50 protein-coding genes (2 of these 50 running past the window's edge) are annotated in these 56,890 nt (G+C 63.2%); 18 read left to right on the forward strand and 32 right to left on the reverse strand.

Annotation, left to right across the window (positions count from 1 at the left end; genetic code table 11):
• Window positions 1-1,387, forward strand: partial view of an aminobutyraldehyde dehydrogenase gene (locus AC4PTT_RS04735; protein ID WP_206547891.1) — the 3' portion only. Its footprint begins 44 nt before the window's first position; 1,387 of the gene's 1,431 nt are visible here — the last part of the coding sequence; the start codon falls outside the window, past its left edge; the stop codon is at window positions 1,385-1,387.
• Window positions 1,388-1,453: 66 nt separating this feature from the next.
• Here the strand turns inward: AC4PTT_RS04735 and AC4PTT_RS04740 are convergent, their stop codons facing one another.
• Window positions 1,454-2,374: a LysR family transcriptional regulator gene (locus tag AC4PTT_RS04740; RefSeq protein WP_113153060.1), complete on the reverse strand. Its 921-nt coding sequence runs from the start codon at window positions 2,372-2,374 to the stop codon at window positions 1,454-1,456.
• A gap of 126 nt (window positions 2,375-2,500) precedes the next feature.
• Between AC4PTT_RS04740 and AC4PTT_RS04745 the strand changes: the two genes are divergently transcribed.
• From AC4PTT_RS04745 to ftsZ, 4 genes are all read left to right on the forward strand, one after another.
• Window positions 2,501-4,282, forward strand: a complete 1,782-nt coding sequence (locus AC4PTT_RS04745; protein ID WP_492162200.1) for a sugar phosphorylase — start codon at window positions 2,501-2,503, stop codon at window positions 4,280-4,282.
• A complete protein-coding gene (locus AC4PTT_RS04750) occupies window positions 4,279-5,076 on the forward strand; it encodes an HAD-IIB family hydrolase (RefSeq protein ID WP_492162201.1) in 798 nt (265 codons plus the stop codon). The genes AC4PTT_RS04745 and AC4PTT_RS04750 overlap by 4 nt, the downstream gene beginning before the upstream one ends.
• A gap of 11 nt (window positions 5,077-5,087) precedes the next feature.
• Window positions 5,088-6,299 carry a glycosyltransferase family protein gene (locus AC4PTT_RS04755; RefSeq protein WP_297564527.1) on the forward strand — a complete coding sequence of 404 codons (1,212 nt, stop codon included), beginning with the start codon at window positions 5,088-5,090 and terminating at the stop codon, window positions 6,297-6,299.
• Window positions 6,300-6,473: 174 nt separating this feature from the next.
• A complete protein-coding gene (gene ftsZ, locus AC4PTT_RS04760; protein WP_206544271.1) occupies window positions 6,474-7,499 on the forward strand; it encodes a cell division protein FtsZ in 1,026 nt (341 codons plus the stop codon).
• Window positions 7,500-7,612: 113 nt separating this feature from the next.
• On the opposite strand, the gene AC4PTT_RS04765 is transcribed toward ftsZ, so the two are convergent.
• Window positions 7,613-8,389: a class I SAM-dependent methyltransferase gene (locus AC4PTT_RS04765; protein ID WP_206544340.1), complete on the reverse strand. Its 777-nt coding sequence runs from the start codon at window positions 8,387-8,389 to the stop codon at window positions 7,613-7,615.
• Between the two features lie 156 nt (window positions 8,390-8,545).
• On the opposite strand from AC4PTT_RS04765, the gene AC4PTT_RS04770 reads away from it, so the two are divergent.
• Both AC4PTT_RS04770 and AC4PTT_RS04775 read left to right on the forward strand, forming a co-directional pair.
• A complete protein-coding gene (locus tag AC4PTT_RS04770; RefSeq protein WP_475082127.1) occupies window positions 8,546-9,796 on the forward strand; it encodes a glycoside hydrolase family 5 protein in 1,251 nt (416 codons plus the stop codon).
• A 62-nt stretch (window positions 9,797-9,858) separates the two neighbouring features.
• On the forward strand, window positions 9,859-11,025 hold the full coding sequence (locus tag AC4PTT_RS04775; protein WP_492162202.1) for a Gfo/Idh/MocA family protein: 1,167 nt from the start codon (window positions 9,859-9,861) through the stop codon (window positions 11,023-11,025).
• 7 nt (window positions 11,026-11,032) lie between these two features.
• On the opposite strand, the gene AC4PTT_RS04780 is transcribed toward AC4PTT_RS04775, so the two are convergent.
• Together AC4PTT_RS04780 and AC4PTT_RS04785 are read right to left on the reverse strand one after the other, a co-directional pair.
• Window positions 11,033-12,100, reverse strand: a complete 1,068-nt coding sequence (locus tag AC4PTT_RS04780) for a Gfo/Idh/MocA family protein (RefSeq protein WP_492162203.1) — start codon at window positions 12,098-12,100, stop codon at window positions 11,033-11,035.
• A 106-nt stretch (window positions 12,101-12,206) separates the two neighbouring features.
• Window positions 12,207-12,644, reverse strand: coding sequence for an Lrp/AsnC family transcriptional regulator (locus tag AC4PTT_RS04785; RefSeq protein ID WP_113153052.1), 438 nt, complete (start codon window positions 12,642-12,644; stop codon window positions 12,207-12,209).
• A gap of 130 nt (window positions 12,645-12,774) precedes the next feature.
• On the opposite strand from AC4PTT_RS04785, the gene rocF reads away from it, so the two are divergent.
• Window positions 12,775-13,695 (forward strand): arginase, encoded by a 921-nt coding sequence (gene rocF, locus AC4PTT_RS04790; protein WP_492162204.1) that lies wholly within the window; start codon window positions 12,775-12,777, stop codon window positions 13,693-13,695.
• A 2-nt stretch (window positions 13,696-13,697) separates the two neighbouring features.
• Window positions 13,698-14,783 carry an ornithine cyclodeaminase gene (ocd, locus tag AC4PTT_RS04795; RefSeq protein ID WP_492162205.1) on the forward strand — a complete coding sequence of 362 codons (1,086 nt, stop codon included), beginning with the start codon at window positions 13,698-13,700 and terminating at the stop codon, window positions 14,781-14,783.
• Here ocd and nadE read toward each other — a convergent pair whose 3' ends face one another.
• From nadE to AC4PTT_RS04820, 5 genes are all read right to left on the reverse strand, one after another.
• Entirely contained in the window at window positions 14,784-15,776 is a 993-nt protein-coding gene (nadE, locus tag AC4PTT_RS04800) for an NAD(+) synthase (RefSeq protein WP_492162206.1), read from the reverse strand. It lies immediately after the preceding gene.
• A complete protein-coding gene (locus AC4PTT_RS04805; protein WP_492162207.1) occupies window positions 15,773-17,332 on the reverse strand; it encodes a class I adenylate-forming enzyme family protein in 1,560 nt (519 codons plus the stop codon). Before AC4PTT_RS04805 ends, nadE begins: the two co-directional genes overlap by 4 nt.
• Window positions 17,333-17,342: 10 nt before the next feature.
• A complete protein-coding gene (locus tag AC4PTT_RS04810) occupies window positions 17,343-17,621 on the reverse strand; it encodes an acyl carrier protein (protein ID WP_113153047.1) in 279 nt (92 codons plus the stop codon).
• A gap of 17 nt (window positions 17,622-17,638) precedes the next feature.
• Window positions 17,639-19,585 carry an asparagine synthase (glutamine-hydrolyzing) gene (asnB, locus tag AC4PTT_RS04815; RefSeq protein ID WP_492162208.1) on the reverse strand — a complete coding sequence of 649 codons (1,947 nt, stop codon included), beginning with the start codon at window positions 19,583-19,585 and terminating at the stop codon, window positions 17,639-17,641.
• Window positions 19,586-19,720: 135 nt separating this feature from the next.
• Window positions 19,721-20,830 carry a hypothetical protein gene (locus AC4PTT_RS04820; protein WP_492162209.1) on the reverse strand — a complete coding sequence of 370 codons (1,110 nt, stop codon included), beginning with the start codon at window positions 20,828-20,830 and terminating at the stop codon, window positions 19,721-19,723.
• A gap of 182 nt (window positions 20,831-21,012) precedes the next feature.
• Between AC4PTT_RS04820 and AC4PTT_RS04825 the strand changes: the two genes are divergently transcribed.
• On the forward strand, window positions 21,013-21,906 hold the full coding sequence (locus tag AC4PTT_RS04825; protein ID WP_206544264.1) for a LysR family transcriptional regulator: 894 nt from the start codon (window positions 21,013-21,015) through the stop codon (window positions 21,904-21,906).
• 15 nt (window positions 21,907-21,921) lie between these two features.
• On the opposite strand, the gene AC4PTT_RS04830 is transcribed toward AC4PTT_RS04825, so the two are convergent.
• The 12 genes from AC4PTT_RS04830 to AC4PTT_RS04885 form a co-directional block, all read right to left on the reverse strand.
• Entirely contained in the window at window positions 21,922-23,370 is a 1,449-nt protein-coding gene (locus AC4PTT_RS04830; RefSeq protein WP_492162210.1) for an N-acyl-D-amino-acid deacylase family protein, read from the reverse strand.
• 27 nt (window positions 23,371-23,397) lie between these two features.
• Entirely contained in the window at window positions 23,398-24,798 is a 1,401-nt protein-coding gene (locus tag AC4PTT_RS04835; protein WP_206547878.1) for an amidase, read from the reverse strand.
• A gap of 68 nt (window positions 24,799-24,866) precedes the next feature.
• Window positions 24,867-26,084, reverse strand: a complete 1,218-nt coding sequence (locus tag AC4PTT_RS04840; RefSeq protein WP_222473982.1) for an amino acid ABC transporter substrate-binding protein — start codon at window positions 26,082-26,084, stop codon at window positions 24,867-24,869.
• 47 nt (window positions 26,085-26,131) lie between these two features.
• Complete coding sequence (locus AC4PTT_RS04845; protein WP_492162211.1) at window positions 26,132-26,875, reverse strand: branched-chain amino acid ABC transporter ATP-binding protein; 744 nt, start codon at window positions 26,873-26,875, stop codon at window positions 26,132-26,134.
• A gap of 2 nt (window positions 26,876-26,877) precedes the next feature.
• A complete protein-coding gene (locus AC4PTT_RS04850; protein WP_420505722.1) occupies window positions 26,878-27,585 on the reverse strand; it encodes an ABC transporter ATP-binding protein in 708 nt (235 codons plus the stop codon).
• Window positions 27,586-27,589: 4 nt separating this feature from the next.
• A complete protein-coding gene (locus AC4PTT_RS04855) occupies window positions 27,590-28,471 on the reverse strand; it encodes a branched-chain amino acid ABC transporter permease (RefSeq protein WP_113153040.1) in 882 nt (293 codons plus the stop codon).
• A 22-nt stretch (window positions 28,472-28,493) separates the two neighbouring features.
• Window positions 28,494-29,408, reverse strand: a complete 915-nt coding sequence (locus AC4PTT_RS04860; protein WP_222473983.1) for a branched-chain amino acid ABC transporter permease — start codon at window positions 29,406-29,408, stop codon at window positions 28,494-28,496.
• Window positions 29,409-29,682: 274 nt separating this feature from the next.
• Entirely contained in the window at window positions 29,683-30,471 is a 789-nt protein-coding gene (locus tag AC4PTT_RS04865) for an ABC transporter permease (RefSeq protein WP_113153038.1), read from the reverse strand.
• A gap of 1 nt (window position 30,472) precedes the next feature.
• On the reverse strand, window positions 30,473-31,648 hold the full coding sequence (locus AC4PTT_RS04870) for an ABC transporter permease (protein WP_206544260.1): 1,176 nt from the start codon (window positions 31,646-31,648) through the stop codon (window positions 30,473-30,475).
• Window positions 31,645-32,712, reverse strand: coding sequence for an ABC transporter ATP-binding protein (locus AC4PTT_RS04875; RefSeq protein ID WP_206547876.1), 1,068 nt, complete (start codon window positions 32,710-32,712; stop codon window positions 31,645-31,647). The genes AC4PTT_RS04870 and AC4PTT_RS04875 overlap by 4 nt, the downstream gene beginning before the upstream one ends.
• Before the next feature lie 116 nt (window positions 32,713-32,828).
• Complete coding sequence (locus AC4PTT_RS04880; protein WP_432516212.1) at window positions 32,829-33,872, reverse strand: ABC transporter substrate-binding protein; 1,044 nt, start codon at window positions 33,870-33,872, stop codon at window positions 32,829-32,831.
• A 56-nt stretch (window positions 33,873-33,928) separates the two neighbouring features.
• Window positions 33,929-35,314, reverse strand: a complete 1,386-nt coding sequence (locus AC4PTT_RS04885) for an aspartate aminotransferase family protein (protein ID WP_113153034.1) — start codon at window positions 35,312-35,314, stop codon at window positions 33,929-33,931.
• A 293-nt stretch (window positions 35,315-35,607) separates the two neighbouring features.
• Here AC4PTT_RS04885 and AC4PTT_RS04890 point away from each other — a divergent pair, with 293 nt between their 5' ends.
• The 7 genes from AC4PTT_RS04890 to AC4PTT_RS04920 all read left to right on the forward strand — a co-directional run bounded on the left by AC4PTT_RS04890 (window position 35,608) and on the right by AC4PTT_RS04920 (window position 44,142).
• Window positions 35,608-36,189, forward strand: coding sequence for a cupin domain-containing protein (locus AC4PTT_RS04890; protein WP_113156016.1), 582 nt, complete (start codon window positions 35,608-35,610; stop codon window positions 36,187-36,189).
• A 143-nt stretch (window positions 36,190-36,332) separates the two neighbouring features.
• Complete coding sequence (locus AC4PTT_RS04895) at window positions 36,333-37,946, forward strand: ABC transporter substrate-binding protein (protein ID WP_492162212.1); 1,614 nt, start codon at window positions 36,333-36,335, stop codon at window positions 37,944-37,946.
• Window positions 37,947-37,969: 23 nt separating this feature from the next.
• A complete protein-coding gene (locus AC4PTT_RS04900; protein WP_492162213.1) occupies window positions 37,970-38,959 on the forward strand; it encodes an ABC transporter permease in 990 nt (329 codons plus the stop codon).
• Window positions 38,956-39,789, forward strand: coding sequence for an ABC transporter permease (locus tag AC4PTT_RS04905; protein WP_432516169.1), 834 nt, complete (start codon window positions 38,956-38,958; stop codon window positions 39,787-39,789). Before AC4PTT_RS04900 ends, AC4PTT_RS04905 begins: the two co-directional genes overlap by 4 nt.
• Window positions 39,786-40,583, forward strand: a complete 798-nt coding sequence (locus tag AC4PTT_RS04910; protein ID WP_492162214.1) for an ATP-binding cassette domain-containing protein — start codon at window positions 39,786-39,788, stop codon at window positions 40,581-40,583. Before AC4PTT_RS04905 ends, AC4PTT_RS04910 begins: the two co-directional genes overlap by 4 nt.
• Entirely contained in the window at window positions 40,576-41,349 is a 774-nt protein-coding gene (locus AC4PTT_RS04915) for an ABC transporter ATP-binding protein (RefSeq protein WP_206553777.1), read from the forward strand. The genes AC4PTT_RS04910 and AC4PTT_RS04915 overlap by 8 nt, the downstream gene beginning before the upstream one ends.
• Window positions 41,350-41,466: 117 nt before the next feature.
• Entirely contained in the window at window positions 41,467-44,142 is a 2,676-nt protein-coding gene (locus AC4PTT_RS04920; protein ID WP_299937729.1) for a bifunctional acetate--CoA ligase family protein/GNAT family N-acetyltransferase, read from the forward strand.
• A 501-nt stretch (window positions 44,143-44,643) separates the two neighbouring features.
• Here AC4PTT_RS04920 and AC4PTT_RS04925 read toward each other — a convergent pair.
• The 7 genes from AC4PTT_RS04925 to AC4PTT_RS04955 all read right to left on the reverse strand — a co-directional run bounded on the left by AC4PTT_RS04925 (window position 44,644) and on the right by AC4PTT_RS04955 (window position 52,562).
• Window positions 44,644-45,789: an iron-containing alcohol dehydrogenase gene (locus tag AC4PTT_RS04925; protein WP_206547866.1), complete on the reverse strand. Its 1,146-nt coding sequence runs from the start codon at window positions 45,787-45,789 to the stop codon at window positions 44,644-44,646.
• Window positions 45,786-47,174 carry an aldehyde dehydrogenase family protein gene (locus tag AC4PTT_RS04930; protein WP_492162215.1) on the reverse strand — a complete coding sequence of 463 codons (1,389 nt, stop codon included), beginning with the start codon at window positions 47,172-47,174 and terminating at the stop codon, window positions 45,786-45,788. The genes AC4PTT_RS04925 and AC4PTT_RS04930 overlap by 4 nt, the downstream gene beginning before the upstream one ends.
• Before the next feature lies 1 nt (window position 47,175).
• Window positions 47,176-48,543, reverse strand: a complete 1,368-nt coding sequence (locus tag AC4PTT_RS04935; protein WP_206994745.1) for a glutamine synthetase family protein — start codon at window positions 48,541-48,543, stop codon at window positions 47,176-47,178.
• Between the two features lie 174 nt (window positions 48,544-48,717).
• On the reverse strand, window positions 48,718-49,770 hold the full coding sequence (locus tag AC4PTT_RS04940) for a TRAP transporter substrate-binding protein (protein ID WP_113153024.1): 1,053 nt from the start codon (window positions 49,768-49,770) through the stop codon (window positions 48,718-48,720).
• Window positions 49,771-49,862: 92 nt separating this feature from the next.
• The gene (locus tag AC4PTT_RS04945) at window positions 49,863-51,185 is read right to left on the reverse strand and encodes a TRAP transporter large permease (RefSeq protein ID WP_206544248.1); all 1,323 of its coding nucleotides are present in this window, start codon (window positions 51,183-51,185) and stop codon (window positions 49,863-49,865) included.
• A complete protein-coding gene (locus AC4PTT_RS04950; RefSeq protein WP_113153022.1) occupies window positions 51,182-51,691 on the reverse strand; it encodes a TRAP transporter small permease subunit in 510 nt (169 codons plus the stop codon). The genes AC4PTT_RS04945 and AC4PTT_RS04950 overlap by 4 nt, the downstream gene beginning before the upstream one ends.
• A 70-nt stretch (window positions 51,692-51,761) precedes the next feature.
• On the reverse strand, window positions 51,762-52,562 hold the full coding sequence (locus AC4PTT_RS04955; protein WP_420505732.1) for an N-formylglutamate amidohydrolase: 801 nt from the start codon (window positions 52,560-52,562) through the stop codon (window positions 51,762-51,764).
• 158 nt (window positions 52,563-52,720) lie between these two features.
• Here AC4PTT_RS04955 and AC4PTT_RS04960 point away from each other — a divergent pair, with 158 nt between their 5' ends.
• Window positions 52,721-53,566, forward strand: coding sequence for a MurR/RpiR family transcriptional regulator (locus tag AC4PTT_RS04960; RefSeq protein ID WP_113153021.1), 846 nt, complete (start codon window positions 52,721-52,723; stop codon window positions 53,564-53,566).
• A gap of 43 nt (window positions 53,567-53,609) precedes the next feature.
• Here AC4PTT_RS04960 and AC4PTT_RS04965 read toward each other — a convergent pair whose 3' ends face one another.
• The 4 genes from AC4PTT_RS04965 to AC4PTT_RS04980 all read right to left on the reverse strand — a co-directional run.
• Window positions 53,610-54,290 carry a GntR family transcriptional regulator gene (locus tag AC4PTT_RS04965; protein ID WP_297561634.1) on the reverse strand — a complete coding sequence of 227 codons (681 nt, stop codon included), beginning with the start codon at window positions 54,288-54,290 and terminating at the stop codon, window positions 53,610-53,612.
• 179 nt (window positions 54,291-54,469) lie between these two features.
• A complete protein-coding gene (locus tag AC4PTT_RS04970; protein ID WP_113153019.1) occupies window positions 54,470-55,480 on the reverse strand; it encodes an ABC transporter ATP-binding protein in 1,011 nt (336 codons plus the stop codon).
• A gap of 9 nt (window positions 55,481-55,489) precedes the next feature.
• Window positions 55,490-56,554 (reverse strand): Gfo/Idh/MocA family protein, encoded by a 1,065-nt coding sequence (locus AC4PTT_RS04975; RefSeq protein ID WP_206544244.1) that lies wholly within the window; start codon window positions 56,552-56,554, stop codon window positions 55,490-55,492.
• Window positions 56,551-56,890, reverse strand: partial view of a carbohydrate ABC transporter permease gene (locus AC4PTT_RS04980; RefSeq protein WP_113153017.1) — the final stretch only. Its footprint extends 500 nt past the window's final position; 340 of the gene's 840 nt are visible here — the last part of the coding sequence; the start codon falls outside the window, past its right edge; its stop codon occupies window positions 56,551-56,553. The genes AC4PTT_RS04975 and AC4PTT_RS04980 overlap by 4 nt, the downstream gene beginning before the upstream one ends.

The raw sequence follows: 56,890 nt of genomic DNA on the forward strand, positions 1-56,890 counted from the left end.
CGCCGGTGAGGGCGCGGAGGAAACCGCATTCGATCCCGCACGCGGGACCGAGCTCGCCCGTGTCGCCTCGGCCAGCGCAGGCCAGATCGACACCGCCGTGCAGTCCGCCTACCGCGCGTTCCAGCGCTGGCGCCGCACGACGCCGAAGGAACGCAGCCGCATGCTGTGGGCCGTCGCCGACAAGATCGAGGAAAACGCAGCCCGTCTCGCCGAGGTTGAATCGCTGAACGCCGGCAAGCCGCGCCGCTTCGTCGAGGCCGGCGAACTCGCCAATGTGGCCGACGTGTTCCGCTTCTATGCGACCGCTGTGCGCAACATGCCGGGCGTCGCCGCAGACGGCTATCGCGCCCACACCATGACAAGCATGCTGCGCCGTGATCCGCTTGGCGTCATCGCGTCCATCGCGCCGTGGAACTATCCGCTGCTCATGGCCGCATGGAAGCTTGCCCCGGCCATCGGCGCGGGCAACACCGTGGTCATCAAGCCATCGGAGAACACGCCGCTCAGCCTTCTGCGTCTGGCCGCGATCCTCAACGAGGTTCTGCCCGCCGGCGTCGTCAATGTCATCTGCGGCAACGGCCCGGATGTCGGCCAGCCGCTCATCACCCATCCGCTCGTGCGCATGATCTCGCTGACCGGCGATGTGCGCACCGGTCGCGCCATCCTCAAGGCGGCTGCCGGCGAGCAGATCAAGCGCACCCATCTCGAGCTTGGCGGCAAGGCTCCGGTCATCGTGATGAAGGACGCCGATCTCGACAGCGTTGTCGACACGATGCGCGAGGCCAGCTTCTACAATGCCGGTCAGGACTGCACCGCAGCCTGCCGCGTCTTCGCTGACAAGGCGATTGCCGATGAACTGACGGACAAGCTGTCCGCCATGATCGGCAGCCTCGTTTACGGCGCGCCGGAGCGTGAGGATGTGGAGTTCGGCCCGTTGATCAGCGCTGCCCAACAGGAGCGCGTTGCCGGCTTCGTCGAGCGCGCCCGCGCATCGGGTGCGGACATCGTCGCTGGCGGCAACAAGCCGGACGGCGCAGGCTTCTTCCACGAGCCGACGCTTGTGCGTGCGCCCATCGGCGCCGAGATCGTGCAGAAAGAGGTGTTCGGCCCCGTCGTCACGCTCACCGAGTTTGATGAACCGGACACGGCGCTGAGCTGGGCGAACGCTTCGGAATACGGCCTTGCCTCGTCGGTCTGGTCGCGTGACACCGGCGCCGCGCTGCGTCTTGCCAACGATCTCGAATACGGCGTCACCTGGGTCAACACCCATGGCGTCTTCGCCACCGAGATGCCGCATGGCGGCATGAAGAACTCCGGCTATGGCTCGGATCTCTCCATGCAGTCACTGCTGGAATATACGCAGGCCCGCCACATCATGGTGGCCTGAGCCGCAACGGCACGGATATGAAAAAGCCCGGCAGCGATGCCGGGCTTTTTGTGTTTCCTGCCGGGATCAGTCGATCCAGGCCATGTCCGGTTCCACACTGGCGCAGAACCGCGCGGCGCTGATGCGCGCCTGGCTGATGACCTTGCGGATGAAGTCCTGATGGGTCGAGGCCTGATAGCTGGCCACGATGTGCATGGGCGGAAAGCGCTTCGACACCTGCACCTGATGCAGGAGCCCCATGCTCAACTCGCGCCTGATGGTCACGGCGGGGATAGCGCCCACGCCGAACCCGTCAATGATCAGGTTGATGATTGCATAGAGCGAATTGCAGGTGGTCAGCTTCGAGGCCAGTGCCTGCTCGTCGTGAAAATAGGGCGCGATCATCTGGTAGGGCGGCGAATTCTTCGGAAAGCTGATGATCGGCAGGCTCGCCAGCTCCGCCACGCTATAGGTCCTGTTCGGGTCGATCAGCTTGGGCGAACCCGCCCACACCATCTGCAGCACGCAGGAAGTGAAGCTTCGGAAACCGTCATCCAGCACCGGGTGCAGCGAGAAGATCACGTCAAACTCGCCCTTGGTCATGCCCTGAACGAGATGTTTCGTGCCGTCGACCGTCAGTTCGATCTTCAGGTTCGGAAAGCTCCGGTGCAGCGAGTCGATCAGGTGCGGCATCCAGGTGGATGACACGGAATCGATTGCTCCGATCCGCAGCGGCTCCAGCGCCGGCACGGCGTCGCCCTGAAGCGTGCCCCGCAACTGGTCGATATCGCCAAGGATCGCCTCAAAACTCTGGAGCACGCGCTCGCCATCGGCGGTCAGCGCAAAGCTGCCATCCCCGCGGTTGATCAGCCGGCTTTCCAGTTCGGCCTCAATGGCCGCAAGCCGGCTCGAAATCGCCGGCTGTGTCGTGTTCAGCTCTTCCGCCGTGCGGCCGAAATGCCGGTTGCGGGCGAGCGCCACGAATGTCTTGATATCGAGAATGCGCATGAGGCCATTCTATAAACGGCTTCAGCCGGTGGCGCATCCGCAATTGCAGTCGCTTCCCGTGCGGCCTCTTGTCATCGTCGCCGTCCCGCGTCATCATGCTGCAATGCAACATGGCCGGTTCAGCCCATGACTGTGAGAGAAGCAGCGCGCCAGCCCCGGGCGGCCGCGCCCGCCAGACTGCGAAACGGTCTGCGCCAGCTTCTCGCCTCCATCTATCCGGATCACGATCCCGCCGAACTGGCAACCAGCGCCGAAAGGGCTTTCTTCGGCGCGGCCAGTGCGCCGCGCAGGCGCGGCCGTCTTCCCGCAAACGCACTTTGGAGCGAGAAGGACAACTACGTCATCACCTATGGCAACACGCTTGTCGATGGCGAGCACAAGCCGCTCGATCTGCTCCACGATTTCTCCGACCGTTATCTGGCGGGCGTCTTCACCGGCATTCACATCCTGCCCTTTTTCCCTTTCACCTCCGACGATGGATTTGCCGTCACGGATTATCGTCAGGTGAACAGCCAGCTGGGCGACTGGGCGGACATCGCCCGCATCGCCGGGCATTTCCGCCTCATGTCCGATCTGGTGATGAACCACTGTTCGAGCCAGGCCCGCATGTTTTCCGATTTTCTTCAGGGCCACGAGCCGTGGAACGGCTTTTTCAAGGAAGCAAGCCCCGACGACGACCTGAGCGCCGTGGTGCGGCCGCGCACGCATCCGCTGCTGCGTGAATTCAGGACCGAAAGCGGCAGCCGTTATGTCTGGTGCACGTTCAGCCACGATCAGGTGGATTTCGACTTTGCCAATCCGCGTGTCCTGCTGGAGTTTCTCGACATCATACGCGGGCATGTCGAGCATGGCGTGCGCACCATCCGCCTCGATGCGGTGGCCTTTCTCTGGAAGGAGGTCGGCACGCCCTGCATCCATCTGCGCCAGACGCACGAGATCATCCGGCTGATCCGTCTCCTGTGCGATTATCGCGAAGAGCCGATTGTTCTCATCACCGAGACCAACGTTCCGAATGTCGAGAACCTCAGCTATTTCGGCAATCGCAACGAAGCGCACATGATCTATAATTTCGCGCTGCCGCCGCTTCTCCTGCATGCGCTTCTGGGCGGCACGTCGAAATATCTGAACGCCTGGCAGATGGCCATGCCACCGGCCCAGTTGGGCTGTACCTATTTCAATTTCTCCGCCTCGCATGACGGCATCGGCCTGCGCCCGGCAGAGGGGCTGATCCCGCAAGACGAGATCGCACGGGTCATCGAAACGGTGCAGGGCTTTGGCGGTCGCGTATCCTATTACGCAAGGCCGGATGGCGAGCGCCCCTACGAATTGAACGTGGCGCTGTTCGACGCGTTTGCCGGCACACATCAGGGCGTCGACGATCACCAGCTCGAGCGCTTCTTATGCAGCCAGGCGATTGTTATGGGGCTTGAGGGCGTTCCAGCCTTCTACATTCATGCGCTGCTCGCCACCCGCAACGATTATGACGGGGTCGAGAAGCTTGGTTACAACCGTGCGATCAACCGCAGACGACTCGACTATGCCGCGTTACGGGAGCAGTTGGACGATCCGCAGACCTTACCGGCGCGTGTCCTTTCGCGCCTCAGGGCCATGGTGCGTGCGCGCTCCGCGCAGCCGGCCTTCCATCCCAACGCCACCCAGTTCACCCTCCAGCTCGGCGACGCCTTCTTCGGCTTCTGGCGGCAGAGCCTCGACCGCTCGCAGAGCATTTTTGCCATTTCCAATCTCACCAATGAGGAGCGCAACGTGCCGTCCATGGCGTTGAACCTGATCGAGGGCGATGACTGGCACGATCTCCTGACCGGCGATCCGGTCGCGCAGCTTGCCGGCGATATCGCCTTTGCCCCCTACCAGACGCGCTGGATCTCCAACCGGCGGCAGGTCTCATGAGCGCCCGGCGGTCCTTCATCGTCTTCAGCGATCTGGACGGAACGCTGCTCGACCACGAGACCTATGATTTCGATGCAGCCCGCCCGGCGCTTGCGCGGTTGCGGGCCGAAGGGCATTACCTCATCCTTGCATCCAGCAAGACCGCAGCCGAGGTCGCGCCGATCCGGCAAACGGCCGGCTTTCCCGACTGTCCTGCAATCGTGGAAAACGGCGCTGGCATTCTGCCGCCGGAGCACGAGGCTGGTGACGAGCCCGTGGCGTCCGGACATCAGCGCCTTATGCGCACGCTGGATGCGCTTCCATCAGAATTGCGCCGGCATTTCACCGGCTTTTCCGACTGGAGCGCAGAAGAGGTTGCGGCCCGCACCGGCCTGAGTATGGAGGCTGCCGCGCGCGCGAAACAGCGCGCTTTTTCGGAACCCGGTCTCTGGAACGGCACGGAAGAGGGCTACGCAGATTTCTGTGCCGCGTTGAAGGAGAACGGCGTCACCGTTCAAAAGGGCGGGCGCTTTGCCACGCTCTCCTTCGGCGGAACGAAGGGCGCGCGGGTGGACGAACTTGTTGCCCGCTACCGCACGGAAGACGAAGCTCTGGTCAGCGTAGCGCTGGGCGATGCGCCCAATGATGTCGCCATGCTGCAGAGCGTCGATATCGGGATTGTCATACCCAATCCGGCCCATGCCGGTCTCGCCCCGTTCGCACCGGTAGAGGGTGGGGTGATACGATGGGCAAGGCTTCCCGGACCTGAAGGCTGGAACGAGGAAATCCTCGCACTGTTGAACGCACCGGAATAGGGAGGAGCGCCATGTCGGATTTCCAGCAGAGCGGCAGCGTGGCCACGCTGCACAATCTCGGCACGACCACGCCGGAAGAGATGGAGCGCCAGCTCAGGCTTTTCGCCGAACGGCGAAGGATCACACTCATCCTGCCGTCGCTCTTCTCCGAGCTTGAAGCGCCGGCGCTGGGGCGGATCGTCGATGAACTCTGTGAGGTTGATTACATCAATCACATCGTCATCGGCCTCGACCGCGCCAGTGAAGAGCAGTTCCATTTCGCGCAGGAATATTTCGCCCGGCTGCCGCAGCGCCATTCGATCCTCTGGAATGACGGGCCGCGTCTGAAGGCGGTCCAGAAGCGTCTGTCCTCATTGGGGCTTGCGCCCGAGGAGCCTGGAAAGGGGCGCAATGTCTGGTACTGCATGGGCTATACGCTCGCCTGCCAGGACAGCGATGTGGTGGCCCTGCATGATTGCGACATCATCACCTACACGCGCGAAATGCTGATGCGGCTGGTCTATCCGCTGGCCAATCCGACCTTCCCCTATCAGTTCTGCAAGGGCTACTATCCGCGCGTTGCGGACGGAAAGCTCAATGGCCGCGTGAGCCGGCTCCTCATTGCGCCGCTTCTGCTCGCCCTTCAGCGCACCTTCGGGCACAGCGACTATGTCGAATATCTGCAGGCGTTCCGCTACCCGCTGGCCGGTGAATTCGCCATGCGCACCTCCATTCTGCCCGATATCCGCATCCCCTCCGACTGGGGGCTGGAGATCGGTGTCCTGTCCGAGGCATGGCGCAATCTCGGCCGCCATGCGGTTTGCCAGGTGGATATCTGCGACGGTTACGACCACAAGCACCAGCCGCTTTCGGCGGAGGATGCCGCACGCGGTCTCTCGCGCATGTCCATCGACATTTCCAAGGCGATCTTCCGCAAGCTCGCCACCGATGGCGTCGTCTTCAGCCAGGAGCATTTCCGCACCCTGAAAGCCACCTATTACCGCCTCGCGCTCGACCTGATCGAACGCTACTACAACGACGCGGTGATGAACGGGCTCCATGTGGACCGTCACAGGGAGGAAAAGGCTGTGGAGCTTTTTGCCGCGAACATCGTCGAGGCGGGCCATACCTTTCTCGAACATCCCATGGAGACGCCCTTCATCCCCAACTGGAGCCGCGTCCAGTCGGCGGACCCGGATGTCTTGAGGACGCTGCGTGAGGGTGTCGAGGCGGATAATGCGTGAGCCGCCATTGAAAGCGTTACAGGCCGTCATCACATTTGAATCAGAGCTGTAAACTCCGGGTGTTCAGGGCGTAGCGCACACTTGAACAAGCCGGCGCACTCTGATTCCTTCAGGCGGACGCGCGGGCGGAGCGATTCGCTGTCGCCGCTTGCCCCCAGGAAGGACCAAGGCCCAATGACGGACGAGAAGAAGCCCGAAATTTCTGAAATGCGCCCCAAGATCACCATCATCGGTGTCGGCGGCGGTGGCGGCAATGCCGTCAACAACATGATCGCGCACAATCTGCAGGGCGTGGACTTCATCGGCGCCAACACCGATGCGCAGGCGCTGACCATGTCCAAGGCCGAACGGCTGATCCAGCTGGGCGCGAATTCGACCGAGGGTCTCGGCGCGGGCTCGCTGCCGGAGATCGGTCAGGCCGCTGCCGAAGAAACCATCGACGAGATCATGGATCATCTGTCGGGCACCCATATGTGCTTCGTCACCGCCGGCATGGGCGGCGGCACCGGCACGGGTGCAGCGCCGGTCATCGCCGCTGCCGCGCGCAATGCCGGCATCCTGACCGTGGCTGTCGTCACGAAGCCGTTCACCTTCGAGGGCAATCGCCGCATGGCCATTGCCGAGCAGGGCATCGAACTCCTGCGTCAGGCCGCCGATACCGTCATCGTCATTCCCAACCAGAACCTGTTCCGTATTGCCGACGCCAAGACCACCTTTGCCGAGGCGTTCGAGCTGGCCGACAAGGTTCTCTATTCGGGCGTGCGCTGCATCACGGATCTGATCGTCAAGGAAGGCCTGATCAACCTCGACTTCGCCGACGTACGCTCTGTCATGCGTGACATGGGCCGCGCGATGATGGGCACGGGCGAGGCGACGGGTGATGCGCGCGCGATGAAGGCTGCTGAAGCCGCCATCGCCAACCCGCTTCTGGACGAGGCCAACATGAAGGGCGCCCGCGGCGTTCTGGTCTCGATCTCCGGCGGCCGCGACATGACGCTGTTCGAGGTCGACGAAGCCGCGACCCGCATCCGCGAAGAGGTCGGCGACGACGCCGAAATCATCGTCGGCGCGATCTTTGACGACAAGCTGGAAGGCACGTTCCGTGTTTCGGTGGTTGCCGCCGGGCTTGCCAGTCAGGCCGAACAGGATGCCGCCAATGGCGGCCAGCCGGGTGACTTCCGGGCGCAGGCGATCCACTGATTTTGACGGGCGGCCCCCCGGCCGCCCACTGGCCGCCCGAATTCTTTCATTCGGTGATTTTTTCGGAAATTTTGCCCGGAATGACGAAATTCCAGACTGAAATTCCCGGAATTTCAGGCTGCCTTTGCAGTCTCTGCGCGCGCTGATGCGGCGTCTGGACGCTTTTGCGAAAACACCAGAAGATTGGTGCGCATCGGCGGCGGCATGATGGCCTGAAAGAAGGCGACCGCAGCAAAGCCGATCGCGGTGTTGCCGTGGTAGCGCGGCGTGCCATTGGCCGTGTAGCCGTGATGCGTCCACTTCTCCTCGCCGAAGGCGCGACGGACACTGCCCATCGTGTTCATGCGGTAGAAGGTGGGGAACACGTCCTCATGCGGCCGCTCCGGCCAGACAAGGCGCATCAGCCGGTCTTTCACGCTGTCGGGGATGATGCGGTTCGAGATGCCCACATAGCCATAGCTGTTTGGCGTCAGGGCGCAGAACCAGCCGCCGGGCTTTAAAACCCGGTGGATCTCGTCGGCGAATTCCTGCGGATGCTCGACATGCTCGATCACCCATTCGCACACGATGATGTCGACACTCGAATCCGCCAGCGGCAGCCTGCCGCCCGGCTCGATCACATGCGCCTCGTCCAGATGCGGGTGTTCCATGACCACCGGATCGACGTCGAGGCCGATCACGTGCTTCACCTTGCCCTGGAAATTGCAGAAATCTTTGCGGAAGGGAGAGGTGCCTTCATCGAAGCGCGAACCGCGTCCCGCACCGAGATCGACCAGCACCATGTCCGGGCGGACAAGGGCGTTGATGCGCGTGTAGAAAGCGATGTCTTCGTCATCGCGCGTAAATCCCCCGGCTGCCGTTTCAGGCCGCCATCGGTCAGTTACCGTCATCATCTTTCCCTTGCGCAAATGCGTTTTGCCGGTCGCAACCGGCGCGTGCACCGTATGCAAGCAAATCGCTATATTTCGTTAATCCGGGGCTGATACCCACTGGTATGCCGTGGGCGCTGATGCGCGCTCGGAAGGATCGGAGAGGGGAGCGCCGCCATGGTGGGCAGAACAATGCGGTTCAGGGGCTTTCTGGCGGCTGCCGGCCTTCTGGCCTGTTTCGCGGGACCGCTTGAGGCAGCGATGTTTGCGCCTGCCCGTGGCGTCAACCTCGACATCTGGGACACATGGCCCGATGAAGCGGAGTGGACGCAGGAAGATGTGCTCCTGCCTTATCCCGAATGGCGTCGCAAGATCGATGCCGAAGATCTGGCGCTTTTGAAGGAGACAGGTTTCGACTTCGTGCGCATGCCGGTCGATCCGATCCCGTTCCTGTCGCCGAAATCGGCTGGCTTCCGCGACAGGCTGTTTGCTTCCGTTCTCGAAGGCGCGCGTGCAATCAATGCGGCGGGCCTCAAGGTCATCGTCGATCTGCATCCCATTCCGCGCGGCGCGGACCGCTTTGCAGGCGTTGAGGAGATCCTGCGCGACGAGGCCCTGTTCGAGCGCTATCTGGACCTGGTGCGCGAGATGGGGCGGACACTCGCCGCAGAAGATCCGGCCATGGTTGCATTCGAGCTTCTGAACGAGCCGGTGACGGGCTGCGAGGGCGCGGAAGGCGCTGCCTGGGACGAGCAGCTGGGCAGGCTCTTTGCCGCTGCGCGCTCGTCGGCTCCACGCACGACGCTGATACTGTCCGGCGCATGCTGGGGAACGGCGGAAGGGCTTGCCGCGCTCAACCCGAACACCATTCCCGACGACAACATTCTCTGGGGCTTTCACTCCTATGCGCCGTTTGTCCTGACCTCGCAGGGGGCGCTGTGGGCCGGCGATTTCATCCGCTATGTGACGCGCGTTCCCTATCCGCCGCATGCGCACCCGGAAGCACTGGCCGAAGCCATTGAGAAGGCGCGCGAACGCATTCGCAACGACGCGCCATTCCTGCGCCGCGCCGGCATGCTGGCCTATCTGGACGAGCTGATCGCCGGTGTCGACACGAAGGAGGAACTGGAAGCCGAAATGGCGGCCCCCTTCAACATCGTTGCCGACTGGGCGGCGAAGTATGGCGTCGATCCCGCGAACATCATTCTCGGTGAGTTCGGGATGATCCGTCAGGAATATCAGAACCCGGATGTGATGCCCGCCGAATGGAGAGCGGCCTATATGCGTGACATGATCGCGCAGGCCGAGGAGCGTGGCTTTTCCTGGTCTATCTGGGGTTATGGCGGAGCCTTTGGAATTGTTGAAGAATTCGGCGGACGTCGGGCAGAAGATGATGTGCTGCGCATGGTCGGGGAGCTGAAAAACTAGACTGGCGTCCTCTGGAAAACTCAGGCGGGTAATTGTAAGCCGTTTCAAATTGAGGCGCTCCCATGACAAAAATCGCATTCATCGGCACCGGTTTTGTTGCCGATTACTATATGACCACGCTGGCCAACCACCCCGGGCTTGAACTTGCCGGTGTGTGGGACCGCAAGGCTGAGCGGCTGGAGCGCTTTTGCGCCTTTCATGGTGTGCGCGCCTATGAGGATCAGCCCGCGCTTCTGAGCGATCCTGATGTTGCGATTGTCGTCAATCTGACGAGCACGGAAAGCCATTACGAGATCAACCGCGCCTGTCTTGAAGCGGGAAAGCATGTGTATTGCGAGAAGCCGCTGGCGATGTCGCTGGATGAGGCCATGGAGCTTGCAGCGCTGGCCGAAAAGCGCGGCCTCATTCTCTGCACTGCGCCCGCCAACGGGTTGAGCTCGGCCTACCGGACATTCTCGCAGATCCTGGCGCGCGGTGACATCGGCGCGCCCCGGCTGGTCTATGCCGAGATGGAAGATGGTCCCGTGTTTCGCGCCGACTGGCGAAGCTGGCGCAGCCGCTCTGGCGCGCGCTGGCCGGGCGCCGAGGAGTTCAAGGTTGGGTGCACGCTGGAGCATGCCGGCTATGCAATGAGCTGGCTGGTCGGTCTGTTCGGCCCCGTTGTGCATATGTCGGCGTCATCCGCCCTCTGCTTTGCCGAAAAGGGGCCGGAGCTTGAAGGCGAGGCGCTGGCCCCGGATTTCTCCGTGGGCATCATGACCTTCGAAAGCGGGGTCAAGGCACGGATCACCTGTGGGCTGGCAGCACCGCGCGACCGCTCGCTCACCGTGCTTGGCGACCGTGGAAGCATGATCCTGCGCGACCTGTGGGACGACAATTCCGCAATCCATCTTTCAGCGCCGGGGCGTGAGCGCAGCCTTTTGCAGAAGGTTCTCGACGGGATCGAAAACCGCATCGGGCGCACCCTGCCTTTGCGCATCACGCCCGGCCAGCGCGTTGCGAGCACCGCGCCGAAGGGTGGCAAGGCCCTGCCTGCCTATCCCTCGCGGATCGATTTTGCCCGGGGCGTTGCAGAGCAGGCGAAGGCGCTCTCTGGCGGCAGCATGCCCTTCTATTCAGGAAAGGTGGCCCTGCACCTGACCGAGCTCGTTCTGGCGCTGAGCGCCGGCGAGCATGATTACACGCCGAAAACGCATTTTGCGTTCAAGCCGGAGGCGCAGAAGGACTGAGCGGTCCTCAACCCTTCCGGTTTTGCTCGGCAAGAACCGTTTCGATGATTTCCAGAGTGCGCGCCGTGTCGAGCGGGGCGCTGCGCCGGTCATGTGTATGGCCGGCGCGGAGAGCGTCGCCGACCGCCGCGATTTCATACTGAAGCCCGTATCCCGCGCGGGGAAAAGCGTGCCGGTGGATGCCCGGCAATGGCGCGCCTCGCGCGAATTTGCGAATGGCGCGGGACAGGGCCGACTGACCGGGAAAGGCGGCAAGGCGGGCTGCAAGCCGGTTGCGGCAATGCAGGACGGCGTTTGCGGCAATGAAGGGGGGCTGCAAAACCAGCGCCCCGTCGCTGCCCTCGATGATGAAGCAGTTGTCGCCCTCATGCTCGAAGGAGCAGGAGAGGTGCGCTTCGACATCCCGGTCGAACAGAAGCGTCACCGATGCGGATTTGTCGACGCCGCTTGGGGCCTGTTGCCATTCGCCATCAACTTCCAGCGGCTCGCCCATCAGGAAGCGGGCGAGCGAGATGCCGTAAATGCCGAGATCGAGCATGGCCCCGCCGCCATGGGCTCTGGAATAAAAGCGGCTTTCGGCATCGTAGGGGTGGTGAAAGGCGAGGCTGCCGCGCAGGCGCGTGACCTCGCCAATTGCGCCTTCCCCGATCAGCGCCCTGGTTTTGGCGATGGCCGGCAGGAAGCGCGTCCACATGGCCTCCATCAGAAAGACACCGCGCTCCGAGGCAAGTGTCGCCAACCGGGCGGCATCCCGGCTGGTGGTCACCAGCGGCTTCTCGACCAGAACCGCCTTGCCGCTCTCGATGGCGGCGCGGGCGATTTCGAAATGCGTGTCGTTTGGCGTGGCGATGTAGACCGCGTCCACTGAAGGGTCGCCAAGAAGCGCCTGACAAGCGGCATGCGCCGTGACATTGCCATGCCGCGCGGCAAAGGCTGCGGCCTTTTCAGGCGTGCGGGAGGAAACGGCGGTGAGTGCGGCTTTTTCCGTCAGTGCCAGATCGCTGGCGAACTGCTCGGCCATGACGCCGGCGCCGACGATGCCCCAGCGGATCGTTTCTGAGGGTCTTGAATGCATCGTCGCTTGCTCGCCGGTTCTGGAAAGGGGCAGGGGAGTGCAGGTTAGCTTTGCCGGGTTAACGCCAGAATAAGCCCGGTGCGGACAGGTGCAGGCCGGTGCTCGATCACAGCCGCGCGCGGGTGCTGTGGGGCGTGGCCAGAAGCAGGCTTGTTTCGCTGTTCATGATGCCGGGAATGAGGCGAATGCGGCGCAGCACCGCGTCGAGATCGGTCAGTGTGGATGCGCCGAGCTCCACCACGATGTCCCAGCGGCCATTGGTGGTGTGAACGGCGGAAACTTCCGGAAAACCCTCAAGCGCGTGGATCACCCGGTCGGCGGAGCGCCCTTCGATCTCCACCATGGTGATGCCGCGCACGGGCGCTTCCACCGTGTCGGCCCGCAGGATGACCGTGTATCCGACAATGTGACCGGCCTTTTCCAGCCGCTCCATACGGGCGCGCACCGTGGCGCGCGACACGCCCAGATCCATCGCCAGATCCGAGATGCTGCGGCGCGCATCATGGCGCAGAAGGGTGATCAGGCGTTCGTCGAGTTCATCCATGATTGTGCAAAATGAAATCCATAATTAGCAAAATGATAAATGCTTATGAAATTTTTGGCAATTTGGTTTGTTCATTCTGCCGACGATCCGGGGTCGAATAATGGGAACTGTTCGATGGGTCGGTGGCGCTATGCATTGCAAGATCTTGGGTATTCCGGTGCAGGATGGCGCCGGGCGCATGGGTTGCGAAATGGGACCGAGCGCCTTGCGCACGGCCGGTCTCGTGGCGGCGCTTGGCGAGCTTGGCCATCAGGTTTCCGATCTCGGAACCGTTGTTCCAAAACCGCAGAATGTGAAGCCGCATGGCAACCCCGCGCTGAAGGCGCTGCCGGAGATCGTCGCCTGGACGGATGCGATCAGCGAGGCCTCTTACGCCGCAGGCGAAGGCGGCATGCCGATCTTTCTTGGCGGCGACCACAGCATGGCGGCCGGCACCCTTGCCGGGATGGCGCGCCGGGCGGCGGAGGCCGACAGGCCGCTTTTCGTTCTCTGGCTCGATGCGCATCCGGACTTTCACACGCTCGACACCACCGCCAGCGGCAATCTGCATGGCGTGCCGCTCGCCTATGCCAGCGGGCAGGCGGGTTTTGACGGCTTCTTTCCGCGCCTTCACACACCCATCGATCCCACCCGCATCTGCGCCCTTGGGCTGCGCAGCGTGGACCCGGCGGAGCACACCGCGCTGCGCGGGGCGGGCGTGACCGTTCATGACATGCGCGCCATCGATGAGCATGGGATTGCGCCGCTGCTGCGCGCTTTTCTGGAGCGGGTGGCCGCCGAGGGCGGACGCCTGCATGTGAGCCTCGACGTGGACTTTCTCGATCCCGCCATTGCGCCGGCGGTGGGCACCACCGTGCCCGGTGGCGCAACCTTCCGCGAGGCCCATCTGGCGATGGAGATGCTGCACGACAGCGGTCTCGTCACCAGCCTCGACCTCGTGGAACTCAACCCTTTCCTCGATGAGCGCGGTCGCACGGCGACCCTGCTTGTCGACCTCACAGCCAGTCTGCTTGGCCGGCGCATCATGGATCGGCCTACCAGGAGCCATTGACGATGACCTACACCCCTTCGATCGACAAGCTGAACCTCGTTCCCTTCGTCAGTGTGCATCACATGATGGAGCTGGTGCTGGAAATCGGCGTGGAGCGCTTTCTGGCGGAACTGACGAATTACATTGAGGAAGATTTTCTCCGCTGGGAGGATTTCGACAAGACGCCGCGTGTGGCCGCGCACAGCCGCGAAGGCGTGATCGAGCTGATGCCGACGAGCGACGGCAAGCATTACGGCTTCAAATATGTGAACGGTCATCCCAAGAACACCCGCGAGGGACGGCAGACGGTGACGGCATTCGGCGTCTATGTCGATGTGGGCAATGGCTATCCGCTTTTGATCACCGAAATGACGATCCTGACGGCGCTGCGCACGGCGGCGACATCTGCTCTGGCGGCGAAGTATCTTGCGCCTGAGGGCTCGCGCACCATGGCGCTTATCGGCAATGGCGCGCAGTCCGAGTTTCAGGCGATGGCCTTCAAGGCGGCACTCGGCGTCGACCGGCTGCGGCTCTATGACGTTGATGGCGGCGCGACGGAAAAGTGCCTGCGCAATCTCTCAGGGCTGGGTTTCGAGCTGACCGCCTGCAAGACGCCGGAAGAGGCCGTGGAAGGCGCGGACATCATCACCACCGCGACCGCCGACAAGCAATATGCGACGATCCTGACCGACAACATGGTTGGCTCCGGCGTGCACATCAACGCGGTGGGCGGCGACTGCCCCGGCAAGACCGAGCTGCATCGCGACATTCTCACCCGCTCCGACATTTTCGTGGAGTATCCGCCGCAGACGCGCATTGAGGGCGAGATCCAGCAGCTTGCGGAGGATCACCCGGTGGAAGAGCTGTGGCAGGTGATTGCCGGAAAGGTGAAGGGGCGTCGCGAGCCGCGCCAGATCACGCTGTTCGATTCCGTCGGTTTCGCGACGGAGGATTTCTCGGCACTGCGCTATGTCTATGACCGCGTGCGCGAGACCGATCACTTCATCGAGCTCGACCTTCTGGCCGACCCCGATGAGCCGCGCGATCTCTTCGGCATGCTTCTGCGTTTCCCCGGCTCTTCGCTGCTCGCGGCCAAAAAAACTGGCTGATCAGGGGGCGTCGATCTCCTCGACCAACTGCGGCGGCAGGTGCAGATAGTGGGCGACCTTGCGTTTTGCGGCAATGTCGCGCCACACAAGCCCCACCTGCCGCTCGCTGAGGCCGGTGGCGCAGGCGACCTTCTTGGCCGGAATGGCGTGGTCGAGCCCGTAGAGGCACAGATCCATCTCGCGATAGGGGAGCGCGAAATAGAACTCCTCCTGTGACTGGGCGAGCGAATAGGTGTCTGTCGTCGGCATGCGACGGCGGATTTCGGCGGGCACGCCGAGATATTTCGCGAGCTGGTAGACCTGCGACTTGTAGAGGTGGGCGATGGGCTTCACATCGGCTGCGCCGTCACCGTTCTTCACGAAGAAACCCTGATCATATTCCAGCCGGTTGGGCGTGCCGATGACCGCATAGTTCAGCCGGTCGGCATGGTAATATTCGAGCTGTTTGCGGGTGCGCTGCTTCATGTTGGTGGCGGCGACGATGCCGAGATAGACTTCTGGCGGGAGCCGGTGCTTCTCGACCGTACCGTCGGGCCGCCGCACCACCAGATAGGAGATGTTGTAGGCTTTTGTGGTGAGCGCATTGGCGATGGCGATCTTCATCGACCAGCCTGCGCCATAGTCCGGCACGACCTGGCGAATGAAGGCGTCGCGGCGCTCATAGCAGCCCATGGCGGCGAGCGACGGGCCGATATCCTCGATCACGCTGGAGAGACCGAACGTCGTTGCGACTTCCTGGCCGAGCCGCAGGCTCTCCGGGTCGGAATCATATTCCGGCATGAACAGGCAGAAGACGCGGTCTGGCCCGAGCGCACGCGCGGCAAGGGCCGCGCAGACGCTGGAATCGATGCCGCCGGACAGGCCGAGCACTAATCCCCGCTTGCGCAGTCTGCTGCGCAGCTGCGTGCGCACCGCCGTGACGATGCGCTGGGCTTCAGCGGCGGGATCGATCTTCAGATCGTCGATGGAAAAGCTGATGTTCATGTCGTTCATGATGCTTTCAGGGCCTCCGTGGCGGCGAGGCGGCGGCTGGGTTTTCCGTTTGCCGTTTTCGGCAGTTCCGCCTGGAAAATGAATGACTTCGGGACCATCGTGTCCGGTAAGCGGTGTTTGCAGTGCCGGGCGAGCATGCGTCCGGTGAGACCGGGATCGTCGGCGACGATCAGCGCGTCGAGCCGGTGGCCGAAGACGGGATCGGGCGTGGTGAAGGAAAGCGCCTCGCGCACGCCGGGACAGGCGGCCAGAACGGCGTCCACCTGTCTGGGCGAAACCTTTTCGCCGCGGATCTTCACCACCTCGTCCCGGCGGCCGACGAAATGGAGGAAGCCTTCCGCATCGCGTTTGAAGAGGTCGCCCGTGTGGAGCCTCCTGCCGCTGCCATCGGGCGCATCGCGCAGCGCAAGCGCGGTTGCTTCCGGATTGTTCCAGTAGCCCTGCATCACATGCGGTCCGCGGATGACAAGTTCGCCCGTGACGTCCGCCTCGGCTTCGTTGCCGTCTTCATCGACGACAAGGGCCGAGGTGCCCGGCAGGGCCTTGCCGACGGAGGTGGGATGACGGTCGAGCTCTTCCGGTGCAAGGAAGCTTGCCCGCGCGCATTCGGTGAGACCGTACATGGAGTAGATGCGCGCTGCCGGGAAAAGGGCGCGCAGCGCCTGAATGTGGGCGGGCGGCAGGTGGGCTGCGGCATTGGTGATGTAGCGCAGCGGCGGTAGCCGGTCGGGCGTGAGCCCTTCGAGCGTGGCGAGCATGGCCGCCATGGTTGGCACGAGGGGAAACCCGGTAACGCCTTCGGCATGCGCCTTTTCCAGAACCGCATGGGGGAAGGCGAAGCTCTTTTCCAGAACGAGCGTTGCGCCGCTGCGCACGGCTACGAGAAGCTGATACAGCCCGTAGGTGAAGGAAAGCGGCAGTGCGGAAAGCACCACGTCCCTGTCGTCGTTTTCCAGATAATCGGCGATCATCGCCGCTGCCGCATCGACATTGCGGTGGCTCATCATCACGCCCTTCGGCCTGCCGGATGAGCCGGACGTGTAGATCAGAAAGGCGAGATCCCGGTCGTTTTCCTGCCGGGCGGGTAAGGGCGCCTCTAAATCGAGGCAGGTGTCGAAGGCGATGGCGTCGCTGAGCGTGGCCCTGTCCGTCCGGGTGACGATGTCCGTCCGGGCGACGATGGAAAGGGGCGTGTGGCCCGCCGCAGCAATCGCCTCGTTCACGAGGCCGCCATGCCTGGCCTCATGAATGAGGGCTTTTGGCGTGCAGTCCATTAAGATCTGGGCGAGGCCCTCGGCCCTGACGCCGGGGTTGACCGGAACGACCGTCGCGCCGGCCCTGAGACCGGCAAAGATGGCGATGGCCATCTCCCGGCAATTGTCCATGCAAAGCGCAACCCGGTCGCCGGGCTCGACCCCGTGGGCGCATAAGGCCCCGGCCAGACGGTCGGCCAGACGGTCGAAATCGGCGTAGCTTAACCGGTCCGGTCCCGTGACAAGCGCGGTGGCGGAGGGGGCAAGCCCTGCACGGTCTTTCAGTAAGGTCTCAACGCGCATTGCGTCGCTCCTATGCGCCGGCTGGCGCGGTCTCCCTGGCCTTCTTCTTGCCCGCGACAAAGGCGCTTAAGCGGGCAATCGTGTCGAAGTTTTCCGGCACGATCTCCGGGTCGGCGACATCGATGGCGAAGTGCTCCTCGAGAAACGAGACCATCTCCAGAATGCCGGTGGAATCGACAATGTCGTTCTCGATCAGAGATACATCGTCTTCCGGGGCGTCTGCTTCATCGCCGAACAGGAAGTTCTCGATAATGAAGGCGCGGATATCGGCATTGATGGACTGGGGCATGGTGCTTCCTTTCACGGTCAGGCACGAACCGCCAGAGGTTGATCCGTTATCCGAACCGGCCTGGCGAACTGCTGGGACCAAAGCTGTGTCGACAGAATGCCGACGAATGCTGCGTTGTCTCGAAAACCGGTGAAACTATTTAGCCGGCTTTTTTTATACAATCTGGCTGTTTTTTCAACGTGGAAGTTTCCGTTTTCTTCCAGCGCCGATTTCTCGAATGCTTCTTCCACATAGGCCTGCGCGTGATCGGTAAAGGCGCTGGCCTCTGGCGCGCGATAGGGCTGTTTGGGCCGGTCGGCGATCTGTGGCGGCACGACATCGCGCATTGCCTCGCGCAGAAGATGCTTCTCCCTGAGCCCTCTGAGCTTGATGTTTGCCGGTATCTGCGCGGCATGCATGACCAGCCGGTGGTCGAGGAAGGGAAAGCGTGTTTCGATCCCGTGCGCCATCGCCATGCGGTCGCCCTGGCTGGAGAGAATGTAGCCGGGCAGGAGAAAGCGGGTTTCCAGATACTGTGCCTGATGCAGCGGGTGCCATTCGCTGAAGGCGTCGGGCAGTGTGGCGGCGAGTTCGTCTGCCGCATCATAATCGCCGAGCGTTGTCTTCAGTGCATCGGAGAAGAAGAGCTTCGCGCCTGCGGTGCTGCGCATGCGGGGACGATGCGAGAACAGCGGATCGTTCAGATCGTCGCCGGCAACGCCGAAAAAGGCGGCGAGATAATCCGGTGTCTGGCGCTTTAGATTGGAGAGATAGGGGTAGATGCGGCGGAACAGGTGCGGCCGCAATTGCGAGCCCGGCTGGCGCGCGCAGAAGCGCCGGATGCGCGCCTCCTTGAAAATGTCGTAACCGGCAAAGACCTCGTCTGCCCCTTCGCCGGAAAGGACCGCCTTGATGCCTTTCGAGCGCACCAGACCGGACAGCCGGTAGAGTGGTGCGGGACCGGTGCGCAGGATGGGCTGCTCCGTGTGGCGGATGACCTGCGGAAACACGGTGGCGATCTCGTCCATGTCGCAATCGACAGTGTGATGCTCCGTGCCGAGCGCTCGCACCATCTCGTTCTGGAATGCGCGTTCGTCGAAGGCGGGATCGGAAAAGGTGACGGCGAAACTGGTCAGGCCAGCGGGCGCCATGCGCTTGGCGAGTGCGGCGATGATGGAGGAATCGAGCCCGCCCGACAGATAGGTTCCCACCTCCACATCGGCGCGCAGACGAATGCGCGTTGCGTCTTCCAGAAGCGCACGGGTCTCCTCCGCCAGCTCTGCCTCGGTACGGTCGTGCCGGACATCGGAGAAATTCAGATCCCAGTAGCGTTGCGTGCGGGCCGCGCCATTCTCGACGATCATCCAGTGCGCCGGCGGCAGTTCGCTGACGCCCTCAAACGCCGTGCGCGGTGGAATGGGAGCCCAGAGCGTAAAAATCTGGTCGAGCGCGAAGGGGTCGAGCCGCGCCTCCATGCCGGGAACGGTCAGGAGCGCCTTGATCTCGGACGCGAAATGGAACCGGCCCTGACGCCAAGTGTAGTATAGCGGGCGCACGCCCATGCGGTCGCGGGCTAGGAAAAGGCGCTTGCGGCGCGCATCATGGATCGCGAAGGCGAAATCGCCATTGAGCTGCTCAACGCAATCTGGCCCGAACGCCTCGTAGAGGTGCAGTATGACTTCGGTGTCGCTTGACGTGCGAAAGCGATGACCACGGCTTTCAAGGTCCCGGCGCAGTTCGACGTGATTGAAGATCTCGCCATTATAGGTGATGTGGAGCTGACCGTCGGCGCTCGTCATGGGCTGCTGGCCGTCCGCCAGATCGACAATGGAAAGGCGGCGATGGGCGAGGCCCACATCGTCTGTCACGTGGATGCCGGCTTCGTCCGGGCCGCGATGGGCGATTGTGGCGGACATGGCCGCAAGAAGCCTTTCAGCTTCCTGCGGGTGAAGACCCGCTCCGCAATAACCCGCTATTCCGCACATTTATAAACCACCCCTGCGGGCCATTCGGCCCGGTTCCGCTTTCGCAGCTTTTCGTTGAAACGCGAAAGCGCTCCAGTTTTTTGCTTTTCCGCAATTCCGGACGGAAAACCGGTGCCCACTTTTCCTGGAATTGCTTTAATCGAAACGGTCCCCAAGAAGCCGCGTCCAGGATTCTCCCGCAAAGCCGTTGAAAAAAGCCTGCCCCTTGATGAACGGTTCGAGCAGCGTCTTGTCTTTCGCATGAACAATGCTGGAGGACGCATGGACGAATGCGAAGCGGCGACCGAGCATGGCGTTGATCAGGGTCGGCTGTCCGCGCCCGCGCAGAGCGACCAGCCCGCGTTCGGTAGCGTCGGCCAGCATCGCGTCGATGACTGCGCCTTCCTGACCGGGGAGCGACAGGATCTGGATCACGCGTCCGATGCCGCCCGTATTGCCGTAGTAAAGGAAGAGGCCGACCGGCTTGCCGCTGCGCGAGAGCACTTTGCGGCGCACCATCGCGCCGTAATCCGCCTTGCGCTGCGATTCATCCACCATGCGTTGAAGCTCGCTCTCCGTCCATTGGGGATGCAGGGCGAAGGCGGAAACGAATTGCTGGAACAGCGACACCGTTTCAGCCGCATCGGCGTCTTCGGTGGCAAGTGTCTTGCCCGCAAATTCCGCATCCGACACATGGGTCCATTGGGGCGGTGCGCCCCGGCGTCGCAGCAGGGCGTCGAAGGGCCGTGCGAGCGGTTTTGCGATGGCGGCAGGCGCGAAGGCGGACGCGGCCATGGCGGCGATGAAGCCGGCCGGGCGCAGGATGCGCAGCCATTCGAGACTGTAATCCGGAAGGATCGTGCCGCGCAGCTTGCGCCACATGGTCGTGGAAACATCATTGGCGGTTTCGGTCAGTGAGAGATCCTGCGGGCCGGACTGGAAGGCGCGCAGAAGGCGCGCGCCGGCATAGGGATCCTGTTCGTGACCATCCACCATGAAGCTGCCGCCGATGGCGCTCTTCAGGGTTTTGCCCTGATAGACGAAGGGCATGGGAAGCACACCCATGAAACCATTGACCGTGCCGTCTTCGCGAAGATGCACAAGTGATTGGATGTCGTCGTCGCGGTAGGGCGGGTCGAGAAAGAGTGTCTCGAGATATTCGCGCGCGCCAAGCGGCGCGGGGCCGTGTCCCTTGCGCAATATGCGCTGGAACATCTCCGCAATGGCGGAAATGTCATCACGCTCCAATGGACGGATTTCACTCACGGACAATTACGCGCCCCGGTTGAATACAAATACACTCGGGACCAATGTGTGACCTAAAGTTGTTTATGAATTCTTTTGCGCCGGAAAGTTTTTGTGCATGGCATTCCGGCGAGCGTGTATGATTGCCGGCAAGCGCAGCCACAAGACTGCGGATGGGAACACGCAGAAGCAAATCGGGCTTAATGAATCTACGGCACATAGAGGTTTTTCACGCGATCCGTCTGGCCGGGTCGATCAATGCTGCGGCTGAAAGGCTGAATGTCTCGCAGCCGGCGCTCAGCCGGACGCTGAAGCACGCGGAATCGCTTCTCGGCTTCAAGCTGTTCGATCGTGTGAAGCAGCGCCTTGTGCCGACGCGCGAAGCGGAGCTTCTGTTTGCCGAAGCCGTGGATGTGCATGGCGCGCTGGAGCGTTTCCGCACGCTCGCCCGCAATCTGGGACGCAATCCCGACGACGTGCTGCGGGTGGGCTTTCTGCCGAGCCTCGGTGTGGGGCTTGCGCCGAAAGTGATGTCGAACCTGCCCCGGCACTGGGAAGGCTTCAAGATCGAGCTGTTCACGCATCACTACGACGTGCTCTTGAAGCGCCTTCATGCGCTCGATCTCGATCTGGCGGTGGCCTTCAACATCGTTGAGACGCCGGGCATCAGCTCCACCACGGTGGGCACGATGAGCCTGACCTATCTGGAGACGGATGACCCCGCCAGGCCGTTTGATCCTTCGCCGGTGCATCTGAGCGAAATCGACATGCAGTCCTTTGTCGGGCTTGAGAAGGAATCGCCCGTGGGCGTGTTCCTGAAGGCGGCTTTCGATGAAGAGGGGCTGCCCTATGAGCCACGGATTTCGGTGCACACCTATTCGGTGGCGGCGGCCTGTGTCAGCCAGGGCGTGGGCTGCGCCATCGTGGACGAGTTTTCAGCGCGCTATACGCGCGGCGTGCGGCTGCGGCCGCTGGTGCCCAATCTGCAATTCTCGATCACGGCGCTGACGTCGGAGAACCGTGCGATCTCCAACGCCGAGGAAATGTTCATCAGGATTCTGAAATCGGCCTGCCAGGAACTGCACCGGGAGGGGTGACGCTTTTCCTGCCGGTCAGGCCTCGCCACGCGCCACGAAACGCCCGCCGCGCGCGCCGGTGACCGCGCCATTGGCGAGAACCGCGACGCCATTGACGAACACATGCTCGATGCCGACCGACGGGCGGTCTGGCGTGTCATAGTCGGCAAGATCCAGAACCGTGTCGGCATCGAAGGCGACAAGATCGGCATGGAAGCCTTCCTGCAGCCTGCCGCGCCGGGCGAAGCCGAAGATCTGGGCGGGCAGGGATGTCATCTTGCGGATGGCTTCTTCCAGCGGCAGCACGCCATCTTCGCGCACATAGCGGCCAAGCACGCGGGGGAAGGTGCCCCAGAGGCGCGGATGGGCCTGCGGGCCGGGGATGCCGTCGGAGCCGATCATGGTGCGCGGGTGCTGCATGATGCGGTTGATGTCTTCCGGCGACATCTGGAAATAGATGCCGCGTGCGGGCGAAAGCCTGCGGGCCGCTTCTTCCTGATCACAGCCCATTTTCTCCGCGACTTTGGAAAGCTCCAGCCCGTTGAATTCGGGATGGGCGGTGGAATCGATGACCAGGATGCGCTCCGCATGACGGGTCAGCTCCGGCAGGAGCACGGTCGAGCTTGCCTCATAGGGATAGACATCCATGGCGATGTCCTGATGGCGAAGCGCGCTGTCGATCATTGACAGTGTTTTCTTCGATCGCCCGTAATTGTGGCGGCCGATGCATTTGTGGTGCGAGATCACCACCGGGACGCCGGCGCGCCGACCGATGGCAATCGTCTCGCCGACGGATTCTTCCACCCGGTCGCGTTCATCGCGCATATGGGTGACGTAGAGCGCGCCGGGGAAGGCGGCGAGTGTCTGTGAGAGCGCCACGACCTCATCGGTCGGTGCGTGGCGGGCGACCGGATAGGCAAGGCCGGTGCTGAGGCCCAGAACGCCTGCCTCCAGCGCTTCTTCGAGCAGGAGGCGCATGGCCACGATCTGGCCTTCGGAGGCGGGCGCATCCGTATCTTCGAGCGTCATGGCGCGCAGCGTGCCATGGCCGGCAAGGGCGGCCACATTGACGGCGACGCCGGCTGCATCCACCGCCTTGCGGTAGGCGGCAAAGGAACCGAAGCGATAGTCTTCCGCCGTGCCGAGAAGGCCGAGCGGGGGCACCAGTTCGGCGGGCTTTGCGTATGGCGCGAGGCTGATGCCGCAATTGCCGACGATCACGCTGGTCACGCCCTGCGTGATCTTGGGCTCCATCGCGCTGTCGTTCAGGACGGCGAGATCGTCATGGGTGTGAACGTCGATGAAGCCGGGTGCGAGGCTGAGACCGTCGAGGTCGATTGTCTCGTTTGCCTGCCAGCCGGAAACGTCGCCGACCGCGGCGATGCGGCCATTGCAGAGTGCCACGCCGCCGCGGGTCGGTTGCCCCCCCAGGCCATCGAACAGCAAAGCGTTTGTCAAAAGCGTGTCGCAGGTGGATTGCGTCATCGGAAACTCCTTGCTGTCCGTAGAGAGTCAGCCTGCCGTGAGGTCCGGCAGCCGGTCTGTTGTCGAGATGCGCTGTTCAAGCGCCGCGCCGAGCGCAAGCAGCGGCTCCTCCGCGAAGGCTGCGCCCATGAGCTGCACCGAGAGCGGCAGGCCCGTTTCGGTGAAGCCTGCCGGCAGCGCCAGGCCGCATGCGCCGACATAGTTTGCCGGGCGGCCATAGGCGGCCATCGGAACCGCAGTTTCATCCACCTCCGAGACGGGGATGGCGGGGAAGGGCACCGTCGGCGTGAGCAGCGCGTCGAACGGCTTCATGAAATCGGCATAGACCGCCTTCATGCGCCTGTGGCCGGCGAGCGTCTCGATATAGTCGTTGGCGCTGACATTGGCTCCGGCGAGCACGCGCTGGCGCACATAGGGGCCGATGGGAACGCTCTCGTCGTGGATGTAATCGCGGTGAACCGCATAGGCTTCTGCGGCGATGATGCGGCCGTTGCTCTCCGTCAGCTCGTTGAAAGCGAAGGGCAGGTCGGCGGGAACCAGCGTCACGCCGAGGCTGATGAGCGCTTCCTTTGCCTGATCGTAAGCGGCCTGGCTTTCGGCATCGAGCGGGATCGGGAAATCCTCTTCGCGCATGACCGCGACACGCATGCCCTGCGTGCGCAGGCCCTGCCATGCGCCCGGCTTCAGCGCCGGTGCAAGACGGGTGGCCGGGTCGCTGGCGTCCGGTCCGCAAAGCGCGTCGAGCAGAAGGGCCGCGTCGGCGACGGTGCGCGTCATCGGGCCGATGGAATCGAGAGTGCTGGAAAGCGGGAAGCAGCCTTTCAGGCTGATCCGTCCATAGGTGGGTTTCAGGCCAACAATGCCGTTGAGCGCGGCGGGAATGCGCACGGAGCCGCCCGTGTCGCTGCCGATGGCCGCCGGCGCAAGGCCGGCGGCAACGGCCACGCCCGAGCCGCTGGAGGAGCCTCCGGGAATGCGATGTGTCTGCATGTCCCAGGGGTTGCGCGGTGTTCCGCATATCGGATTCGTGCCCCAGCCTCCGAATGCGAATTCGACCATTGCTGCGCGCCCGATCGGAATCATGCCGGCGGCAAGCAGTTTGCGCATGACGGTGGCGTCGCTGGTTGAGCGCCGGTCTTTCCAGGCGGCGCTGCCCACCGTACAGGTTTCGTCCTGCCAGTCGACCAGGTCCTTCACGGCAATTGGCAGGCCGTGAAGGGGGCCGTAGACCACGCCAGACGCGCGCAGCTTGTCGAGCCCCTCCGCCATGGACATTGCCCGCTCGGCATCGACATGCACGAAGGCGCCGAGAGCCTTGTCATGCCTGGCGATGCGCTCCAGGAAATGCCGGGTGATGGTGCTGGACGTGAGCGAGCCTTCGCTCAGCGCTTTCGAGAGGTCCGCGAGGGACGCGAATGACGGATCCATGATATTCTTTTCTTGAGAAAATGCGCCCGACCCCGAGGGAGACGTTTCGGAAGCCGGGCGCAAGTTGGCTAGTCGCGTTGATCCCAACCGGGGATCGGGTACACAGGCTCGGCAACGGCGACTTCTTCAGGCCACACGGTCACGAGCCCCTTGCCCGGCTGCAACTGCACGACCGGGAAAGGCATTTTCAGCTGCTTGCCGGTTTCGTCGATCGCGTAAGGACCGGCGAGGACCGTCAGGTTGTCGCTGAGTTCCATGGCCGCCTTCTTCATGTCGGCGGCGTCGAAGCTGTCTGCGTTCTCGATGATTTCGCCGGCGATGACGGCGGCGCCATAGGCGAGAACGGTCTGGAAGTCCGGCTCATAGGAGACGTCCGGGAAGAGCTTTTCATAAGCTGCCAGGAAGCCTTCACGGTCGAGGCCGGCATTGACCTCCCAGTTGATGGTCGGGTGGAAGTTGGTGTGGCTGTAGATGTACTGCGCATCGTCGCCGATCTCGATGAACTGCGGCGTCGAGGCGTAGACCATGAACGAGAACGGGAAGTTCACGTTCATCTGGTGCATCTGCCGCACCATGGAGATCAGGTCGCCCTCATAGCTGGTGGGGAAGAACACGTCGGCGCCAGCCGCGCGCGCCTTCTGCAGGAGCAGGCTGAAATCCTTCGTTCCCTTCGGATAGTCTTCCTTCAGGACCACTTCCATGCCGAGCTTTTCGGCAATTGCTTCCGCGCCATCGGCGAGACCGGCCGGGAAGGGCTCGTCCACATTGACGATGGCGACCTTTTTGTTGCCAAGTGCTGCGGCGGCTTCGAGACCGGCCGACGGCATGCGCGACACCGGCATCTGGGTCGCCGAGACGATGTTCTTGAAGCCCTGGTCATACAGCGCATCGGAGGCCGCGGACCAGATGACCATGAACTTGCCGAGACGCTCGGTCACGGTGGCGGCGGCTGCCGTCAGGGTGGAGCCGAACGGGGCCATCAGCACGTCGACATTCTCATTGGCGATCAGGTCTTCATAGACGCGCGCCACCATCTGCTTGTCGGAGCGGTCGTCGCGCTTGACGAGCTCGACGAGGCGCTTCTCGCCATTCACTTCCAGGCCGCCATTGGCGTTGACTTCATCGACCCAGATTTCCACGCCGCGCACACCCGACTGCGAGGCGAGCGCGAAGTTGCCGGACGACGAAACCGTCATGCCGATCCGGATCTTTTCCTGCGCCTGGCCGGTGACCGGCAGCGCAAAGCAGGCAAGCAGCGTGCCTGCCATGAAGCTTCGTTTGGTCATATTCCACATGGGCATTCCCCTTTTGTTGATCTTGGAAAAACGACGCCTCACACGTCGATCTTGTAGTTCATCCACTCGGCGACCATTTCCTTGAGCTGGCCATCGGTGGCGAAATCCTCCCTGGTGCCTTCCGCCTTGTTGCGGCCAAGCTCCAGAATGTAGAGGCGGTCCGAAATCGTGGCGCACTGGCGCACGTTCTGGTCCACCAGAATGATGGTGGCGCCCTGGTCTGCGAGATCGCGGGTGAGCGCGTAGATGTCCTTGGAGATCTTTGGCGCGATCATGGCCGTGGGCTCATCGAGCAGGATCACCTTCGGCTCGGTGACGAGCGCGCGGGCGATTTCCAGAAAGCGCTGCTGGCCGCCGCTCATGGAGCCGGCGAGTGTCGAGCGCTTTTCCTTGAGGATCGGGAACCGCTCGAAAATGCCGTCGATGGCGCGTTCGATGCGGGCCTTGTCCTTGCGGAAGGGCCAGCAACCCAGAAGCAGATTGTCGTAGACCGACAGGCCCGCAAAGGCGCTGCGGTTCTGCGGCACGAAGGACACGCCTTCGAGTGCGCGCTGGAACGCCTTCAGATTGGTGATGTCGCGACCGCCCATGTTGATGGTGCCGGTCTTGGTGGACAGGAGGCCGAAGATGGTTTTCAGCACGGTCGACTTGCCCGCGCCGTTCGGCCCGATAATGCCGGTGACCTCGCCGGGCTTTGCCCGCAATGCCACTTCCTTGAGAACCGTGATGTCTCCGTTATAGGCGACGGAGATGTTCTCCATGCTCAGTTCAACGCCATGCATGGTCAGGCTCCCAGGTATGCTTCGATGACGTCCGGATTCTTCTGGATCGCTTCGGCGTTGCCCTCTGCGAGGACACGGCCTTCATGCATGACCAGAATGTTGTCGGACAGTTCGTAGACGGAGGTGAGGTCGTGGCTGACGAGAAGCACCGAACAGCCCAGCTCCTTCGGCATTTCGCGGATGATGTTGATGAGCAGTAGTGCGAGGCTCGGATTGACGCCCGCGAACGGCTCGTCGAGCAGCACCAGCTTCGGATTGGCCACCATGATGCGGGCGAGTTCCAGAAGCTTCTGCTGGCCGCCGGAAAGCTCTTCCGCATAGTTGTGGCGCAGCCGGTAGAGCTCCACCTTTTTGAGCCAGTAGGCGCTGATTTCGGCGATCTCGGCGTTGCTCATTCCCTTGTTGAGGAGTGCGACCGAGAGATTTTCCAGCAGCGACATCTGCGGGAAGATGCGCGGCACCTGGAAGGTGCGGCCCACGCCTTCGGAGAACACCGCATGCGGGGCCTTGCCGATGAGGCTGACGCCATCAAGCGTGATTTCACCGGCGGTCGCGTCATAGAGACCGTTGATGCAGTTGAGCATCGTGGTCTTGCCGGAGCCGTTCATGCCCAGAACGCCAAGGATCGACCGGTCGGGGAGGGTGAGGCTGACGCCGTCGAGCGCCGTCATGCCACCGAATTTCTTTACGAGCTTGTCGACTTTCAACATGACGTCACCGCGAGTTCTGCACGCCGAACAGGCCGGCGGGGCGAATGAGAATGACGGCGATCAGGAGCACGAAGCCGAGGAGCATCGCCACGGTTCCGCTGAAGAACACCATGGCCGTCTGCTCGGCGAGGCCGAACAGGATGCCGCCGGCGACTGCGCCGATCGGATGGCCGAGGCCGCCCAGAACGATCACGATGAAGCCGATCAGGGTGTAGTCCTGGCCGATGAAGGGAGAGAAGGAGGGGAAGATCATCGACACGAGGATGCCGGTGATGCCCGCCAGACCAAGGCCGAGACCGAAGGTCAGGGCCGAAAGGTGGTTCAGGTCCACGCCGACGATCTGGATCGCGTCACGGTTCATAATGATGGCGCGCAGCGCCTTGCCCGGCAGTGTGCGGTAGAGGAAGAACGCCAGCGCACCGGTGACCACGACCGCAACCGCAAGGCCAAGCAGCTTGGTGGTCGGCAGGATGATGTTGCCGAACATCAGGAAGGGCGGGTCGAGCGTGAAGTTGAGCGAGCGTGCATCCGCCTCGAAGGCGAGCAGCATGAGCGCGCCCAGCACGAGCGACAGGCCGAACATGACCAGAAGCGAGGCGTGCTCGGGATCGTTGGAGCGCGCAAGACGCTTAACCAGCACGAAATAGAGGCCGTAGCCCATCATGCCGAAGACGATAAAGATCAGCGGCATTGCGAGCAGCGGGGACAGGCCGAGCCAGGCCTGGGCGAAATAGGCGCCATAGGCACCCAGCACGATGAATTCGCCATGGGCGAAGTTGACGACGCGCAGGACGCCGAAGATCACGTTGAGGCTGACGCCGATCAGCGCGTAGATCAGCCCGACGACGATGCCGTTGACGAGGCCTTGAAGCAGAAGTTCGTTCATCTTTGTTTCAATCCTGTACGTCTTACGGAATGAAGCGCCGGAAGCGCGAGAAGCGCTGGGCGAAGGCCCCGACGATGCCACGCGGCAGGAGCAGCATCAGTGCGATGATGACCACGCCGAGAATGAGCAGGTTGAGGGTCGGGAAATGTCGCCAGATCAGCTGGTCGATGCCGTAGAGCGTGGATGCGCCGATGATCGGGCCGACCAGGAAGCCGAGGCCGCCGGCCATGGCGTAGACGATGCTCTTTGCCGTCACCAGCAGGTTGAAGGAGGAATCGAGGTCGATGGCATTGGTGTACCAGGCCTCGACGCCGCCCACGAGGGCAGGGAACATGGTGGCCATGATCCAGGCCTTGAGGCGGGTTCCCACCACGTTGACGCCGACCACCTCTGCGGCCTCGCTGTCATCGCGGATGGCGCGCAGCGCCGTGCCGAGGCGCGACATGGTGAGCCAGGTGCCGGCCGCCAGCGCGCCCATCAGCACCACGAACATGGCGTAATAGGCGGCCACGGGATCGTTTGCCGCCGACAGGATAAGGCCGAGGCTGCCGCCGGTGATGTCACTCGGCATGAGCGAGATCACGAGCTTCATGGCCATGGCGAGCGCGAGGCTGACAATGCCGAAATAAACGCCCTTGAGCCGCAGCGTGGGCGCGACCAGAAGACCGATGGTGACACCGGCCAGCGCCGCACCGGCAAGCGCCACGGGAATGGGCAGGCCGAAGGTCTTGTACAGAACGCCGGTAGCGTAAGCGCCGATGCCGTAAAACGCCACATAACCAAAAGGCATATATCCGGCCAGGCCAGCGACGAAATTGAACGACGTCGCCATGGTGATCCACAGCATCATGTAGAAGAGGAAGGAGAGATTGCTGGCGAACAATGGAGCCGGCAAAAAGACGGCGACAATGGCCGCGACCACAATGCCCCATATCAAGAATTTGATATGGCTTGATTTTTCAGTATTTCCTTGGGGCGCGGACATCGGCACACCTGTACCCTCCCGCGTCTCCTGAATTTGATCTGTCACTGTTGGACCTCAATAGGGAACGCTTTCCGCGACCCTATAGCGCAGGAGGTGCGCTGTCCTATCGCAATTGCAGACTCAATTATAACTTAAAAACATAAGCCTGTTTTGCTGAGTGAAAACAGCCCGCAACCGGATGCGGCTGCGGGCTGCTTTTGGGCTGGAAAGCGCTGGTTTGCGGGCCTTAGCCGCCCCGTCGCGCGGCGATCTGCCGGCGCACAAGCAATGCGATGATGGCGAGCGCGATGGTGCCGACAATGAACAGGAACGCTGCGGCGGCGATGGCCGGGCTGATGTTCTCGCGGATCGTGGCGAACATCTGCCGCGCCAGCGTGCGCTGGTTGGGGCCTGCCACGAAAAGCGTGAGAACCACCTCGTCCAGCGATGTGGCGAAGGCCAAGACCGCGCCGGACAGGATGCCGGGCATGGCGAGCGGCAGGGTCACGCGCCGGAACACGGTGACCGGGGATGCGCCGAGGCTGGCCGCCGCCAGTTCCACGCGCCGGTCGATGCCGCCGAGGCCGCCGATCACGCTCACCACCACGAAGGGGATGGCGACGATGGTGTGGGCGACGATGACGCCGAAATAGCTCGACGCAATGCCGAACTGCACGAACAGCACCTGCATGCCCACGCCCATGACCACGGCGGGAACCACCATGGGCAGAAGAAAGAGGGTGCGCACCGTGCCCTTGAAGGGCAGGTTCCAGTTGCGCAGGCCGAGCGCGGCGAGCGTGCCGAGAACGGTGGCGAGCACTGTCGTGCCGCCGCCGATGACAAGGCTGTTGAAGATCGCCCGACGCCAGGCGGCGGCGGTGAACAGCTCGTCGAACCAGCGCAACGAGAATTCCGGGATCGGATAGGTGAGGAACTGGCTGGACGTGAACGCCAGCGGCAGGATGGCGATCAGCGGCGCGAGCAGGAAGATGACTGCGAGCGTGCCGAATGTGAGCCGGGCGCTTTTCAGCAGCATGTCAGCTTCTCCTTTCTTCGGCCGCCGACAGACGACCGTAGACCGCATAGAGCAGGAGGGTGACGACAAGCAGCACGATGCCGAGTGCGCCGGCCATGCCCCAGTTCGCCGAACCGGTTGCGTAGAAAGCGATGACGGAACTGATCATCTGGTCGCCCGCGCCGCCGATGAGCGCCGGTGTGATGTAGTAGCCGATGGCGGTCATGAACACGAGCAGCGAGCCGGAGGCGACGCCACGCAGGCTGAGCGGCAGAAGCACCCGTACGAAAGCGCGCAGCGGATTTGCGCCGAGCGAGGCGGCTGCCGGCATCAGGTTGCCCGGGATCGAGATCAGGACGCTGTAGATCGGCAGCACCATGAGCGGCAGAAGCACATGGGTCATGGCGATCACCACGCCGGTGCGGTTGAAGATCAGGGCAAGCGGTTCGCTGGAGATGCCAAGCCCGGTGATGACCGCATTTATGAGGCCGTTGTCCTGCAGGATGATGAACCACGCGGCGGTGCGCACCAGAAGCGAGGTCCACAGCGGCAGGAGCACCGCGCCAAGCAGGAGCTGGCGTTTCCACCCTTCCGTAGAGGCGATCAGCATCGCATAGGGAAAGCCGATGGCCAGGCAGGCAAGCGTGACCAGCGCGCCGATCCAGAAGGTTCGGATCATGATGTCGCGGTTGGCGGACGCCTCTTCGGGCATGGCGACAATGTTGCCGGAAACATCGCGCTCCAGATCGACGGCGGCGAGCAGATAACGGTCCGTGGTCGGTGAAAGTGCGCCGGTGATGGCCTGCCAGAAGCGGGGATCGTCCCAGCGCTCGTCAATCTCGGAGAGCGGTGGTGCGTCATCCTTGCGCAGCGCGCGCGTGGTGCGCGACATCAGCGTACGGAAGCCGGGCTGGGCGCTGTTGAGACGGCGCGTCATGTCGCCAACGGCCTGCCGGTCATCGGCGGCGCGAAGATCGGCGGCGAGCGCTTCCTTCATCTCTGCCGTCGGTGGCGTTTCCGGATCCCAGGAGGCTGCGACCTTCGCCGTCTGCGGGAGGATGCGCAGGACGGCGGTGTCGGAGACCGCCTGTGACATCATCGTGCCCAGCGGCCACAGGAAGAAAACCGCGATGAAGAGGAAGAGCGGCGCGACCAGCGCGATCGCGCTCAGATGCCCTTTTCCGCCCGTGCCGCTCATGGCCGGATCACCCAGCAGTCGTCCGGCTGGAAGCGGGCGGTGACATCTGCGCCGGGCGCATGCTGCTCGGCCTTGCGGTCGAGATGGATGACGAAGTCGTGCGCCTGCTCGTCAAGCTGGATGCGCAGGTGATTGCCCTGATAGACGCTGTCGGCAACTTTTGCAGTAAACTGGTTGTCGCCGCCATGCAGCGCGTCGAGGCGAATGCGCTCCGGCCGGATGGAGACGAGCACGTTTTCGCCCGGCGTGTAATTGTCGGAAGCCGAGGCCGTCAGTTCCGCGCCATTGGCGAGGCGGACGCGCAAACCGTCTGCGGACCTGCCCGCGACTGTGCCTTCCAGAAGATTGGTTTCGCCGATGAAATTGGCGACGAAGCGCGTCTGCGGATGGTCGTAGATCTCGCGCGGGGTGCCGATCTGCTCGATCTTGCCCTTGTTGAAGACGGCGATCCGGTCGGACATGGTGAGGGCTTCCGACTGGTCGTGCGTGACGAAGACGATGGTCAGGCCGAGCCGGTTGTGCAGCGCGCGGATGTCGAGCTGCATCTGCTCGCGCAGATTTTTGTCGAGCGCGCCAAGCGGCTCGTCCATCAGCACGACGCGGGGTTCGAAAACGAGGGCGCGGGCGAGCGCCACGCGCTGCTGCTGGCCACCGGAAAGCTGGGCGGGCCACCGGTCTGCAAGTGCGCTGAGCTGCACCATGTCGAGCGCTCTGGCGACGCGTTCGGCGATTTCGGCCTTGCCGACGCCGCGCATCTGGAGCGGGAAGGCGATGTTGTCGCCGACACTCATATGCGGGAAGAGCGCGTAATTCTGGAAGACGACGCCCATGTCGCGCTTGTAGGTGGGGGTCGTGTCCACCACCGCGCCATCGACCAGGATACGGCCTTTGGTCGGGCGCTCGAAGCCGGCGAGCATCATCAAAAGCGTGGTCTTGCCGGAGCCGGACGGTCCAAGAAGGCTGACGAATTCGCCTTTCGCGATGTCCAGTTCAAGATCATCGACCACGCACAAAGAGCCAAAACACTTGGTCACGCGGTCAAATCGAATGCGTAGTTCGCTCAAGAGCCTCTCCCCCGGCTGGCTTGATGTCGCGCTGTCGGAAACGATGGATCGTTTCGATGAGAGCCGCACCGGTCAGGGCGGTGGACGCCTTGCCCGGTGCGGCTCTCGACTGGCTCTTATTGAGCCAGCCAGGCGTTGAAACGCTCGGTCAGGGCTTCTGAATTGTCGATCCAGAAATCGACATCGAGCGCGATTGCGTCGGTGAGGTTTTCCTCGGTGGTCGGCAGCTCTGCCTTCTGCGCGTCGCTCACCATTTTGGCGGCTTCGTTGTTGGGCAGGCCGTAGGCCACATAGTCCGGCAGCTTCTTCTGGTTTTCCGGTTCGCTGGCGAAGGCGATGAAATCCATGCCCGCATCGCGGTTCTCGGCGTCCTTCAGGATCACCCAGCTGTCGACGGCATAGATGCTGCCGGGCCAGACGACCTTGAAGTTGCGGTCTTCGGTGCGGTTGATGCCGGTGATGCGGCCATTATAGGCGGACGCCATGGCGACTTCGCCGGAGGCCAGGAACTGGAGCGGCTGCGCGCCGGCCTCCCACCAGACCACATCGTCGCGGATTTCTTCGAGCTTGGCGAAGGCGCGGTCGATGCCCTCGGGCGTGGCGAGCACGTCGTAGATCTCGTCCTTGTCGACGCCGTCGGCAAGGAGCGCGAACTCCAGCGTGTATTTCGGGCCCTTGCGCAGCGAGCGCTTGCCGGGGAACTTTTCGGTGTCCCAGAAATCGGACCATGAGGCCGGGCCGCCATCGGGCAGCTTGTCGGCGTCATAGGCGATTGCCGTGGACCAGACGATTGCGCCGACGCCGCAATCATGCACGGCGCTTTCCAGGAACTTGTCCTCGCCGCCGAGCCTGTCCCAGTCGATATACTCGAAGAGGCCGTCGCCGCAGCCCAGCTCAAGCTCTTCGGCTTCGACCTGAACGACATCCCAGTTGGGTGCGCCGGCCTTCACCTTGGCCTGAAGAACGCCGTAGCCGCCGTTCCATGCCTCGTCGAGAAGCGGTTTGCCGGCCTTTTCGGCAAACGGCTTGAAGTAGATCTCGCGCTGGGCGTCCTGATAGGTGCCGCCCCACGAGACGACCGTGAGGTCGCGTGCGTTTGCCGTGGTGGCGGAGAAACCCGCCACCGCAGCAAGTGCTGTCATTGCAAGCCAGTTCTTCATCTTCATAAGCATTCTCCTCCAATTGTGCTTTTCCGATTATGTGCTGGCGGTGCCCGTTATGCCGGCATTGCCTCCCTGGGCAGTTCGGCGAGCGCCTTGTCGAGGCCGGTCTTGAAGCGGGCGAGCAGGTCGTCGACCTCGCCCTCGGTGATGATGAGCGGCGGGCAGAAGGCGACGGCATCGGCCATGGCGCGGCTGATGAGGCCGGCTTCCTGGAGATGCGCGTTGACCAGTGCGCCAAGCGCGCCGGGCGTTTCGAGCGCCGTCTTGTTTGCCTTGTCGGTGACGAGCTCGACGGCGGCGATGAGGCCGACGCCGCGCACTTCTCCAACCAGCGGATGATCGGCCAGCGCGGCAAGGCCGTTGCGCAGGCGTTCGCCCATGCGTGCGGCATTGCCCACCAGATCGCGCTCCTCGATGATCTTGAGGTTTTCAAGCGCAACGGCTGCGACAACCGGATGGCCGCTTGCCGTGTAGCCATGGCCGAGCGTGCCGATGCGGCCGCTTTCTTCCATGATCGGCTCGAATACCCGGTCGTTGATCATCAGGGCCGAGGCCGGCAGGTAGGACGACGAAAGCTGCTTGGACATGACCATGATGTCCGGCTTGATGTCATAGGTGGTGGAGCCGAACATGGTGCCCGTGCGGCCGAAGCCGCAGATCACTTCGTCGGCGACCAGCAGGATGTCGTACTTGTTCAGAACGGCCTGCACCTTTTCCCAGTAGGTGGCCGGCGGGACGACCACGCCGCCGGCGCCCTGCACCGGCTCGCCGAAGAAGGCGGCAATCGTTTCCGGGCCTTCAGCCAGGATCGTGTCTTCCAGTTCCCTGGCAAGGCGGGTTGCGAATTCTTCCTCGCTCTCGCCCGGCATTGCCTCGCGCCAGTAATGCGGCGCGGTCATGCGCAGCACGTTCGGCACGATCAGGTCGAAGGATTTGTGGTTTGCCGGCAGGCTGGTGAGGCATGCGCCGGCGATGGTCACGCCGTGATAGGCGCGGTTGCGGACGATGATCTTCTTCTTTTCCGGCTTTCCAAGCGCATTGGAGCGGTACCAGATCAGCTTCAGCGCCGTGTCGATGGCTTCCGAGCCGGAATTGGTGAAGAACGCCTTGCTCATCGGCACCGGGGCCATGCCGATCAGCTTTTCGGAAAGCTCGATCACCGGCCCGTGCGATTTGTGCGTGAAGGTGTGGTAGTAGGGCAGCTTTTCCATCTGCTCGGTCGCGGCCTTCACAAGGCGCTTCTCGTTGAAGCCGAGCGCGACGCTCCACAGGCCGGCCATGCCCTCGATGTACTGCTTGCCATTGTTGTCGTAGACGAACACGCCTTCACCGCGGTCGATGATCAGCGGGCCGTCCTGCAGGTGTTTCTTGGCGTTCGTATAGGGGTGCAGGTGATAGGCGATATCGCGCGCTTCTGGGGAATTTGGCTTGTCGGTCATCGGCTTGTCCTGCGTCGAAATGAAGGTATTGTTGCGGGATGAGGCTGTCTCATCGCCTCTCTCCTCTTTTTCTAGCGGTAGCACTCATTTTGCAGCTAGGCAATTCTCTGTTCAATATTTTGAGCGATCATTCTCGGTGCGACTTCGAAAGCACTGAAAATTATACGCATCTGCGCATTGTGAAATCGCTTCAAGGCTAATATCTTGAGCGGATAGCAGCGCGTTTGCGCGGTTTTGACCCTGCGAGCGCGATGATGGAAACCAGAACGGGCAAAGGTTGCGGCGAAGGATTTATGGACGATTTCGACATTGGCTCCCGTCTGAAGGCCATGCGTACGGCCGGCAATCTCTCGCAGCGGCAGCTCGCCGAGCAGGCGGGCGTGCCCCATGCACAGATTTCCAACATCGAGAAGAACAAGATCAGCCCGTCCATCTCCACCCTGCGCAAGGTGCTTGGGGGAATGGGTGTCAGCATGGCGGATTTCTTCGAGCCGGAGCGGGAGGACAATCCCGGTCCCTTTTTCGGCAGGGATGAGCTGATCGACCTGACGTCGCGTGTGGCGATCAATGCGGGCGCGCCGGAGAGCGGGCTTCTGGTCCTGCGGCAGATCGGCGATGCGCGCCTGCACAATCTCCAGATCCTGCACGAGGTCTATGAGCCGGGGGCGGACACGGGCGAGACCATGCTGCAGCACGCCTCAAGCGAGGGCGGCTATGTGGTGGAGGGTGAGCTCGCCCTCACCGTGGGGGATGAGATGCGCATTCTGAAGGCCGGCGAAGCCTATCTGTTCGACAGCCGCCAGCCGCACCGTTTCCAAAATCTGTCCGACACGCGCACCATCGTCGTTTCCGCCTGCACGCCGCCTTATCTCTGAGGCGATCATCTTCAACAGGCTGGACCAACGCAACGCATTCATGGCCCTGTTCGTGCAAGGCGCTGCTTCTAAACTTTGCGCATGACGTTTTCGGGGAACCTGATCCGCCCGGAAATGGTTGGCTCGTAAAACGAGGGTTTCCGATGGCCGGTCTTTTGATCTCGAGACGCAATCTTCTTCTTGGCGCGGGGGCGCTGGCGGCGGCCGGCTGGCCGCTGCGCATGGCATGGGCAGAAGACACGCCACGCGGCGGCGGACGGCTGGTTGTGGCGGCTGATTCCGAGCCGCGCACGCTGAACCCGGCAATTGTCGCGTCGAATGGCGTGTTTTTCATCGCCAGCAAGGTCATCGAGCCGCTGGCCGAAGCCATGATGGATGGCGAGGGCGGACTTGCGCCACGTTTGGCCAAAAGCTGGGAAGGCTCAGAAGACGGGCTTTCCATCACCTTCAAACTGCGCGAGGGGGTGACCTGGCACGATGGCGAGCCGTTCACCTCCGCGGATGTCGCCTTCTCCGCGATGGAGGTCTGGAAGCCGCTGCAAAATCTTGGCCGCGTGGTGTTCGCCAATCTCGACACGGTGGAAACGCCCGATGCGCACACTGCCATTTTCCGCTTTTCCGCGCCCACGCCCATCCAGCTCATTCGCAATGCGCTGCCGGTGGTGACGAGCGTTCTGCCAAAACATCTCTATGAGGGCACGGACATTGCCGCCAACCCGGCCAACAAGGCACCGGTGGGAACGGGGCCGTTCAAATTCGCCGAGCACAGGCCCGGCGAATATTACCGCCTTACCCGCAATGACGCCTATTGGGGCGAGGGGCTGCCGAAGCTGGACGAGATCATCTTCCGCGTTCTGCCCGACCGGGCGGCGGCGGCTTCGGCGCTGGAGGCCGGCGAAATCCAGCTTGCCGCCTTCTCGCAGGTGCCGCTGGTGGATCTGGAACGCATCGCCAGCGTGCCGGGGCTGAAAGTGGTGACGGAAGGCTATGAGGCGCTCACCTATCAGCTTGTGGTGGAGATCAACCATCGCAACGAGATCCTCGCCGACCGGAAGGTGCGGCAGGCCATCTCGCACGCCATCGACCGGGATTTCGTGGTCGATACGGTGTTTCTCGGCTATGCGCAGGCGGCTACCGGCCCGGTGCCGCAGAACGCGCCGCAATTCTACAATCCCGATGTGAAACCCTACTCCTTCGACATCGAGCGGGCGAACAGGCTGCTCGACGATGCGGGGTATCCGCGTGGCGACGATGGCAAGCGCTTTTCGCTGCGCCTCCTGCCCGCGCCCTTCTTCAGCGAAACGCGCCAGTTCGGCGATTATCTGCGTCAGGCGCTTGGCAAGGTGGGCATCGACGTGACGCTGGTGAACAACGACACGCCGGCGCATCTGAAGGCGGTCTACACGGATCATGATTTCGACATTGCCGTTGGCTCGCCCGTGTTCCGCGGCGATCCGGCCATCTCGACCACGATCCTCGTGCAGTCGGGCATTCCTGACGGCGTGCCGTTTTCCAATCAGGGTGGTTATGCCAATGCCGAGCTCGACACGATCATCGATCAGGCGGCCGAGACCATTGATACGGAAGCGCGCACCGCGCTCTACAACGATTTCCAGCGCATCGTGGTGGAAGACCTGCCGCTGATCAATGTGGCCGAGTGGGGCTTTACCACGGTTGCCAGTGACACCGTTCTCAATGTGGGCAACAATCCGCGCTGGCCGGTCTCGAGCTGGACTGATACTGCACTCGCTTCCTGAGAACGCAAGGAACACGCACTGGCATGCACCGGGCCCTGACTTTGACGCGGCGGCGTATCGTCAGCAGCATCCCGGTGCTGCTGATCGTCATTGTGGGCACGTTTCTGCTTCTGGAAGCAGCACCCGGCGATGCGGTGGACGCCTATCTGCTTTCACTGGGCGGCGGCGATGCGGGCCTCGTGGCGGAGCTTCGCCAGAGCTACGGGCTTGATCAATCACTGCTGAAACGTCTGACGCTTTATGTGGGGGCCTTGCTGCGGTTCGATCTCGGCTGGTCGGTGACGTTCGACCGGCCGGTTCTCGATCTGATCGCGGAGCGGTTGCCCAACACGCTCTGGCTCATGGGGGCGGCGACGGCGCTTGCCTTCTCGCTTGGCTCGTTTCTGGGCATTGTTGCCGGCGCGCGGCCGGGAAGCCTGACGGACCGGGCGCTTTCCATCGGGTCCCTGGCGCTTTACGCGGTTCCGAGCTTCTGGCTTGGCCTTGTTCTGGTTCTGGTGTTTGCGGTCGATCTGCGCTGGTTTCCCACGGCCGGCATCGAAACCATCGCTTCCGGCAAGACCGGACTGGCGCGCGTGGCCGACATTGCCTGGCATCTGGTGCTGCCGGTTTCCGCGCTCGGCTTCATTTACCTGGCTCTTTTTCTGCGCATGATGCGAACCGGCATGGCGGAAGCCTGGCGGCAGGATTTTGTGCTTTTTGCGCGCGCCAAGGGGTTGGCGCGGCGGCGCATCGTGCTGCGCCACGTGGCGCGCAATGCGCTTCTGCCGCTGGTCACCATGCTTGGCCTGCAGGCGGCGGCCATGCTGGGCGGCAGTGTGGTGGTGGAAAGCGTGTTCGCCATTCCGGGTTTCGGGCGGCTTGCGCATGAAGCGGTTTCAGGCCGCGATGCGCCGCTTCTGACCGGCATCATCATCGTCAGTGCGGTGCTCGTGATCGCCGTCAATCTTCTGGTGGACATTGCCTATGCGGCGCTCGACCCGCGCGTGGGCAGCGGGGAGGCGGCGTCATGAACCGTGTTGCAGGGCGTCTCCTGCACTCGCCCGAAGGGGTGGCGGGGCTTTGTCTTCTGGTGCTGCTTGCCGCCATGGCGCTTGCTGCGCCGCTTCTTTTTCCGGGCGATCCGCTGACGATTGTCGGGCGACCGATGACCGCGCCTTTCACCGATCCGGCGCTTCCGCTTGGCACGGACCGGCTGGGCCGGGATGTGGCTGCGGGCCTGATGCATGGCGCGCAGACATCGCTTCTGGTCGGGCTCGCCACGGCGCTGGTCGCACTTGCCGCCGGGGCGCTTGTCGGCACGGTTGCCGGGCTTGCCGGCGGGCTGGTGGACGAGGCGCTGATGCGGGTGGTCGATGCGTTTCAGATCGTGCCGGGCTTTCTTCTGGCGCTGGCCTTTGTCAGCGTCACCGGGGCATCGCTTCCGGTGATCATATTCGCCATTGCCCTTGGTGCGTGGACCGGGCCGGCGCGGCTGGTGCGGGCGGAAGTCCTGTCGATCCGCGAGCGCGACTATGTGGCGGCGGCGCGGGTGATCGGCATGCATCCGGCCGAAATTGCGTTGCGCGAAGTCCTGCCCAATGCGCTGCCGCCGGTTCTGGCGCTTACGGCGGTGATCGTCGCCACGGCGGTTCTGGTGGAGGCCGCGCTTTCGTTTCTCGGGCTTGGCGATCCCAATGTGGTGACCTGGGGCTCGATGATCGCCGAGGGGCGCAATGTGCTGCGCACCGCGCCGCATCTTTCCATCGTTCCGGGGCTGGGCCTCGTGGCCACCGTGCTTGGCGTCTATCTTCTGGGCGAGGGGCTGGCGGATGCGATGGCAGGCCGTGAGGCGCGCGGATGAGCGCGCCGCTGGCCGAAATCCGGGGCCTTTCCGTTTCCTACTTGCGTGATGATGCGCGAAGCTTCGCGCTTCGTGACGTCGATCTCGACATTGCGAAAGGCCGCCGGCTGGCGGTGATCGGCGAGAGCGGATCGGGCAAGAGCACGCTGGCGCTGGCGCTCGCCGGGCTGCTGCTGCCGCAGGCGCGGATTGAGGGCGCTGTCCGCTGGCCCGGCCTTGCGAAAGCGCCGGTTGCGGGTCGCGATATCGGCATGGTGTTTCAGGACCCCGGCGGCAGCCTCAACCCCGTTCTGACCATTGGCGAACAGGTGGCGGAAGGCGCGGTGCGTCATCTGGGGCTCGACTGGCGCGCGGCGCGGTCGCATGCGCTGACCCTGCTTGAGCGGGTGCGCATTCCAGATCCGCAGGCTGCGCTTCGTGCCTATCCGCATCAGTTTTCCGGCGGGCAGCGCCAGCGCATCGCCATTGCCGCCGCCATTGCGGCGCGGCCGGGGCTGCTGATCGCCGACGAGCCCACAAGCGCGCTCGACATGGTGGTGCAGGCCGAGATCGTGGCGCTGCTCGACGAATTGGTGCGCGAAGCGGGCATGACGCTGGTTTTCATCACGCATGACATTGCGCTCGCCTCCGGCTTTGCCGACGACATAGCCGTGTTTCAACGGGCGCAGCTGGTGGAAAAGGGTGCGGCGCAGGCGGTTCTCGCACAGCCGGCGCACGCCTGTACGAAGCGGCTTCTTGCCGCGCAGATCGACTTTTCAACACCGCGCCTGATCGACGGGGTGGCCGATGTCTGAGCCGCTTCTCGTTGCGCAGAACCTCTGCAAGACCTTCACCAGCCGGGGGCGCAGGGTGACCGCACTTGATGATGTGAGCCTGACGCTCGCTCCGGGCGAGACGCTGGGGCTGGTGGGCGCGTCGGGCAGCGGCAAGTCGACGCTCGCGCGGGTGCTGCTCAGGCTTTTGCCGGCCGATGCGGGAGCGGTGCGGCTTCTCGGCGAGGACTGGCTTGGGCTTCGCGGGCGGGCGCTGCGCGCGCGCCGCCGCGCGATCCAGATGGTGTTTCAGGATCCGCTTGCGGCCTTCAATCCGCGCGCGACCATCGGCGGTGTGCTGGCGGACCCGTTGCGCATCCACGGCCTTGCGGATCGTGCGGCGCGCCCGGTGCGGGTGGGCGCGCTGCTGGAGCGGGTCGGGCTTCCCGCAGGCTATGCCGCGCGCGGCGTTCACGAAGTGTCGGGCGGCGAGCGCCAGCGGGTCGCCATCGCCCGTGCGCTGGCCGCGCGCCCCGCGCTGATCGTGTTCGACGAGCCTGTCTCCGCGCTCGACCAGTCGGTGCGCGGCCATATTCTCGAACTCATCGCTGATTTGCAGAAAAGCGACGGTCTCTCCTACCTCTTCATCGCGCATGATCTGGCGGTCGTGCGTCTCATCGCGCATCGGGTGGCGATCATGGAGGCAGGCCGCATTGCCGAAACGGGAGCGACACCGCAGCTTATCGCAGATCCGCAGTCGCGGGCGGGCCGGGCGCTCGTGGCCGCCGCACCACGGCTTGTGCGTTAGGGCATTTGACCGAAATAGGCTGAGGGGAACCGCCCGTGGCGGGTTGCATTTCCGTTGCCGGATGCCGCTATAGTGACCCTGCAAATTTCCGCACTGAAAAACCCGGAGTCATCGCCCATGACGATCCGCAATCTCGAATTCGCCGCCCGCCCGCGCTCCGTGGCCGTGATCGGCGCATCGGGCAGGCCCGGCGCTGTCGGCCACATCGTGATGCAAAACCTGAAGGATGGCGGGTTTGCCGGCGAGGTCTGGGCGGTCAATCCGAAATACAGCGAGATCGACGGCCGCCCCTGTTACAGGAGCGCGGCAGACATTCCCGGTGTGCCCGACATCGCCGTGATCGTGACGCCGCCGGAAGCCGTGCCCGGCATCATCACCGAGCTTGGCGAAAAGGGAACGCGTGCGGCGGTTGTCATCACCGCCGGGCTGACGCGTGAGAACGGCCTGCGGCAGGCCATGCTCGACGCGGCGCGGCCCTATCTCTTCCGCATCATCGGGCCGAACACGGTGGGGCTGATGGTGCCGCCGATGAATTTCAACGCCAGCTTCGCGCATATGCAGGCAAAGCCCGGTGGGCTGGCGCTCCTGTCGCAGTCGGGCGCGATCGCCACATCGCTGGTCGATTGGGCGGCGGCGGAGGGCGTGGGCTTCTCGCACATCGTGTCGCTGGGCGACATGGCCGACGTGGATGTGGGCGACTATCTGGAAATGCTTGCGGGCGACGGCCGCACGCGCGGCATTCTCATGTATCTCGAGACGATCCCCAGCCCGCGCAAATTCATGACGGCTGCGCGCGCGGCTGCAAGGCTGAAACCGGTGATCGCCATCAAGGCGGGCCGCCATGCGCAGGCGGCGCAGGCGGCGGCAACCCACACCGGCGCGCTTTCAGGCGCGGACCGCGTGGTCGAAGCGGCGCTGCGCCGCGCCGGCATTCTGCGCGTTCTGGATCTGGGCGAACTGTTTGACGCCGCCGAGGTTCTGGCGCGCTTTCGCCCGTTGCAGCGGGCGCAGGTGGGCATTGTCAGCAATGGCGGTGGCGCGGGTGTTCTGGCGGTCGACCGGCTCAACGATCTGGGCGGCACGATGGCCGAGTTCTCGCCCGAAACGATTGCCCGCATGGACCGGGCGCTTCCGCCCAACTGGTCGCATTCGAACCCCGCCGACATTATCGGTGATGCACCGCCGGAGCGTTACAGCGAGGCGGTGTTGGCGGTGGCCGACGATGCAGACACGGACGCCGTTCTCGTCTTCAACTGCCCGACGGGGCTTGCCTCGCCCTCCGATGCCGCCCGCGCGGTTGCGGCCCTTGCCGACCGGGGCAAGATCAACGGCAAGCCGCTGATCACCTGCTGGCTCGGCGAGGAGACCGCGCGCGAGGGACGGCGCATCCTGCAGGAATCCGGCATCGCCAATTTCAGCACACCGTCCAGCGCCACCGCGGCGCTGTCTTATCTCGGCGAGTGGTCGCGCGCGCAAAAGGCGCTGACCCGTGTGCCTTCGAGCCGCAGCGAGGATGTGCAGGGCGACCGTGAAGGCCTGCGCGCCATTCTCGAAAAAGTGGCTGCCGAAGGCCGGCGCATGCTGACGGAGCCTGAGGCCAAGGCGGCCATTGCGGCCTACGGCATTCGCGTGCCGGAGACGCTGATCGTGGAGACGCCGCAGGATGTGGGCGAGGCGGCTGCGCGGCTTTTCGAGAAATTCGAGAAGGTGGTCGTCAAGCTTCTCTCCAAGACCATCACGCACAAATCCGATGTCGGCGGCGTGGTGCTGGGCCTGAAAACGCGAGAGGCTGCGGAAAAGGCGGCGGAGAACATCATCAAGCGGCTGGAGGATGCCGGCACGCGCGAGGAACTCGAAGGGTTCGTCGTTCAGCCCATGGTGGAGCGCAAGCATGCCCACGAGCTGATCCTCGGCGTCAGCCAGGACCCGATTTTCGGGCCGGTCGTGCTGTTCGGGGCGGGCGGCACGGCTGTCGAGGTGATGGAGGACACGGCAATCGCGCTGCCGCCGCTCGACGATGTGCTGGCCGGTGACCTGATGGCCTCGACGCGCATCGGCAAGCTGCTTGCCGGCTATCGCGACCGCGCCCCCGCAGACCGCGAGGCGATTGCCGGCGCGCTCAATGCGGTGTCGCAGATGATCGTCGACTTTCCCTGCATCAAGGGCATGGACATCAACCCGCTGCTGGCCGATGCCGACGGCGTGGTGGCGCTCGATGCGCGCATCGAGATCGAGCCGGCGGAGATCAACCGCAGGGGACCGAACCCCGACCTTGCCATCCGGCCCTATCCGGACGGGTGGGAACAGGATGTAGACCTGGAGGGGCATCACTATCATTTACGCCCCATCAAGCCGGCGGATGTGGCGCTTTTCCCTGATTTTCTCGCACGCGTTTCGCCCGAAGACATCAGGTTCCGTTTCCTTGCCCCGCGCAAGCATTTCCCGGACGAGATGCTGGAGCGGCTGAGCCAGCTCGATTACGAGCGCGACATGGCCTTCATCGCGCTGCGCGAGGAGGATGGCGAGATGGCGGGCATTGGCCGTCTTTCCTCTGATCCGGACAAGGAGATCGCCGAATACGGTCTTCTGGTGCGCACCGATCTTCAGGGCCACGGGCTTGGCTTTGCGCTTCTGAAGCAGCTCATCGATTACGGCAAGGAAGAGGGCATCGGGGCCATCGAGGGCATTGTCCTGAGCGACAACATCAAGATGCTCAAAATGTGCCGCGATTTCGGTTTCGTGGTGAAGGATAGCGGCGAGGCGGGGATCGTCACCATGTTGCTGAAGCTTTAGGCGGGCGGCGGTGGCGGTGGTCGTGCGTGCCCTTTCCCTCGCCCTTCGACAAGCTCAGGATGAGGGAAAGGCAAGGCAACGCGGTCGAAGCGGCAGTGAGCAAAGGGTGAGCCGTATCGCTCTTCGTTATTGGCGAAGGTAGGACGTTTCTGGGGGGCAGCTGGGATCTGCTGGAGAGTTCCTGATTATGGGACAGGCCAGACATACGCGGCATAGTTTGCTGTTGGCCAGCACAACCACAGCCCTCATCCTGAGCTTCTTGAGCTTGCCGAAAGGCGAAGGGCGGGGGCGGGATGGAGGGCGCAAACTTGTAGCGTTGGCGCAGGCCCCTCATCCGCCTGCCGGCACCTTCTCCCGCGCGCGGGGAGAAGGAGGAAGTTTTGTTGTTAGCGCCCTTCACTGCATCGGTGAAATGGTTCCGCCGTCATCGCCGCGCTTTCCTTCTCCCCATGAACGGGGAGAAGGTGCCGGCAGGCGGATGAGGGGCGCGTGCGCCGAACCTCAGATGCAGGCTTCGAACAGCGCTTTCGTGTTGGCGGCGGTCATCTTGACCGGGTTGCCGCCGGCGCTTGGGTCTTCCAGCGCCATCGCCACCATCTCGTCGATGCGATCCGTGCCGACGCCCATGTCGCCCAGCCGGTCGGGAATGCCGAGATCGGCCCGAAGCTGCATCACGAAATCGAAGAAACCGTCGAACCCGCCCGCAATGCCCAGATAAGCGGCAGCGGCGGCGATGCGGTCCTCGATTTCCGGGCGATTGAGCTTCAGCACCGCTGGCATGACAACGGCATTGGTGGTGCCGTGATGGGTGTTGTAGATCGCGCCGACCGGATGCGACAGCGCGTGGATCGCGCCGAGCCCCTTCTGGAAGGCGACCGCGCCCATGGCGGCAGCGCTCATCATGTGCGCGCGGGCTTCCAGATCACTGCCATTTTCATAGACACGCGGCAGGTTTTCCTTCACGAGCCGAAGCCCCTCCAGCGCAATGCCCTGGCTCATCGGGTGATAGAAGGGCGATGAATAGGCTTCCAGACAGTGGGCAAAGGCGTCCATGCCAGTGCCCGCGGTGATCGCTTTCGGCATGCCGACGGTCAGTTCGGGATCGCAGATCACCACCGAGGGCAGAATTTTCGGATGGAAGATGATCTTCTTCACATGGGTCTGCGAATTGGTGAGAACGCCCGCGCGGCCCATTTCCGAGCCGGTGCCTGCCGTGGTGGGCACGGCCACATTGGGGGCGATCTTCGAGGCGTCGGCGCGGGTCCACCAGTCGCCAATATCCTCGAAATCCCAGACTGGCCGTGTCTGACCGGCCATGAAGGCAATCAGCTTGCCCAGATCAAGGCCCGAGCCGCCGCCAAAGGCGACGACGCCATCATGCCCGCCATCCACGAACGCCCTGATGCCGGCTTCGAGGTTCTTCTCATTGGGATTGGGGTCAACCTCGGAGAAGAGCGCGCGGCCAAGGCCGGCTTCTTCCAGAATGCCGAGGGCATTCTTCGTGATCTCCATGCCGGCGAGGCCCCGGTCGGTGACGAGCAGGGGCCTTGTGATGCCGGCCGCTTTGCAGGCCTCGGCCAGTTCCCGGATGCGGCCCGCGCCGAACCGCACGGAGGTGGGATAGGACCAGTTTCCTTCGAGCTTCATGCCTGTTTCTTTCTCAGATGGTAGGATTTCGGACGGGTCAGATTGTGGTAGCCGATTTCCGACAGCGCGCCGCCGCGCCCGGTGTTCTTGCAGCCGGTCCAGCACAGGGCGGGATCGAGATAATCGGCGCGGTTCATGAACACGGTGCCCGTGTCGATTTCGGCTCCGAGTGACGCCGCACGGTCCGGATCGGCGGTCCAGAGCGAGGCGGTGAGGCCGAATTCGCAATCGTTCATGAGGTCGAGCGCTTCGGCGTCGTTCTTCACCGGCATGATGCCGACGACGGGGCCAAAACTCTCCTCGCGCATCACCCGCATCTGGTGGTTCACGTCCACAAGGATCTGCGGCATGAGATAGGTGCCGCCATCATCCTCGGGGAAGGCTTTCGGATCGACCAGCGCTTTTGCGCCCTGCGCCAGCGCGTCTTCGGTCTGGCTGCGCACTTCGGCTGCAAACCGGCGGTTGGCCATGGGGCCGATGGTGGTTTCTGCATCGAAGGGGTTGCCGAGCTTCAGCTTGCCGACCCATTCGGCGGATTTCTCGACGAAACTGTCGAAATGCCGTTCGGCCACATAGATGCGCTCAATGCCGCAGCAGCACTGGCCGGCATTGAACATCGCGCCGTCCATCAGGCCATCGACCGCCCAGTCGATATCCGCATCGTCCATCACATAGGCGGGATCCTTGCCGCCGAGTTCAAGCCCGAGCCCGGTGAAGGTGCCGGCAGCTGCCCGCTCGATGGCGCGCCCGCCGCCGACGGAGCCTGTGAAGTTGATGAAGTCGAAAGAGCGTTCGCCGATCAGTTTTTCCGTTCCGGCATGGTCGAGGAAGAGGTTGACGAACAGCTCTTCGGGAATGCCCGCCTCATGGTAGGCGCGCACGATGCGCTCACCCACCAGCAGCGTCTGCGTGGCGTGTTTGACGGCGACGGCATTGCCCGCGATGAGGGCGGGAACGATGGTGTTCATGGCCGTCATGTAGGGATAGTTCCACGGCGCGATGACGCCGACCAGCCCGTGGGGTACGCGTTCGATGCGGCGGTCGAAATTCTCTGAATCCTCCAGAACGATGGGGGCGAGGCCGCGTGCGGCGACCCCGGCCATATAGGAGGAGCGCTCGTTCATCCCGCCGAACTCGCCGCCATAGCGCACCGGGCGGCCCATCATGTGGGCAAGCTCGGGCACCACCTCGTCTTTCATCTCGTTGAGGCGGGCGACGCCGGCGTTCACCATCGCGACGCGCTCATCAAGCGGACGCGCGGCCCAGGCCTTCTGCGCCTGGCGCGCACGCGCCAGAAGGGCAGACGCCATGTCGGGGTCCATCACGGCGCGCTCGGCATAGACCGAGCCGTCGATGGGGGAAATGCATTGCAGTGTCTTGGTCATGTCATGCTCTCTCAAAACCGCGCCTGACCTCCCAGTCGGTCACGCGACGATCATACTCGGATTGTTCCCACCGGGCTGCGTGGACGTAATGATCCACCACCGCGTCGCCAAAGGCTTCACGCAGCATGGCCGAACCGTCCAGTGCGGTGGTGGCGTCGCGCAGGGTTTTCGGTATTTCGCGCACGCCCTGGCCCTCATAGGCATCGCCAACGAAGGCCGGCTCCAGCCCGGTCTTGTTCTCGATGCCGTGAATGCCCGCCGCAATCAGCGCGGCGAAGGCCAGATAGGGGTTCAGGTCGGCGCCGCCGACCCGGCATTCCACGCGCACCGCCTTGGTGTCCGAACCGCAGACGCGGTAGCCCGCCGTGCGGTTGTCGAACGACCAGATCGCCTTGGTGGGGGCGAAGGTTCCGGCTGCAAAGCGCTTGTAGGAATTGATATAAGGCGCGAGGAAACAGGTGATCTCGCCGGCATGGGCGAGAAGCCCGGCCATGTAGTGCCGCATGAGCGGGGACATGCCGTGTTCGCCCGCCGGATCGAAGAAAAGCGGCTTGCCGTCGAGCGTCCACAGAGACTGGTGGACATGGGAGGAATTGCCGGCGGCGCTGTCGTCCCACTTGGCCATGAAGCTGACGGCCCGCCCGGCCTTCCAGGCGATCTCCTTGCAGCCATTCTTCACGATTGAATGGCGGTCGGCCATGGTCAGCGCGTCGGTGTAGCGGACGTTGATTTCTTCCTGTCCGGCATCGGCCTCGCCCTTGGAGTTCTCCACCGGCACATCCGCGCCATGGAGGCCGTTGCGGATCGCCCGCATCACATCCTCCTCCTTGGTGGTCTGGAAGATGTGATAATCCTCGTTGTAGGCGCTGATGCGCTCCAGCCCGCGATAGCCCTTTGCGGCGGCTTCCTCAAACGTGTCGCGGAACAGGTGGAACTCCAGTTCCGAGGCCATCATCGCCTTCATGCCCATGGCTTCCAGCCGCGCGACTTGTTTTTTCAGGATGGCGCGGGGCGAGTGCGGCACGTCCTCATGGGTGTGGTGGTCGAGCACGTCGCACAGAACCAGCGCCGTGCCTTCCAGCCAGGGAATGCGGCGCATGGTCGAGAGGTCCGGCTTCATCGTGTAATCGCCATAGCCCGCCGACCAGCTCGTCGCGTGGTAGCCCTCGACGGTGAACATCTCCATGTCGGTGGCGAGCAGATAGTTGCAGCTATGGGTTTCCTCAAAGGCGCTTTCCAAAAAATATTCCACATGGAAGCGTTTGCCCATCAGACGCCCCTGCATGTCGACCAGCGCCACGAGCACGGTGTCGATCTCGCCGGCCTCTGCCGCTGCTCTGAGGCTTTCCAGTGTCAGTTTGCCCGCCATTCAATTCGTCCTGTCGGTGGTTCCCGATCGCCGCGCGTCATCCGGACGCTCAAACGGTGATCTGACTTGCGGATTGAGCACCGGGACAAAGGAAAACCGCTTTCGCGGTTCTGTCCGATGCTTCGGGATATGGCCCCGGCGCGAACGCCCCGGGGCCATGAAGTCGCGTTGCGCTCAGCCGTAGCGATAGGGCGGACCGGCCTTCTGCATGAGGGAACGGTAGTTGCGCAGGATCTCGACCACGCGCTCTTTGCGACCGCCTTCGGCAGCGATCTCGTCCCAGAAGTTTTCGGCCTCGGCTTCCACCGTCGCCCATTCGGCATCGGGGATGGTGGTGAGCTCCATCTTGCCGCCATTGACGCGCAGATCTGCTTCGCCCGCCCAGTACCAGTGCAGGCGGTAATAGTGCGACGAGTCCATGGCGAGCCGGAAGAGTTGCTTGAGATGGTCCGGCACTTCGTTCCAGCGGTCGGAATTGGCGAAGAAGGAGCCAACCCACGCGCCGCAGATATTGTTGGTGAGCAGGTAGGGCGTGACGTCGGCCCAGCCCACCGTGTAGTCCTCGGTGATGCCCGACCAGGCGATGCCGTCGAGCTCGCCCGTCTGCACCGCCACTTCCACGTCTTCCCAGGGCAGGGTGACGGGCACGACGCCGAAGCGGGAGAGGAACTTGCCGGCTGTTGGGAAGGTGAAGACACGTTTGCCCTTCAGGTCTTCCAGGCTCTTGATCGGTTCCTTGGTGTTGAAGTGGCACGGATCCCAGGAGCCGGCGGAAAGCCAGGTCACGCCTTCCACCTCGCCATAGGCCTCTTCCCAGATCTCGGCCAGGCCATGCTTGTAGAACAGCGCCTGCACGTCCAGCGAGTAGCGCGTGGCGAAGGGGAAGTAGCCGCCGAACACCGACACATCGACCGGAGCGGCCATGGAATCGTCATCCGACTGCACGGCATCGATTGTGCCGTTCTGCATGGCGCGGAAAAGCTCGCCCGTCGGAACCAGCTGGTCGGCGTGGTAGAGCTCGATCACCATTTCGCCATTGGCCGCCTTGTTGAAAGCGTCGATGGCGGGTTTGACGACATGCTCTGCGAGCGCCGGTCCGGCATAGGTCTGCAGCCGCCAGCGGATCGGGCTCTGCGCGCGAACATAAGGCGTTGCCAGGGCCGTGGTGCCAGCGGCCGCCGCCGATGCCATGCCCGCTTTCTTCAGAAAGTCGCGTCTGTTTTGCATCTCTGTTCACTCCTCTGGTTGTTGTCCCGGTCGTTGATGCCGGGCATTGGCGCAGGCTTTTCTGGTCGTGACCTCCTTGGGTTTTTGGTGTGTCAGCGAAGGTAGACGTGCTGGGGAAGCCACAGCGCGATCTGCGGGAAGACCATGACGATGATGAGCGCGAACACCATCACCGCCACGAAGGGCACAATGGATCGGTAGATGTCTCCGAGCTTGATTTCCGGCGGCGCCATGGCGCGCATCAGGAACAGATTGTAGCCGAAGGGCGGGGTCATGTAGGCGATCTGGCAGGTGATCGTGTAGAGCACGCCGTACCAGATGAGGTCGAAGCCGAGCAGCTTGACCAGCGGCACGTAGAGCGGCGCGACGATGACCAGCATGGCCGTGTCGTCCAGGAACATGCCCATGATGAGATAGGAGAGCTGCATCAGGATCAGCACCTCCCAGGGCGACAGGCCGAGCTGGTCGAGGAAGAAGCCCTCGATGGCCTTGACCGCGCCGAGCCCGTCGAACACCGCGCCGAAGCAGAGCGCGGCCAGAATGATCCACATGAACATGCATGAGACGGAGAGCGTCTTGCGCACCGTGTCGTGCACCACTTTCAGCGTCAGCCGGCCACGAATGGCGGCAGCCGCCGTTGCCGAAACCGCGCCGATGGCGGAGCTTTCCACGAGGCTGGTGATGCCCATGACGAAGAGCCCGGTCATCAGGAAGAAGATCATGAAGGGCAGGATGCCGGCCGACAGGAGCTTGATCTTCTCCGACATCGGAATGCGCCGCTCTTCCGCCGGAAGGACGGGGCCGAGATTGGGCTGCAGCCAGCAGCGCACGGCGATGTAGAGAATGAACAGGCCGGCCATCAGGAGACCCGGAAACACGCCGGCAAGCCAGAGCTGGCCGACCGGCTGGCGCGCGATCATCGCGTAGAGCACGAGCACCACGCTGGGCGGCACGAGAATACCCAGTGACGAGCCTGCCTGGATGACGCCGGTCACCATGATCTTGTCATAGCCGCGCCGGAGCAGCTCGGGCAGCGCGATGGTCGCGCCGATGGCCATGCCGGCGACCGACAGGCCGTTCATGGCCGAGATCACGACCATCAGGGCGATGGTGCCGATGGCAAGCCCGCCGCGCACCGGCCCGAACCAGACATGGAACATCTTGTAGAGATCGTCGGCGATGCCCGATTCCGACAGCATGTAGCCCATGTAGATGAACAGCGGCAGCGTCAAAAGCGCGTACCATTTCATCAGCTTCATGGCGGCCGAGAAGGCGATCTCGGAGCCGCCCGTGCCCCACAGAAGAAGCGCGAACACCACGGCGATGAAGCCGATGGCGCCAAACACGCGCTGGCCGGTCAGAAGCAGGCCCATCATGCCCGTGAACATGAGGATGGCGGTGAGTTCGTAGCTCAAGTGAGTTCCTCCCCGCGCACCCGCGCCAGATCCTTGAAGAGCTGGGCCACCGCCTGAAGCAGCGTCAGCGCGATGCCGATGCACATGATGATCTTGATGGGCGCCATGTAGGGCGACCAGGACGAGTAGCTGGTTTCGCCGTATTTCAGCGCGTAGGACGTGGAGGAAAAGCCGCCGTAAAGGAGCAGCGACAGGTAGAAGATCAGGAACAGGATGGTGATGGAATCGACGATGGCCTTGGTGCGCGGCGACCACCGCGCATAGATCAGGTCCATCCGCACGTGGGAATCGTTCTGCAGCGCCCATCCGCCGCCGACCATGTAGTAGGCGACCATGGCGAACTGCGCCATTTCCAGCGTCCACAGCGGCGGAATGGACACGGTCTTCATGATCGACGAGTACAGCAGGATGCCGATCATCAGGAAGATCATGTACATGACCACCAGACCGACATAATGGTTCGTCCGGTCGATCAGGCGCACATAGCGCCTTATGGCGTTTGGCATCGGCTCCTGTCTCCCATTCCTCTCTCCCTCGTTCCCCGTTCTGGTTTCGCCGCCAGCCCTGTTTTTGTTGTCAGTTTTGCCTGGGGCCGGCTGCGTGTATGTCGATGTGAAAGCGCTCCAGCGCTGCTTCGAGCAGCCGCGCAGTGCGCTCCGCCCATTCCTGTTGCCCCGCCTCGTCGGCAATCAGGTCGCTGCAATATTCGATCATGACATTCAGGAGGCCGTGCTGGATGGCGTGGAGGCGCAGCGTGTGCGTGACGCCATCATCCGGCCCGTAAGGATAGTTGCGCATCGCATTGGCGACACCTTCCTCCTCCGCGTGCTGAAGCATGGCGTCGGCCAGCCGCCGGTCGCGGTCATGCAGAATGCCGACGGCGCGGTGGCGGGCGATGCCGAAATAGACGCGCGTGAAGGAGTGGATCGTGACGATGACCGGCAGTTTCTCCGGGCCGGTGCGGCTGGCGATCAGCTCCGCCAGCGCATCGCGAAACGGTTCGTAGATTGCCGCGACGCGCTCGCGCCGGGCATCGTCGGAAAGGTTGCGGTTGCCTGGAATGGCGTGGACTTCGCTCATTTCCGGGATTGCGTCCATCGCCTCCGGCGGGCGATTGCAGTCATAGACGAGGCGCGAAAAACGCTGATGGATCAGTGGCGCGTCGAGCAGGGCCGAGAGCCTGCGCGCGGTGGCCAGCGCACCGATGTCCCAGGCCGCGTGGCTTGCCAGCGTTTCCGGCTTTGCGCCAAGCGTTGAAAGCGCGCGCGGGATGGCGCGCGAAGCGTGCTCGCACACGAGAATGACCGGCGACTGCCCGTCTGCGCGCTCGATCTCGAATGGCTGTCCCTCGGATGGAGCAAGCAATGCCCTGACCATCAAACCTCCACACAAGCCGTCCGCTCCCTTGTTGTTTTTTGAGTGGAACGATCCCCTGAAACGGCTCTGTAATATTGATTAGCATTGCCGCTCATTTGTCAATCGTGTAATTTTTGTTACGGAATGTGGCAGCGCCTTTTGGAGAAACGCGTTTGGGAATGAAAGAACAGGTTCACGCAGCGCTCGGCCAGATGACGGGCGCAGAGCGCAAAGTGGCGCATGCGTTTCTCGCCAACTATCCGAGCAGCGGCCTGTCGACGGTTGCCGAGTTCGCCGCTCTTGCCGGAACCAGCGCGCCGACCGTGCTGCGCTTCGTCTCGCGGCTGGGTTTCTCCGGGTATCCGGAGTTTCAGCGCCTGCTGCGCACGGAAATCCAGGCGGAGCTTCTCTCGCCGCTGGAAAAAGGCGACACCTCGCCGGCGCGCAGCGCGGATGGCTCAGCGCTCGGGTCTTACTTCGCGCGGGCGACGGCCAACATTCAGGCGACGCTCGACGCCATTCCCGAAAGCGAGTTCGAGGCTGCCTGCGCGTTGCTTTCAGATCACAAATCGGCCTGCTACATGCTTGGCGGGCGCTTCAGCGATGCCATTGCGCGCTACATGGCGGCGCATCTGCGCATCGTGCGGCCCAATGTGCGCCGCTTTCAGGACCAGACCTCTACCTGGGACGATCAGTTGCTGGATGTGAGGGCAGGGGACGTGGTGGTGCTGTTCGACATTCGCCGCTACCAGCGCGACCTCGTGCATCTGAGCGAGCTTCTTTGCGAGCGCAAGGCGCGCATTGTGCTCATCACCGACACCTGGCTTTCGCCGATCTCGCATTACGCGCGGGTGGTTCTACCCTGCGCCATCGATTCCGGCCGCACCTGGGATTCCGGCGTGGTGCTGATGGCGCTGGCGGAAGCCATTGTCGACCGCGTGACGCACCGGGACTGGGACGCCGCGCGCAGCCGCATTCAGGCGCTGGAGCACATTCACTGGAACAAGCCGCCTGCCACGGAGTAGCCGGGAGTATCAGCCGGGCGCGGGGCACCAAGCGGATCGCACCTCACTTGCAGAGCGGACGCAGCAGGGCCTGTGTTGCGCCAATGTCGGCATTGATGGCCTGGCGCAGGCCAATGCCGTCCTGTCTGCGCAGGGCGGCGATGGCGTCGTGATGATGGCGGGTGAAGTTCTTGCCTTCCGGCGAGCGCAGAATTTGCTCCAGGTGGCGTGAGAGCAGGCGCATGTAAGGGCCGAAGCGCAGCCATAAGGTTTCCGCGATTTGCAGCAGCACGTCCGAACCGGAACAGCGATAAAGCGTGAAATGGAAATCACGGTTTTTCACGAGCATCTCGTAGATGCTCTCCTCACCGCTTGAGGCGTCATGTGCGGTGGTGAGGCGCTCGAGCGTGCCGATGGCCTCGTCCGTTGCCTGGGTGGAGGCGAGTTCTGCGGCAAGTCCTTCCACTGCGACACGGGCGCGACACAGATCATCCAGCCTTGCGGTGCTGATGGCGGGGATGCGGGCGGAGCCGTTTGAGGCGATTTCGAGCGCGTTCTCGGCAGCAAGCCGGCGAAGGGCTTCGCGCACCGGCATGTGGCTGGTGCCAAAAGTCTCCGCGAGCGATGCAATTGTGAGTGTCTGGCCGGGATCGAAACGACCGACCATGAGCGCATGACGAAGCTGCTGGTAGACGCCGTCCTGAATGGTGACGCGTCGGGAGACCGGGACAAATCCGCTATCCATGGCCAATCCAACCTCCTGTCCGTATCAAACGCACGATAACAGCTTCCGGTGGACGGGTTAAGGATAGACTAAGCGATGGTTGCGGCGCGTTTTGGCGCAGGGGGGCAGGGAGGGCAGGGGCGCGGGGGCGCAGACATGAACCACGCCCGCGTCCCCCATATATCTGAGTTGGAGCCTGTTCAGCCGTTCCGGCGGATGGCCTTGCCTTCGTCGTCGAAGCGGAAGACGCGGTTCTCGTCGAACTTTGCCTGCTGCGTGCTGTCGATCTCGAAGTTCTGCTCGCCGAACAGGCGCGCGCAGACGAGGCCGGATTCGCCGCAGTCCAGATAGACATTGGTGTCTGCACCCAGATGCTCGATGTGAGAGACACGGCCTTCGATATCGCCGCCTTCGGCAACGATGGAGATGTGTTCGGGACGAATGCCGATGGTTTTGGCATCGTCGCGGCCAAGCCGTGCAGCCTCGATGAAGTTCATCTGCGGCGACCCGATGAAGCCGGCGACAAACAGATTGGCCGGATCGTTGTAGAGTTCCATCGGCGTGCCGACCTGCTCGATCCTGCCGGCATTCAGAACGACGATGCGGTCGGCCAGCGTCATGGCTTCGGTCTGGTCATGGGTGACGTAGACCATGGTCGCGCCCAGCTCGCGGTGGAGACGCGCGATCTCCAGACGCGTGTTGACGCGCAGCGCCGCATCGAGGTTTGAAAGCGGTTCATCGAACAGGAAGAGCTTGGGCTTGCGCACCACCGCGCGACCAATGGCGACGCGCTGGCGCTGGCCGCCCGAAAGCTCTGCCGGCCGGCGGTCGAGATAGGGCTCGAGCGACAGCATTTTCGAAGCGAAATCGACACGTTCGGCAATATGCGCGGCCGGGTGTTTCGCCTGTTTCAGGCCGAGGCTCATATTGTCGCGCACGGTGAGGTGCGGATAGAGCGCGTAGGTCTGGAACACCATGGCGATGCCGCGCTTGGAGGGCGGCGTTGTGTTGACTTCGGCGCCGTCGATTTCGACATGGCCGCCGCTGGCGTCTTCCAGCCCGGCGATGATGCGCAGAAGGGTGGATTTTCCGCAGCCCGACGGGCCGACGAAGATGACGAGTTCGCCGTCCTGAACCTCCAGGTCCACGCCCTTGATGACGTCTACCTGGCCGAACGACTTGGTGATGTTCTTGAGTGCGAGTGAGCCCACGGTTTCGTCCTACAGTTCTACTTCTTTGCCGCTTCGCACGCTTTCGTCGGCGGCGAGGCAGATGTTGAGAGATTGCACGGCATCGTTCATGTGCCGCGAGAGATCGATGTCTTCGCGGATGGCTTTGAGAACGAAGGCCTGTTCGCGGTCGCACAGCTCCTGATGACCCGGCTCGCCTTCCATGGAGAGGAGCGTGTCCTCATTGGCAAAGCGGCCCTGGGCATTGGTTTCGGCCCTGTGGATGCGGATGCGTGAGGTTTTCGTGTGGGCGTCGATGTCGTCCGATTTCGCGCCCTCGTCCATGACGATGGAGACGCAGCCATTCGGCGACACGATGTCCTTCACGAAGAAGGCGGTTTCCGACATCATCGGCCCCCAGCCGGCCTCATACCAGCCGACCGAACCGTCTTCGAACATCACCTGGAAATGTCCGTAATTGTACATGTCCGGGGCGATTTCGTCTGAAAGCCGGACCCCCATGCCGCGCACCTTCACCGGTTTGGCGTCGGTGATCTGGCACATCACGTCCACATAGTGCACGCCGCAGTCGACGATGGGCGGCGTGGTCTCCATCAGCTGCTTGTGTGTGTGCCAGCTCGGACCGGAGGACTGCTGGTTCAGGTTCAGCCGGAACACGTAAGGCCCGCCGAGCCCGCGCGCTTCCTCGATCAGCCGCACCCAGGAAGGGTGATGGCGCAGAATGTAGCCGACCACCAGCTTGCGGCCATGGGCCTTTGCCGTTTCCACCACGCGCCTTGCATCTGCGACATTGGTGGCCAGCGGCTTTTCCACGAACACATGCGCGCCGGCTTCCATCGCGGCGATGGCGTAGGCCGCATGGCTGTCGGAATAGGTGTTGACGGAGGCGAGATCCGGCCGGGTTTCGGCCAGCGCTTCCTCATAGCCGGTGAAGTGTGGATAGGCTTTCAGCGCATCCGGCAGGTCCGGCTTCGAGCGGCTGACAAGGCCGACGATCTCGAAACCGGGATTGGCGTGATAGGCGAGCGCGTGGCTCATTCCCATATTGCCGAGGCCTGCGACCAGCACCCGCACGGGCGTCTCCTGCGCACTCATTTCACTGCTCCCGAGGTGATGCCGCGGATGAGCTGGCGCGAGAAGATCAGGTAGAGGATCAGCACCGGCAGGATGGCGAGCGAGAGGGCCGCCAGAACCGCGTTCCAGTTGGTGACGAACTGGCCGATGAAGACCTGTGCGCCAAGCGTGATGGTTTTCGTTTCCTCGGCAGGGGCGAGGATCAGCGGGAACCACAGATCGTTCCAGATCGGGATCATGGTGAAGACCGCGACCGTGGCCATGGCCGGCCGCACCAGCGGCAGGACGAGGCGGAAGAAGATGCGGTATTCGCTGAGCCCGTCGATGCGGCCGGCGTTCTTCAGGTCGTCGGATACC

The sequence above is a fragment of the Nitratireductor sp. WH36-1 genome (genome assembly GCF_058725515.1).

Excerpts from the sequence above, each read along its gene's own strand:
- asnB (WP_492162208.1), bottom strand. The coding sequence starts at position 19,585 with ATGTGCGGAATAGCGGGTTATTGCGGAGCGGGTCTTCACCCGCAGGAA.
- AC4PTT_RS04755 (WP_297564527.1), top strand. The coding sequence starts at position 5,088 with ATGTCGGATTTCCAGCAGAGCGGCAGCGTGGCCACGCTGCACAATCTC.
- AC4PTT_RS04940 (WP_113153024.1), bottom strand. The coding sequence starts at position 49,770 with ATGCAAAACAGACGCGACTTTCTGAAGAAAGCGGGCATGGCATCGGCG.
- AC4PTT_RS04915 (WP_206553777.1), top strand. The coding sequence starts at position 40,576 with ATGTCTGAGCCGCTTCTCGTTGCGCAGAACCTCTGCAAGACCTTCACC.
- AC4PTT_RS04845 (WP_492162211.1), bottom strand. The coding sequence starts at position 26,875 with ATGCATGGCGTTGAACTGAGCATGGAGAACATCTCCGTCGCCTATAAC.
- AC4PTT_RS04955 (WP_420505732.1), bottom strand. The coding sequence starts at position 52,562 with ATGGTCAGGGCATTGCTTGCTCCATCCGAGGGACAGCCATTCGAGATC.
- AC4PTT_RS04785 (WP_113153052.1), bottom strand. The coding sequence starts at position 12,644 with ATGGATGAACTCGACGAACGCCTGATCACCCTTCTGCGCCATGATGCG.
- ocd (WP_492162205.1), top strand. The coding sequence starts at position 13,698 with ATGACCTACACCCCTTCGATCGACAAGCTGAACCTCGTTCCCTTCGTC.
- AC4PTT_RS04805 (WP_492162207.1), bottom strand. The coding sequence starts at position 17,332 with ATGCGCGTTGAGACCTTACTGAAAGACCGTGCAGGGCTTGCCCCCTCC.
- AC4PTT_RS04975 (WP_206544244.1), bottom strand. The coding sequence starts at position 56,554 with ATGAGTGCGCAGGAGACGCCCGTGCGGGTGCTGGTCGCAGGCCTCGGC.
- AC4PTT_RS04880 (WP_432516212.1), bottom strand. The coding sequence starts at position 33,872 with ATGAAGAACTGGCTTGCAATGACAGCACTTGCTGCGGTGGCGGGTTTC.
- AC4PTT_RS04740 (WP_113153060.1), bottom strand. The coding sequence starts at position 2,374 with ATGCGCATTCTCGATATCAAGACATTCGTGGCGCTCGCCCGCAACCGG.
- AC4PTT_RS04850 (WP_420505722.1), bottom strand. The coding sequence starts at position 27,585 with ATGTTGAAAGTCGACAAGCTCGTAAAGAAATTCGGTGGCATGACGGCG.
- AC4PTT_RS04900 (WP_492162213.1), top strand. The coding sequence starts at position 37,970 with ATGCACCGGGCCCTGACTTTGACGCGGCGGCGTATCGTCAGCAGCATC.
- AC4PTT_RS04905 (WP_432516169.1), top strand. The coding sequence starts at position 38,956 with ATGAACCGTGTTGCAGGGCGTCTCCTGCACTCGCCCGAAGGGGTGGCG.
- AC4PTT_RS04825 (WP_206544264.1), top strand. The coding sequence starts at position 21,013 with ATGAATCTACGGCACATAGAGGTTTTTCACGCGATCCGTCTGGCCGGG.
- AC4PTT_RS04965 (WP_297561634.1), bottom strand. The coding sequence starts at position 54,290 with ATGGATAGCGGATTTGTCCCGGTCTCCCGACGCGTCACCATTCAGGAC.
- AC4PTT_RS04780 (WP_492162203.1), bottom strand. The coding sequence starts at position 12,100 with ATGCATTCAAGACCCTCAGAAACGATCCGCTGGGGCATCGTCGGCGCC.
- AC4PTT_RS04750 (WP_492162201.1), top strand. The coding sequence starts at position 4,279 with ATGAGCGCCCGGCGGTCCTTCATCGTCTTCAGCGATCTGGACGGAACG.
- AC4PTT_RS04840 (WP_222473982.1), bottom strand. The coding sequence starts at position 26,084 with ATGACCAAACGAAGCTTCATGGCAGGCACGCTGCTTGCCTGCTTTGCG.
- AC4PTT_RS04930 (WP_492162215.1), bottom strand. The coding sequence starts at position 47,174 with ATGACCAAGACACTGCAATGCATTTCCCCCATCGACGGCTCGGTCTAT.
- AC4PTT_RS04865 (WP_113153038.1), bottom strand. The coding sequence starts at position 30,471 with ATGCTGCTGAAAAGCGCCCGGCTCACATTCGGCACGCTCGCAGTCATC.
- AC4PTT_RS04895 (WP_492162212.1), top strand. The coding sequence starts at position 36,333 with ATGGCCGGTCTTTTGATCTCGAGACGCAATCTTCTTCTTGGCGCGGGG.
- AC4PTT_RS04890 (WP_113156016.1), top strand. The coding sequence starts at position 35,608 with ATGGACGATTTCGACATTGGCTCCCGTCTGAAGGCCATGCGTACGGCC.
- AC4PTT_RS04920 (WP_299937729.1), top strand. The coding sequence starts at position 41,467 with ATGACGATCCGCAATCTCGAATTCGCCGCCCGCCCGCGCTCCGTGGCC.
- AC4PTT_RS04835 (WP_206547878.1), bottom strand. The coding sequence starts at position 24,798 with ATGGATCCGTCATTCGCGTCCCTCGCGGACCTCTCGAAAGCGCTGAGC.
- AC4PTT_RS04745 (WP_492162200.1), top strand. The coding sequence starts at position 2,501 with ATGACTGTGAGAGAAGCAGCGCGCCAGCCCCGGGCGGCCGCGCCCGCC.
- AC4PTT_RS04765 (WP_206544340.1), bottom strand. The coding sequence starts at position 8,389 with ATGACGGTAACTGACCGATGGCGGCCTGAAACGGCAGCCGGGGGATTT.
- AC4PTT_RS04935 (WP_206994745.1), bottom strand. The coding sequence starts at position 48,543 with ATGGCGGGCAAACTGACACTGGAAAGCCTCAGAGCAGCGGCAGAGGCC.
- AC4PTT_RS04830 (WP_492162210.1), bottom strand. The coding sequence starts at position 23,370 with ATGACGCAATCCACCTGCGACACGCTTTTGACAAACGCTTTGCTGTTC.
- AC4PTT_RS04770 (WP_475082127.1), top strand. The coding sequence starts at position 8,546 with ATGGTGGGCAGAACAATGCGGTTCAGGGGCTTTCTGGCGGCTGCCGGC.
- AC4PTT_RS04810 (WP_113153047.1), bottom strand. The coding sequence starts at position 17,621 with ATGCCCCAGTCCATCAATGCCGATATCCGCGCCTTCATTATCGAGAAC.
- AC4PTT_RS04960 (WP_113153021.1), top strand. The coding sequence starts at position 52,721 with ATGAAAGAACAGGTTCACGCAGCGCTCGGCCAGATGACGGGCGCAGAG.
- AC4PTT_RS04925 (WP_206547866.1), bottom strand. The coding sequence starts at position 45,789 with ATGAAGCTCGAAGGAAACTGGTCCTATCCCACCTCCGTGCGGTTCGGC.
- nadE (WP_492162206.1), bottom strand. The coding sequence starts at position 15,776 with ATGAACGACATGAACATCAGCTTTTCCATCGACGATCTGAAGATCGAT.
- AC4PTT_RS04775 (WP_492162202.1), top strand. The coding sequence starts at position 9,859 with ATGACAAAAATCGCATTCATCGGCACCGGTTTTGTTGCCGATTACTAT.
- ftsZ (WP_206544271.1), top strand. The coding sequence starts at position 6,474 with ATGACGGACGAGAAGAAGCCCGAAATTTCTGAAATGCGCCCCAAGATC.
- AC4PTT_RS04885 (WP_113153034.1), bottom strand. The coding sequence starts at position 35,314 with ATGACCGACAAGCCAAATTCCCCAGAAGCGCGCGATATCGCCTATCAC.
- AC4PTT_RS04910 (WP_492162214.1), top strand. The coding sequence starts at position 39,786 with ATGAGCGCGCCGCTGGCCGAAATCCGGGGCCTTTCCGTTTCCTACTTG.
- AC4PTT_RS04855 (WP_113153040.1), bottom strand. The coding sequence starts at position 28,471 with ATGAACGAACTTCTGCTTCAAGGCCTCGTCAACGGCATCGTCGTCGGG.
- AC4PTT_RS04870 (WP_206544260.1), bottom strand. The coding sequence starts at position 31,648 with ATGAGCGGCACGGGCGGAAAAGGGCATCTGAGCGCGATCGCGCTGGTC.
- AC4PTT_RS04950 (WP_113153022.1), bottom strand. The coding sequence starts at position 51,691 with ATGCCAAACGCCATAAGGCGCTATGTGCGCCTGATCGACCGGACGAAC.
- rocF (WP_492162204.1), top strand. The coding sequence starts at position 12,775 with ATGCATTGCAAGATCTTGGGTATTCCGGTGCAGGATGGCGCCGGGCGC.